Here is a 52,167-nt window from a genome sequence, read left to right on the forward strand (position 1 = left end):
GCCTGATCCTGACCAATGACGAGGCGCTGGCGAAGAAGATCAACTCCGCGATCTTCCCCGGGCTGCAGGGCGGGCCGTTGATGCATGTGATCGCGGCCAAGGCGGTGGCCTTCGGTGAGGCGCTGCGCCCCGAATTCCGCGCCTATGCGAAGCAGGTGGTGACCAATGCCGCCGTGCTGGCCGAGACGCTGAAGGGGCTGGGCTTCGGCATCGTGACGGGTGGCACGGACAACCACCTGATGCTGGTGGACCTGCGGCCGAAGGGCGTGACGGGCAAGGCGGCCGAGGGCGCGCTGGGCCGGGCGCACCTGACCTGCAACAAGAACGCCATCCCCTTCGACCCGGAGAAGCCGATGGTGACGTCGGGCGTGCGGCTGGGCTCGCCCGCCGCCACGACGCGGGGCTTCGGGGAGGCGGAGTTCCGCCAGATCGGGCAGATGATCGGGCGCGTGCTGGAAGGGCTGGCGGGGGCGAACAACCCCGACGGCAACGCGGCCATCGAGGCCGCCATCGGCGCTGAGGTCCAGGAGCTGTGCCGGCGCTTTCCGGTTTATTGACAGCCGTCGCACCGCTTCAGGGCGATGTCGCGCACGGACAATTCCGGTCGCATCGCCCATGCAACATTTCCGTCATGCGGGGCCCTGCCCCGAGGAGTCCAAGCAACCATGCCCAGCGGGCCTGAAGCAGATTTCATCGTGGTGGGCGCGGGCTCGGCGGGCTGCGTTCTGGCGGCGCGCCTGTCGGAGGATGCGGGCAGCCGTGTCGTCCTGCTGGAAGCCGGCGAGATGCGCCGCAGCCCGATTTACACTTGGCCCTTGCTGCAAGGCTTCGCCTTCAGCAACCCCGCCAGCAACTGGGGTTATGAGACGGAGCCGCAGGCCCAATTGGCCGGCCAGCGCCTGGCCTGGCCGCGCGGGCGCATGGTGGGCGGCAGCCACGCCATGAACGGCATGCTGTATGTGCGCGGCAACCGGCAGGACTATGACCACTGGCGCCAGCTCGGCAACCGCGGCTGGGGCTATCGGGACGTGCTGCCCTATTTCCGCCGGTCGGAGGACCATGAGCGCGGCGAGGATGCCTATCACGGCACCGGCGGGCCGCTGCATGTGCGCGGCGCCCGGCGCAGCAACCCGGTCTTCGCGGCCTTCGTGCAGGCGGGGGTGCAGGCGGGCTTCCCCGAGAACCCGGATTTCAACGGTGCGGAGCAGGAAGGCTTCGGCACCTTCGACTTCACCATCCGCAAGGGGCTGCGCTGGACCACCGCGCGCGGCTTCCTGGCCCCGGCGCTGAAGCGCGGCAACCTGCGGCTGGAAACCGGCGCCCAGGCCACGCGCCTGCTGTTCGAGGGCCGGCGCGCCGTGGGCGTCGCCTTCCGTCAGAGCGGGCGGGATGTCGAGCTACGCGCTCGGCGGGAGGTGATCCTGGCCGGCGGCGCCATCAATTCCCCACAGCTGCTCATGCTGTCGGGTATCGGCGACGCGGAGCATCTGCGCAGCCTTGGCATCGCGCCGCTGCACCACCTGCCGGGCGTGGGCCAAAACCTGCAGGACCATTGCGACGCGGAGATCGACACGCTCTGCACCCAGCCCATCAGCGTGGTGGACCGGCTACAATTCGAGCGCGCCACGGCCGATGTGCTGAAGGCGCTGCTGCTGCGGCGCGGCCCCTTCACCGAATCCCCCATGGAGGCCGGGGCCTTCCTGCGCGTGGACCCGGCCGCCGCCGCCCCCGATTGCCAGGTGCATTTCAAGCCCTTCGCCGGCCGCTTCAAGGATGCGCGGCTGCGCCTGCCCTTCCGCCCGCCGAACCCGGCGCGCGGGGAGCTTTCGGCCATCTCGCTGCGCGTGGGGCCCATCCGCCCCGAAAGCCGGGGCGAGCTGCGGCTGCGCTCGGCCGACCCCTTTGCGCATCCGGCGATGGACCCGCGCTATCTGACCGCGCCGCATGACATGTGGCTGGTGCGCGAGAGCCTGAAGATCATGCGCCGGGTGATGGCCCAGCCCGCCCTGGCGCCCTTCCGGGGGGCGGAGCTGCGCCCCGGCGCGGCGGTGAGCACCGATGCGGAATGGGAGGACTACATCCGCGCCAACCTGCTGACCGTGCACCACATGGCCGGCACGGCCCGCATGGGCGCGGACCCGATGGCCGTGGTCAGCGACGAATTGCGCGTGCACGGCATCGAGGGGCTGCGCGTCGCCGATGCCTCGGTGATGCCCACGCTGACCTCCGGCAACACCAACGCGCCGACCATCATGATCGCCGAGAAGGCCGCGGACCTGATCCGGGGCCGCGCCCCCCCGCCGCCTGCCGAACACATCTGACACCCCCAGCCCGAAAGCCACGGAAGCCCATGGAACCGAACCGCCGCCAGCTCCTCAGCGCCGCCGCCGCTTTCCCAGCCATGGGGGCCGCACCGGCCCTGGCGCAAGGCAACCGCCGCGTGCTGCGCTGGACGCCCAACGCCGATCTCTCACAGATCGACCCGATGATCTCGACCGCCAACCTGCTGCGGGCGCACGGGTATATGGTCTATGACACGCTCTATGCCATCGACGCCCAGGGCACGCCCCGCCCGCAGATGGCCGAGGGGCACACTGTCTCCGCCGACGGGCTGATCTGGACCATCCGCCTGCGGGAGGGGCTGCGCTTCCACGACAATGAGCGCGTGCGCCCGCGCGACTGCGTGGCCAGCCTGCGCCGCTGGGGCGCGCGGGACGGGCTGGGCGGCACGCTCATGGCCTCGGTCGATGTGATGGAGGAGGTGGACGACCGCACCCTGCGCATCGTGCTGAAGCGCCCCTTCCCCCTGCTGCTGGACGCGATCGGCAAGATGGCGATGAACGTCGCCTTCATCATGCCCGAGCGCCTGGCGCTGACACCCCCCACCACCCCGGTGCGGGAGGCCGTGGGCTCCGGCCCGTTCCGCTTCGTGCCGGGCGAATGGGCCCCGGGCAACCGCGCGGTGTGGGAGAAGTTCCAGGGCTATATCCCCCGGCAAGAACCGCCCAGCTGGGCCTCCGGCGGCAAGGTGGTGCATGTGGACCGGGTGGAATGGGTCACCATCCCCGACGCCGCCACCGCCGCCGCCGCCCTGTCCACCGGCGAGATCGACTGGTGGGAGGAACCCACCGCCGACCTGCTGCCGCTGCTGCGCCGCAACCGCGACGTGCGGCTGGTGACGCTGGACAATATCGGCTCCATGCCCTTCCTGCGCTTCAACGCCCTGCACGCCCCGTTCAACCGGCTGGAGGTGCGCGCGGCCGTCGCCGCCGCGATCCGGCAGGAGGATTATCTGCAGGCCATCGCGGGCTCGCCGGATTTCTTCTCCACCTGCAAATCCTTCTTCCCCTGCGGCCTGCCGAGCTCCACCGGCGCGGGCGGGGAGGCCATGACCGGCAGCCTGGAGCGCGGCCGCCAGGCGTTGCAGAGCGCGGGCTACAACGGGGAGAAGATCGTCATCATCTCCCCCACCGATGTGCCCACCGTGCAGCCCATGGGCCAGATCACCTTCGACCTGCTGCGCCGGCTGGGGATGAACGCGGAGCTGATCTCGATGGATTGGGGCTCCATGCTCGCCCGCCGTGGCTCGCGTGAGGCACCGGAGCGCGGGGGCTGGAGCATCTTCCACACCTGGCTGCGCGGCTCCGACGTCGCGAGCCCCGCGCTGAGCTTCCTGACGCGCGGGGATGAGGCCAACCCATTCCCCGGCGGCTTCCGCAGCGCAACCCTCACCGCCCTGCGGGAGGAATGGTTCAACGCCCCCGACGACGCCACGCGCCTGGCCATCACGGCGCGGATCGAACAGGCGGCCTTCCAGGAATGGCCAATCGTGCCGCTGGGCCTGTTCCGCCAGCCCACCGCGCACCGGGCCAACATCACCGGCATGCTGGAAAGCCCCGCGCCGCTCGCCTGGAACATCCGCAAGGAATAGCCGCTTCAACCCAAGGATTGCCCGCATGCACGAGACATCCCTCCCTCGCCGCGACCTTCTGGGGGGCCTGCTGGGCCTGGGCGCGGCCCTGGCACCTTTGCCCGCCCTGGCGCAGGACGCCTACCCGGCGCGGCCGGTGCGCATCATCATCCCCTGGCCGCCGGGCTCCCTGACCGACATGTCCACCCGCCTGGCGGCAGACCAGCTGCAGGCGGAGATGCGCCAGCCCTTCGTCATCGACTACCGCCCCGGCGGCAACGGCATGATCGGCACCGAGGCCGCGGCGCGCGCGGCGGCGGATGGCTACACGCTGGCGCTGGGCACGGCGGAGACGATCTGCATCAACCCCACCCTGTTCCGCAACGTGCCCTACAACGCGGCGCGGGATTTCACGCCGGTGGCCTCGCTGGCGGTGCAGCCGCTGGTGCTGCTGGCCAACCCGGGCTTCGCGGCCAATGACCTGCCGGCGCTGATCGCGCGCGCTAAGGCTGAGCCCGGCGCCGTGCGCTTCGGCTCCTGGGGCGAGGGCAGCAGCGCCCATCTGGCCATGGAGATGCTGAAGGCCGCCACCGGCATCGACGTGCTGCACGTGACCTATCGCGGCTCTCCGCAGGTGGTCAGCGACCTGGCGGCGGGGGTGATCGACATCGCCTTCGCCGGGCAATGGGCGATGCAGGAGCTCGTGCCCTCCGGCCGGGTGAAGGCGCTGGCGGTGACGGCACCCCAGCGCGTGGCCCTGGCCCCCAGCCTGCCCGCCGTGGCGGAGACGGTGCCCGGCTATGCCGTTTCCCTATGGTACGGGCTGATGGCGCCGACCGGCACGCCGGAGGCGGTGATCCAGAAGCTGAACGCCGGGGTGCAGCGCGCCCTGGCGGTGCCCGAGGTGCGGCAGCGGCTGGAAGGGGCGGGCGGTTCGGCCATGCCGCTGTCCGTGCCCGCCTTCGCCGCCTTCCTGGAGGCCGAGACCGCGCGCTGGCAGGCGGCGATCCGCAGCTCCGGCGTGCAGCTGTCGATCTGACCGCCGGCCTTATGCGGGGGTGGCCAGCCACTCCCGCACGGCATCGCGGATGAAGGCCGTGTCGGCCGCGTTGCCCATGGGGTTGCCCGCGCGGTGGCCCCAGATGCTGAGGATGGGCAGCAGCTTGCCATGGCGCAGATGCGGCAGTTCGGCCGCGTTGTCCGCCACGCGGAAATACAGGTCGGTGTCGCCCGGCATCAGCAGCACCCGCGCCTGGATGGCCCCCAGCGCCCGGGGCAGATCCCCCCCGTAAGCCTGGCCGATATCCCCCGCATCCCAGCATTTCAGCTGCGCATACAGGTTGGCGGCGCGGCGGATGGCCCAGCGCGCCTCCCACTGGTTGCGCAGGAAGCTTTCCAGGTCGGGCTCCGAGGCCAGGTGCAGCCCGGCGCGGTAGAAATCCTGGCTCAGCGCCCAGCCGGCATAGCTGCGGGCAAAGGCGCGGACGGCCGCCACCGGCTCCGCCGAGAAGCGCCCCTGGCCCTGGTATTCGGGCGCCGCTTCCAGAATGGCCATCAGGCTGCGCAGGAACACCTGGTTGTGCGGCGAGGTGCGGGCGGTGCCGCAGATGGCCACGATGCGCTCCACCGCCTCCGGGAATTCCGCCGCCCAGTGATAAGCCTGCTGCGCGCCCATGGACCAGCCATAGACGCAGGCCACGCGCTCCACCCCGAACACCTCCCGCAGCAGGCGCCGCTGCGCGCGCACATTGTCGAAGGCGGTGACGAGCGCCGGGTAGTCATCGCTGTTCGACGGGCTGCTGGACAGGCCGTTGCCGAACATGTCCGGCTGGATGATGAACCAGCGCGTGGGGTCCAGGATTCCCTCCGGCCCCAGCAGCCATTGCAGTTCCGGGCTCTGCGCCGAATAGCTGGTGGGATAGACGATCACATTGTCCCGCGCGGGGGAAAGCGTGCCATGCGCCCGCCAGTTCAGCCGCGCGTCCCGCAGGGTGCCGCCCGCCGACAGCGGCAGGTCCCCCAGCGCGAAAATGCCTTCCTTGATCGACCAATCCATTGGGGCTTCCCGTGCATGCGCGGCACGCCGGCGCCACGTCCTGGCCGCAGTCTGCACGGCGGGTGGGCGGGGCGCCAGCGGCCCCCCTCACTCCCCCGAGGGTCGGGAATGTCCTGAATCGCGGCATCTCTGACATTCCTGCCGTGGCGGCAGCCCGGCACTCTGCCCCCCTGGGCGCGCCGGTGATGCGCCCTTGTGAGGACCGTCAGAGCATGAGCGCGACAACCGCCGCTTCCCCCCTTTCCCCGCCGCGCACGGACCAGCGCACCCAGCGCCTGTTGCAGGCGCCCGTCGTGCCGCTGCTGCTGCGCATGGCCTGGCCCAATGTGCTGATCATGCTGGCCCAGGCCGCCACCGGGCTGATCGAGACCTGGTGGGTGTCCCGGCTGGGCACCGCGGCGCTGGCGGGCATGGCGCTGACCTTCCCCGCCGTCATGCTGATGACCATGATCTCCGGCGGGGCGATGGGTGGGGGCATATCCTCGGCCGTGGCGCGCGCGCTGGGGGCCGGCAGGCGTGACCAGGCGGACGCGCTGGTGCTGCACGCGGTCTTCATCAACCTGGTGCTGGGCCTGGCGATCTCCGCCCTGTTCCTGCTGTTCGGGGAGAACCTCTACCGCGCCATGGGCGGCGAGGGGGAGGAGCTGCGCGCCGCCATGATCTATTCCGACACGGTGTTCAGCGGCGTCGTCTTCATCTGGCTGATGAACGGGCTGGCCAGCGTCATCCGCGGCACGGGCAACATGGCCTATCCGGCCACGGTGATCTGCGTGGGGGTGGTGTTCCTGGTGCCGCTCTCGCCGCTGCTGATCTTCGGCTGGGGGCCCATCCCGGCCATGGGCATCGCGGGCGGGGGCGTCGCGCTGCTGCTGTTCTTCGTGGGCGGCACCATCGCCATGGCCTGGTACATCCTGTCGGGGCGCAACGTCGCGCGGTTCCGCTGGGTGCGGCTGCGCTGGGCGCCGCTGAGCGCCATCCTGCGCATCGGCGCGGTCTCGGCCATCACCTCGGTGCTGACCAACATCACCATTGGCGGCGCCACCGGGCTGGTGGCCGCCGCCGGCGGGGTGGGCGCCATCGCGGGGTTCGGCACCGGCGCGCGGCTGGAATACCTGCTGGTGCCGCTCAGCTTCGGCATCGGCGCGCCGCTGGTGGCGCTGGTGGGCACCAATATCGGGGCGGGCCAGCGGGACCGCGCGCTGCGCATCGCACTCACCGGCGGCGCCATGGCCTTCCTGATCACGGAGGGGCTGGGCCTCTGCGCCGCCATCTGGCCGGAGTTGTGGCTGCGCCTGTTCAGCGATGAGCCGGAGATGCTGGCGGCGGGCAGCCAGTACCTGCGCGTCGTGGGGCCGGCTTATGGCTTCTTCGGGCTGGGGCTGACGCTGTATTTCGCCTCCCAGGGGGCGGGGCGGCTGTTCTGGCCGCTGACGGCGGGCTTTCTCCGGTTGGCCATCGCGCTGGGCGGGGGCTGGGCCGCGATCCGGCTGACCGGCTCGCTGACCGCGCTGTACGCCACGCTGGCGGCGGCGCTCGTGGTCTATGGGCTGGCGATCGCGGTGGCGGTGCGCTCGGGCGCCTGGTTCAGGTGAGGGCGGGGCGCTGGGTCTCCGCCACGCGGCGGAGGACCTGGGGCGGCTGGCCGAAGGCGCGGACGAAGGCGCGGCGCATGCGCTCCCGGTCGGCGAAGCCGGTCTCGCGCGCCACCTCGTCCAGGCTGCGCCGGCCTTCCTCCATCATCATCCGCGCGGCCTCCAGCCGCAGATGCTCCACCGCCTTGGCGGGGGATTGGCCGGTCTCCTCGCGGAACAGGCGGCTGAACTGGCGGGGGCTGAGGCTCGCCGTCTCCGCCAGTTCCTCCACCGAGAGCGCGTCGCGCAGGTTCTCCTTCGCGTGGATGAGGGCGCGGCGGATACGGTCGGAGCGCGGCTCCAGCTCCAGCAGGGCGGAGAACTGGGACTGCCCGCCGGGCCGGCGCAGATACACCACCAGGCTGCGGGCGGTGGCCTTGGCGACCTTGTGGCCGAAATCATGCTCGACCAGGGCCAGGGCCAGGTCGATGCCCGCACTCATCCCCGCCGAGGTCCAGATCGGGCCATCGACGGTGAAGATCCGGTCCTCCTCCACCTTCACCAGGGGGTAGCGGGCCTGCAGGGCGCGGGCATGGGCCCAATGGGTGGTGGCGCGGCGGCCGTCCAGCAGCCCGGCCTCCGCCAGCACATAGGCGCCGGTGCAGATGCCCGCGACCCGGCGGGAGGATCGGGCGGCGGCGCGCAGATAGCGCAGCAGCCCGGGCGTGCCGGTCCGCGCATCGGCCGAACCGCCGGTGATGGTGGTGTCGGCGAAATCGTCGTCCCAGGGCTGGGTGTCGATGGAAAAGCCCAGCGTGTTGCGCACCGGCCCGCCGCGCTCGGACATCACCCGCACCTCATAGGCGCGGCGGCCCAGCACGGTGTTCGCCATCTCGAAGGCGGACATGGCCGCCAGGCCCATCACCTGGAAGCCGTCATAGACGAGGTAGCCGATGCTGGGCATGAGGCCTCCATGGCGTAAATCGCCGTATACGTCGATTTACGCCATGCGCGGCGCGGCCCGTCAAGCCGCCTGGGGCGTGGCGTAGCGCGGCGCGACGCGGGAGGTGGAGAGGTTCGGCATCATCGCCTGGCGCGCGGCCTCGAAGGCCTCCCACTGGGCGCCGTCCTGCAGGGCGGGCAGGGTGGCGAATTCGCCGCGGTCGAAGCCCACCAGCGCGGCCGCCACCAGGTCGGTCGCGGACATCACCATCTCCGGCGGGACATTGCCGACATCGGCGCCCGCCGTTTCCCAGAATTCCGTGGCGGTGGCACCCGGCAGCACCACCTGCACGCCGAGGCCGGTGCCCGCGAATTCCTTCCGCAGGGATTGGCTGAAGGCCAGCACGAAGGCCTTGGTGGCGCCATAGACGCCGTGGAACACCTCCGGCGCCACCGCCAGCACGGAGGCGATGTTCGCCACCCGCCCGGCCCCGCGCGCCAGGAAGCCCGGCACCACGGCACGGGTCAGCCGCGTCAACGCCGTGACGTTCAGCGCCACCATGGCATCCAAACGCGCCGGATCGGTCTGCGCCAGCGTGCCGGTGGCGCCGATGCCCGCATTGTTCACCAGCACGGTGATGCCCGCATCGGCGGCCAGCGTGGCCTCCAGCGCCCGCAGCTGCGCGGGGTCGGACAGATCGGCGGCGATGCCGCGCGCGGCCACGCCGTGGCGGGCGCGAATGCGGGCGGCCGTAGCCTCCAGCCGTTCGGCGTTGCGCGCCACCAGGATCACGTCATGGCCGCGCGCCGCCAGACCCTCCGCGAAAAGGGCGCCGATCCCTGTCGAGGCGCCGGTGATCACCGCTGTACCCTTGCTGGCCATGGGCCTGCTTCCTTGCCTGTGGTGCCGCGAGCGGAATGCCGCGGCGGTTGGGCGCAGGTTAGGGCAAGGCGGGTTTGTCCCAAATGTCATTGATACCACTTTTCAGGACATTCACGCCTGTCTCCGCCGCCGCCTGGATGGGCAGCTTCTGCCCGGTAGCGGTGCGCGGCCCTTCCCGGCCGCCCCATGGCGCGCGCCCGCACGCTCGACAGCGCCCCGCCCGGCTGCTGTGCTGGCCATGCCTCAGCCAGGAGCCACCAGCATGAGCGGACTGACCCATGAGCAGGCCCATATCCGGGCCCCCGCGCCCGCGGCGATGATGCATCTGGCCGGGCGTTCGGATGCCGAGGGGCTGCGGCACCTGGCCATCCATCTGGGGCTGCTGCTGCTGACGGGCACGCTGGTGGCGCTGCTGCCGGGCTGGTGGAAAACCCCGGCGGTGCTGGCGCTGGGCGTGGTGCAGGCGGCCTTCTTCGCGCCTTTCCATGAGACGATGCACCAGACCGCCTTCGCCAGCCGCCGGCTGAACGCGGTGGTGGGCTGGCTGGCCGGCGCGCCCTCCCTGTTCAACTGGCATTTCTATCAGGCCTATCACCTGGCCCATCACCGCCACACCCAGGACCCCGAGCGCGACCCGGAGCTGATGATGCAGCCCCCGCCGACGCGGTTCCGCGGCTATCTGCTGCGGCTGACCACCCTGCCCTACTGGCGCTCGCGCTTCCGCATCGCGGTGGATGGGCTGCGCGGGGATTTCTCGGCCTATCCCTATATCCACCCCGATGCGGCGCTGCGCATCGTGCGCAGCGTGCGCTGGATGCTGGCCTTCGTGGCGGGGGCGGTGCTGCTGGCCGGGCTGACCCTGGGCTGGCAGGCGGTGCTGCTGTTCTGGGTGCTGCCGCAGCTGTTCGGGCAATCCCTGCTGCGCTGCTATCTGCTGACGGAACACACCTTCTGCTCGCATGAGCGCGACGGGCTGACCAACACCCGCACCATGCTGACCAACCCGCTGCTGCGGCTGCTGATGTGGAACATGCCCTATCACGCGGAGCACCACCTGTACCCCTTCATCCCCTTCCACCGCCTGGCGGAGGCGCATGGGGTGCTGCGGGACAGGCTGGCGCATGTGCATCCGGGCTATGTGGACTGGCACCGGCAGTATCTGGCGCGGATCAGGGGCTGAGGGGCGTCAGGCCCCATCCAGCCGGTTCAACCCGGGCGGCAGCACCGAGGCGATCAGCGCGCGCGTATAGGCATCGCGGGGCGCGTGCAGCACCTCCGCCACCGGGCCCTGCTCCACGATCGCGCCCTGGCGCAGCACCGCCACCTCCTCGCACAGCAGCTGCACCACCGCCAGGTTGTGGGAGATGAACAGGAAGGCCAGCTTGTGGCGTTCCCGCAGGCCCCGCAGCAGTTCGATGATCTGCGCCTGCACCGAGACATCCAGCGCCGAGGTCGGTTCATCCAGCAGCAGGGCGCGGGGGCCGGGGGCCAGCGCGCGGGCGATGCAGACGCGCTGCTTCTGCCCACCCGATAGCTCATGCGGGTAGCGCCACAGGAATTCCCCGCCCAGCCCCACATCGTCCAGCAATGCGGCGACACGGTCGCGGATCTGCCGCCGGGTCAGCCCGCCCTGGATCAGCAGGGGCTCGGCCACGCTGTCATGCACGCTGTGGCGCGGGTTCAGCGCGGAATGCGGGTTCTGGAACACCACCTGCACATCGCGGCGCAGGGCGCGCAGCCGGGCCTCCCGCGCCTGGGTGATATCGGTGCCATCCATCAGCACATGGCCCTCGGCCACGGATTGCAGGCGCAGCAGCACCCGCAGCAGGGTGGATTTGCCGGAGCCCGATTCCCCCACCAGCCCCAGCGCGGCCCCGGGGCGCAGCGCCAGGCTGACATCGTTCACCGCCGCCTGCGCGCCGAAGCGCACCGTCACGCGCCGTGCCTCCAGCAGCGCGGTCATGCCGGCACCATGTGGCAGGCCACGGCATGGGGCGCGCCGCGCAGCTCCGGCTTCTCCTGCCGGCAGATCTCGGCCGCCAGCGGGCAGCGCGGGTGGAAGCGGCAGCCCCGCGGCGGGTCGCGCAGGTTGGGGATGCTGCCCGGAATGCCCTGGGGCATGTGGCCGGGCCGGCGCAGGTCGGGCATCGCGGCCAGCAGGCCCTGGGTGTAGGGGTGGCGGGGGGCCGCGAACAGCAGGGCCGCCGGCGCGTCCTCCACCACATTGCCGGCATACATCACCACGATGCGGCGGCAGGCGGCGCCGATCACGCCCAGATCGTGGCTGATCAGCAGCAGCGTCAGCCCCAGCCGCTCCACCAGATCGGCGATCAGCGCCAGCACCTGGCGCTGGATGGTCACGTCCAGCGCCGTGGTGGGTTCGTCCGCGATCAGCACGCGCGGGTTGCCCGCCAGCGCCTGGGCGATCAGCACGCGCTGGCGCATGCCCCCCGAGAGTTCGTGCGGATAGCGGTCCAGCAACGCCGCCGGGCCGGGCAGGCGCACGGAATCCAGCAGGGCCACGGCGCGGTCGCGGCGCGCGGCGCGCGGCATGGCGGGTTCATGGGCGCGCAGCACCTCCTCCATCTGCCGGCCGATGGTGAAGACCGGGTTGAGGTAGGTGACCGGGTCCTGGAAGACCATGCCCATGGTGCCGCCGCGCAGCCGCCGCAGCCCGGCCGCGTCCATCGCCAGGACATCCGCGCCGTCGAAGCGGATGGCGCCGGAGACCACCCGCGCGGGCGGCGCCGGGTTCAGCCGCAGCAGGCTGCGGGCCAGCACCGACTTGCCGCAGCCCGTCTCCCCCACGATGCCCACGGCCTCGCCCGCCTCGACCGCCAGGTCGATGCCGTCCAGCACATGCACCCGCCCCTCGAACCCATCGAAGGCAAGGCGGTAGTCGCTGATCTCGATCAGGCTCATCCGCGCGCGCTCCGGGGGTCCAGCGTGTCGCGCAGACCGTCGCCGAACAGGTTGAAGCCCAGCACCGTCAGGAAGATGCACAGGCCCGGAAAGGCCGAATACCACCACCAGTCGGGCATGTAGCTGCGGCCGGTGGCGATCATGGCGCCCCATTCCGGCGCGGGCGGCTTGGCGCCGAGCCCGATGAACCCCAGCGACGCCGCGGCCAGGATCGCCATGCCCATGTCCATGCTGGCCTTCACCACCAGCGGCCCCATGCAGTTGGGCAGGATATGGCGGAACAGGATGCGCGTGTGGGAGGCACCCATGGTGCGCGCGGCCTCCACATAGGCCTCGGAGCGCAGGGTCAGCGCCTTGGCCTCGATCAGCCGCACATAGCCGGGCCACCACACCACCGCCAGCGCCAGCACCCCGTGCAGGATGCCGGGGCCGAGGGCGGCCACGATGGCCAGCGCCAGCACCAGCCCGGGCACGGCCAGGAACACGTCCGTCACGCGCATGAGGACGGTGCGGACGCGCCCGCCGAAATACCCCGCCGCCACCCCCAGCGGCACGCCCACCAGGGCGGCGAGGCCCGTGATGGTCAGCCCGATCCAGAAGCTGGTGCGGGTGCCGATGACCACGCGGGTCAAGATGTCGTTGCCCATCTCATCCGTGCCGAACCAATGCGCGGCGGAGGGCGGGCGCAGCCGGTTCGCCAGATCCACCGCGCCGCGCGCGTGCTCCGGGTACGGCACGATCCAGGGGCCGATCAGCGTCAGGATGCAGAAGGCCAGCACCAGCACCAGCCCCAGCAGGGCCGAGGGGCTGCGCGCGAAGGTCCAGGCGAAGAAGCGCAGCCGGCGCAGGCTGCCCGCATGTTCCAGCCGCAGGCGTTGCAGGGTGGCGCTCATGCGCCGCGCGTCCGCGGGTCCAGCCAGCCATAGGCGAGGTCGACCAGAAGGTTGCTCAGCATGAACAGGAACCCGATCACCAGCGTGACCCCCATCACGGGTTTGAAATCGGCCGCGATGGCGGAATTCACGGCGTAGAGGCCGATGCCCGGCCAGTCGAACACCGTCTCCACCAGCACCGTGCTGCCCAGCATCCAGCCGAAGCGCAGGCCGATCATCGCCAGCGTCGGCAGCATGGCGTTCTTCAGCGCGAGCCGCCCCACCAGCCGCCCGGGCGCCACGCCATGGGCGCGCGCGGCGGTGATGTGGTCGGAGCCCAGCACCTCGATCATCTCCGCCCGGTTCACCCGCAGCACGGAGGCGAGGCACGGCAGCGACAGCACCAGCGCCGGCAGCACCGCATGCCGGGCGGCATCCAGGAAGGTGCCCCATTCCCCCGCCAGCAGCGCATCGAACAGCACCATGCCCGTGAGGGTGGGCGGCGGGTCCGCCGCGATGGACAGCATGCCCCCGGTCGGCAGCCAGCCCCACCACACCGCCACCACCAATTGCAGCAGCAGCGCGATCCAGAAGGCCGGCAGCGCGACACCCGAGACCGCCAGCACCCGGATGCCGTGGTCCAGCCAGGATTGCCGCCGGACCGCCGCCAGCATGCCGAGCGGTATCCCCACCGCGCAGGCGAAGCCCATGGCCAGGATCACCAGCTGCAGCGTGGCCGGCACATAGCGCGCCAGATCCTGCGCCACCTCATTGCCGCTCTGGATCGAGCGGCCGAGGCGGCCATGCAGCAGGTCGTCCGCATAGCGCAGGAACTGCTGCGGCAGGGGCCGGTCCAGCCCGTATTCCCGGCGCAGCGTCGCCACCATCTCCGGCGTCGCATCCGGCCCGGCCGCCAGCGCCGCCGGGTCCGCCGGCGTGACGTTGGAGATCACGAAGGTGATCAGCACCAGCCCCGCCAGCATCATGCCGACATAGGCCAGGCGCCGGGCCAGATAGCGCAGCATGCTCATCCACGCGCCGCGTAGAGCGGGAACAGATCGACCTCGCCCGTCAGGTTCAGCGGCTGGTTGGCGAAGCCGCGCACGTAATTGCGCATGGCCCAACGCTGGTTGGCCGTCATGCAGAACACCGCCGGCTGCAATTCCAGCACGCGGCGCTGGATGGCGGCATACATCTCCCGCCGCTTCGGCGCGTCCAGCTCCACGGCGGCCTCGGCCACCATGGCGTCGATCCGCGCGTCGCGCAGGTGATGGATGCCCCAGAACTGCCCCGCCGCGCTGGATGCGTATTGCGACGCCACCGTATCGGGGGAGGTGGTGACGGGCGTGACATAGACCGCCGTCATCGCCGCCGCCGTGTCCGGGTTGGCGCCGCGCCCGATCAGCGTGGGCCAGGGCTGGCCCACCAGGTTCACCCGGATGCCCAGCGGCTGCAGCGCGTTCAGCAGCACCAGGCCGATCTGGCGCTGCACCTCATGGCCCGCCACATGCAGGTATTCCAGCTCGAACCCGCCCTGGGGGGTGGCGCTTCGCGCCATGAAGGCGCGGGCCTTGTCCAGGTCCCGCCGCGGCATGTCGAGCGCGATGCGCCCGGCCGTGACCACCGGAAAGGGCCCATCCAGCAGCCTGGCATCGCCCTTGTGGATGGTGATCAGCGCGTCGTAGTCGAAGGCATGCGCGATGGCCTTTCGCAGGTTCAGGTCCGCCGTCGGGCCCTTCTGCGTGTTCATCATGATGAAGAAGGGCGCGGCGCCGGGATCGTTGGTGACCACCATGCCCGGCACGCGCTCCAGCTGCTCCAGGTCATCGGGCGTCAGGCCGGCCGCGATATCCACCTCGCCGCGCTGCAAGGCGGCCTTGCGGGGGGCGGATTCGCGCATCACGCGGAAGATCACGCCGGCGGGGCGGTCGGCCTCGGCCATCGGCCAGCCCTTCCAGTACTCCGGCACCGCCTCCAGCGACATCACCGTCTGGCCATCCCAGCGGCGGATGCGGAACGGGCCAGAGCCCGCGGCATTGGCCGTCAGCCATTTCTGGCCGTCGTCGTCGCCGTCCACATTCGCCAGCACCTGCTTCGGGTTCACGATGAACCACAGCGGCAGGAAGGCGATGAAATCCGGATAGGGGCGTTCCAGCGTGAAGCGCACCGTGCGCGCGTCCAGCGCCTCGATCTTCTCGGGCTTCAGATGGCGCGACAGCATCCAGGAGATGCCCTTGTTCAGCCGCAGGCCCCGCGCGAAGGAAAAGCGCACCGCCTCCGCATCCAGCGCGTCGCCGTTGTTGAACTTCGCGGCCGCCGCCAGCTTGAAGGTCCAGGTCAGGCCATCCGCGCTGGTTTCCCAGCTTTCGGCCAGCCACGGGATCACGCGGGCGGGCGTGCCGTCATAGCGCACCAGCGCATCGTACAGGCAGCGCTGCATCATGCGGGTGGACCAGTCATAGCGCTGGTGCGGGTCCAGGATGGGCACCGGCTGGTTGCCGGAGAACACCAGGATGCGGCGGTTGCCCTCGCGCTCGAAGCCGAAGGCGGGATCCAGGGAGGAAGCGGCCACCAGGCCGCCCGCGCCCAGCAGGAAATCGCGGCGTTGCATGTCTCGCTCTCCTCTCACTCGGCGGCCCGCTGGGCCGCCCGGGGGGTGACGTAGCCTTCCTGGATGTCGCGCTCGATCAGTTCCGCCGGGCGCTCCCCGGCCGGGCCGAAGCCGGAGCCGCCGCACAGGCGGATCTCGATCATTTTGCTGGTGTCGGTCAGCGTCACCAGCTCACCGGTGCCGCAATCGCGCAGCAGGTTGCCCTCGCGGTCCAGGATGGCGCCGCGCGCGGCCCCGCCCTGGGCGCCGCCGAACAGGCCGGGGGCCTGCACGCCCACCCCCTCGGCGGCGACGGAGGCCTGGGTGGGCAGCCCGTCATCATGCAGCTTGCGCATGCGGGTGCGGGTGCCGAGCCCGCCGCGATGCCGCCCCTGCCCGCCGGAATCGGCGATCAGCGACTTCTCCACCACCAGCACGGGGGACCGCGTCTCGAACAGCTCGATGGAGGTATTGGCGGCCGAGGTGGGCCACAGCAGCGCCGACTTGCCATCCCCGCGCGCGCCGGCCCCCTGGCCGCCGCCCATGAAGAAATGGTCCGAATACAGATGCCCCGAGGCATCGCGCCCATGCACCTTGATGGAGACCGGCAGGCCGGTATGCGCCTGCACGCGGTCGGGGGCTGCCTCCGACAGGGCGCGGAACACGTTGGGCGCCAGGTACCAGCCGGTGCGGGTGCGCAGCGCCACCGCCGCCGGGCGGGTGCAGTTCAGCACCGAACCCTCCGGCGCCTTCACCGTGATGGGCCGGTAGCAGCCGGCATTGCCGCGCACCTGCGGGCTGAGGATGCATTTCAGCGGATAGGACCCATGCGCCTCGGTGTAGCTGTAGGTGCAGTTGAGCCCGCCCGCCGGCAGCTGCGGGGGCGCGCCCGCGAAATCCAGCTCGATCTCGTCGCCCGAGACCGTCAGCTTCAGCGGGTAATGCAGGGTCTGGCCCAGCATGTTGTTGCTGACAGTGGAATGATACTCGCCATCCGGCAGGGCGCGGATGGCGTCGCGCATCGCGCGCTCCGCCCGGCCCTGCACCACGGCGGCCAGCGCCCGCAGGTCCTGCATGCCGTAGTCGCGCATGAAGTCCAGCAGCCGCTCGCCGCCCTGGGCATTGGCCGCGATGAAGGCGTGCAGGTCGCCCAGCACCTCCTCCGGCTTGCGGACATTCTCGGCGATGATGTCGAACAGCGTGTCGTTGGCCTCGCCCGCGCGGTACAGCTTGGCCATCGGGATCTGCAGGCCCTCGTCGAACACCTCCTGCGCCTTCAGCCCGTCCTTGATGCCGCCGATGTCGCCCACATGGCCGACGGTGCCCAGCAGCGCGACCATGCGCCCGTTCATGAACACCGGGGTGACGATGGCGATGTCGTACAGATGCCCCGCGCACAGCCAGGGATCGTTGGTGATCAGCACATCGCCCGGGCGCAGCGTCTCGGCCGGATATTTGGCCAGCATCGCCTTCACCGCGCGCGGCAGGGTCAGGTTGAACACCGGCATGGCGCGCGGCGAATGCGCCAGGGATTCGCCATCGGCGTCCAGGATATCGCAGGCGAAATCCTGCGCCTCGGAGACGATGAGGCTGAAGGCGGTGCGGCAGATCGCGTGCCACATCTCCTCCACGATCGTGACCAGCCGGCTCCACATGATCTCGAGCGAGACCGGGTCCGCCTCGATCAGCGCGCGGGCTTCCTCGATGGGCGTCAGCGGCGTGATGCGCGCGGCGACGGGGGCCGAAACGCCCACCGCGATGCGCAGCATGCCCGCCGCCCCCACCGTCACGCTGTCGCGCGGGCCGATGATGGTGGTGGCCTCGCGTTCCTCGATGATGGCCGGGCCCCGCACCACCTGCCCGGCGGGCAGGGAGTAGCGGTCATAGACGGGCGTGTCGTGGAAGGCATCGCCGAACCAGGCCATGCGGCGGCCCTTCAGGGCCACCCCGCCCTCCGGCGTGCCGGCCTGCACCACGGTCAGTTCCGGATAAGGCCCGACGGCGCGCACGCGGAAGGAAATGACCTGCGCCGACACCCCCTCATAGACCGAGGTGAAGCGCGCGGAATACACGCGGCGGAAGGCCTCCATCACGGCGGGCAGGCTTTCGGCCGTGATCGGGCCCGCGGGCAGCGGCACGTTGATCTCATGGATCTGGCCCGACAGGCGCATGTCCGCGCTGCGCTCGATGGCGATGTCGGCGGCGGAAATGCCCGCACCCGTCAGCATGGACGCCGTCTCGGCCGAAAGCTCGGCCAGCACGGCCTCCATCGCGGCGGGCGCGCCCGGGTCATCGAGCGCCACCGGCAGGGAGCGCACGCCCTCGAAGGACAGGGGCGCGGCCAGGAAGCCTAGCGCCGAGGCGGCGCCGGAAGCGGGCGGGATCAGCACCTCCTCCACGCCCAGGATGCGCGCGACCTCCACCGCATGGGCGGGGCCGGCGCCGCCGAAGCCCACCATGGCGTAGCGGCGCGGGTCCTTGCCCTTCTCCACGATATGGATGCGCGCGGCGGCGGCCATGCTCTCGGTCACGGTGCGGTGGATGCCCCAGGCGGTCTCCACCGCCGACAGCCCGATCCGCCCGCCCACGGCGGCCAGCGCGGCCTCCGCCGCCGGCTTGTCCAGCGCCATGCGCCCGCCCAGGAAGAAGCCCGGGTCGTAATAGCCCAGCACCAGGTTGGCGTCGGTCACGGTCGGCTGCGCGCCGCCGCGCCCGTAGCAGGCCGGGCCCGGATCGGCGCCAGCCGAATGCGGGCCCACCTTCAGCAGCCCCACCTCGTCGATCGCGGCGATCGAGCCGCCGCCCGCGCCGATCTCGATCATGTCGATCACGGGCGCCTTGATGGGCAGGCCGGAGCCCTTCTTGAAGCGGTGCAGCCGCGCCACCTCCATCATGGGCGAGACCTCGCAGCGGCCGTCGGCGATCATGCAGGCCTTGGCGGTGGTGCCGCCCATGTCGAAGGAGATCACATCCCGCTTGCCGACCAGCCCGCCGAAGAAGGCGGTGGCGAGCCCGCCGCCCGCCGGCCCCGATTCCAGCAGCCGGATCGGGAAGGCGCGCGCCACATCCGGGGAGACGAGCCCGCCCGCCGACTGCATCAGCCGGAGCGCGCCCCGGAAGCCGCCGCTCCACAATTCGCGCTCCAGCCGCTTCAGGTAGCGGTCCATCAGCGGCTGCACATAGGCGTTGGCGCAGGTGGTGACGAAGCGCTGATACTCCCACAGCTCGGCCACCACCTCCGAGGATAGGGAGAGCGCGATGTCCGGGAATTCCTCGCGGATCGCGGCGGCGGCGGCTTTCTCGTGCGCGGGGTTGCGATAGGCGTGCAGGAAGCAGACGGCGATAGCCTCGGCCCCGCCCTCCACCAGCTCGCGCGCCGCGCGCTTCACCGCCACCAGATCGAGCGGCGTGACCACGGCGCCGTCGCGGTCCATGCGCTCGGCCACTTCCAGCCGGCGGCGGCGGGTCACCAGCGGGTCCGGGTATTGCAGGAACAGGTCGTAGATGTCGTAGCGCTGCTCGGTGCCCATCTCGATCACGTCGCGGAAGCCCGCGCTGGTGATCATGCCGAGTGTGGCGCCCTTGCGCTCGATCAGCGCGTTGGTCACCAGGGTGGTGCCGTGCACGATCTCGCTGATATCGGCCAGGGCGAGGCCGGCGCCGGCCACCAGTTCCGCCAGGCCCGCCAGCGCGCCCTCGGACGGGTCATGCGGGGTGGTCAGGCATTTGTGCAGCCGGATGGTGGAATCGCTGCGGTCCAGCAGGATGAAATCCGTGAAGGTTCCGCCAATGTCGAAACCGATCCGGTAACGAGACGCCGCATCCGCCATGTTCCAGCACACCCATGCCTTGCCGGGCCGCGCCCCTGGCACGCCCGGTATTCCCGATCCCCCGGGGATACAGGAGTGCGCCTGGCGGTCCCATAAGGTCGGACCCTTACCCGGGCCGGGGCGGGCTGTGCGAAAATCAGGCGGTCGGCCCGGAAATTGGGCAGCTATCGCCCCCGCGCGATCACCAGCCGCCGCAGCAGCTCCGCCGGGGAGCTGGCATTGAGCTTGGCCATGACCCGGCCGCGATGGATCTCCACTGTGCGATAGCTGATGCCCAGCCGCCGGCCGATCTCCTTGTTGCCGGCGCCGTCCAGCACGCCCGCCAGCACCTCGCGCTCCCGCGGGGTCAGTTGCTCGGTCTGGCCCGGCAGGCGTTCGAGCAGGGCGTGGGGGGAGGCCTCCTCGGGCACCGGCGGCAGGGCGCGCGCGGCCAGGGAGACGAGCTGCAGCCGCACCGCGCCCGCCACGATGCGCCGGGCGGTGACCACCGGCTTGCCGGTGCGCAGGGCCATCTGCGCCGCCATCGCCTCCGTGTAGCCCACCGAGTGCATCAGGATCAGGTTGGCGGCCGCCAGCCGGTCCACCGCCTCATCCAGGTCGGTCAGGTCGTCCTCCCGCATCACGGCCCGCGCATCCTGGATCAGCATGCCGTGGGAAAAGCCGCGATGCTGCTGGGCGATGGAATGCAGCACGCCCAGCCGGGCCTCCCCCATCACCAGCGCGGCCACCCAGGCATCGACCACCTGCTGGGCGTGCACGAAGGGCGTGCGCAGGCGATAGGGCTGGAACAGGCTGGTGCTGAGCAGCACGATCAGGTCGAACCCCTCCCCATCCAGCCGGTGCAGCAGGGGTTCCAGCCGGCGGGCGAGGAAGCCCGCCCCCAGCCTGGTGCGCCCGCCATCGGCCAGGCGGGTGTACAGCACCGGCTCCCGTGGTCTGGGGGCGCCGGCGGCGATGGCCGCGGCGTCCAGCCCATCCAGCACGCCGTATTCGCGCGCCTCCACCTCGGCCGGCGCGGCGCCGGCCAGGGCGAGCACCTCCGGCACCACATCCTCACGCGGGGATTGGCCGATGGTCACGAAGGCGATGCGTGGCGGGGCCATCCCCTCTCCCTGCGCTGCTGGGGGGATTATCCGGGCGGGAGGCGCGCGGGGCCAGCCCTTCCTCAGGCTTGCGCCGCGCCGCCCTCGATCATGTCGCGTTTCTCCGCGATCTGCGCGGCCAGGCTGTCCATCAGCGCCCGCACGCGCGGGGTGTGGCGCAGGTCCGGGTGGGTCAGCAGCCACAGGTCGGAGGCATATTCCGGCCGGGGCGGCGCCAGCCGGGTCAGCGTGGGCCACAGGTCGCCGATGAAGCAGGGCAGATGCCCCACCCCCACCCCGGCCGCCACCGCCTGGGCCAGGCCCAGCACCGTGTCGAAGCGCCCGGCCAGGCGCTCGGGCGGCACCATGGCGCGGGCATGGCGCACCACCTGCAGCCCGGCCAGATTGTCACCCAGGCACACCCAGTCGGCCTCGGCCTCCGGGTCATGCGGCGGGGGGGCCATGACGGAGCCGTACAGCGCCCAGGCGATGCGCGCGGCGCGGCGGCCCACCAGCGTGTCGGGCGGGTTGTCGGTGGCGCGCACCGCCACGTCCGCGTCGCGGCGCGACAGGTTCAGCGCGGCGTTGCCCGTCACCACATCCAGCCGGATGGCCGGGTTGGCGTGGCGGAAGCGCGCCAGCATGGGCATCAGCAATTCCATCAGCAGGCTGTCGCTGGTGGCCAGCCGCACCTCGCCCGAGGGCACCGGCAGGCTGCCGGACAGGCGGCGGGTGACGGCGGTGATGTCCTCATCCACCCGGGCGGCCAGGGCGGCCATTTCCTCCCCGGCGGGGGTCAGGGTGTAGCCTGCGCGGTGGCGCTCGAACAACGGCGTGCCCAGCAGCGCCTCCACCTGGCGCAGGCGGCGGAAGACGGTGGAATGGTCGATGCCCAGCCGCGCCGCGGCGGCGGGCAGGTTGCGGGTCTCGGCCACCGCGGCGATCAGGCGGAAATCGTCCCAGGCCAGGGTCCGGGCAGGTTCCTTCACGCGTCTCCCCCCTCGCATGCGGCAGGCCGGCGGCACGGTTCCCCGCACCGCCGGCCGGATGTTAGCGCCCCAAAGGGGCGTGCCGGAACCGGGCCGGTTCAGACGGCCACAGGGCCGCCCAGCACCGGCACCGGGGTGCGGCGCAGCGCCAGCGCGCCGTCGCCGGCCAGGGCCTGCACCACCGCGCCCACGATCAGGAAGGCCGGATATTCCCAGCCGCCATTGGGCGCGTTGAACACCCAGCCATTGCCGATATGCACCAGCAGCGCGCCGCCCAGCACCGGCAGCATCACGACCGCCACGGCCCGGGCATACAGGCCCAGCAGGATGGCGACACCGCCGATCAGCTCGGCCAGCACCACCGGCCAGGCCAGGGCGGAGGGAAAGCCCACCTGCGCCATGAAGGCGGCGAAGCCGGGCACGGTGAAGACCGCGATCTTCAGCCAGGCATGGGCGATGAACATCACCCCCAGCGAAAGGCGCAGCAGCAACAGGGCATAGGGGGCGAGGCGAAGGTCGATCATGGGAATTCTCCGGTTCGGGATCCCGTCCCGGAATGGGGCGGCGATCATGCTGGGGCGGAGAATGAGCCACGCTTTCGCGCAATTCCACGGCCGATACAGCAAGACTTCCATTGCATCCATGCAATCGGATTGCGCTGGCTTTCCGGGCGCCGGCAGCCAATTCCTATGGCCATCGGCGCAGCGAGGCTGCCCTTCAGGAGATTGCGATCATGACCACCCACGGCATCCACCACGTCACCGCCATCGCCGGCAAGGCGCAGCAGAACCTGGATTTCTACACCCGGGTGCTGGGCCTGCGGCTGGTGAAGAAGACGGTGAATTTCGACGATCCGGGCGCCTATCACTTCTACTACGGCGACGCGGCCGGCAGCCCGGGCACCATCCTGACCTTCTTCCCATGGGAGCACGCGGCCCCCGGCCGCGCCGGGGTGGGAGAGCTGCAGGAGACGGTGTTCCGCATCCCCCAGGCCGCCATCGGCTACTGGACCGCCCGCCTGCTGGGCCACGATCTGGAACGCGAAACCCGCTTCGGTGAGACGCTGCTGCGCTTCCGCGACCCGGACGGGCTGCGCCTGGCGCTGCTGGGCATCCCCGGCATCGAGGCCGAGCCCGCCTGGGCCGGCGGCGAGGTGCCCGTGGAGCACGCCATCCGCGGCTTCCACAGCGTCAGCCTGATGCTGGAGAAGACCGAGGCGACCGGCGCCATCCTGACCGATGTGTTCGGCTTCCAGGAAGTGGCGAGGGAGGGCGACACCACCCGCTATGCCGTGCCGGGCACCACGCTCGGCGGCATCGTGGATCTGCGGGCGGTGGGCGGCTTCCTGCCGGCGCGGCTGGGGCGCGGCTCGGTGCACCACCTGGCCTTCCGCGCCGCCGACGACGCGGAGGAGATGGAGATGGCGCGCAAGCTGATGGCCAATCACGGCCTGCGCACCACGGAGCAGAAGAACCGCGACTACTTCCGCTCGGTCTATTTCCGGGAGCCGGGGCACGTGCTGTTCGAGATCGCGACCGACATCCCGGGCTTCGCCGTGGATGAACCGGCGGAGAGCCTGGGCGCCGCGCTGAAGCTGCCGGCCTTCCTCGAAGGGCACCGCGCGCAGATCGAGGCGGCGCTGCCCGCCCTTGCCTGAACCGTCATGGCGGGCCGCCGGCGCGGCCCGCGGAGGACGCCCCATGACCACCGATTTCATCCATGTGTACGAACCCGGCACCGATGCCGCCCGCCCGCCCCTGCTGCTGCTGCACGGCACCGGCGGGGATGAGCGGGACCTGCTGCCGCTCGGCCGGCTGGTGGCGCCGGGGGCGGCGCTGCTCTCGCCGCGCGGCCGGGTGCTGGAACACGGCATGCCGCGCTTCTTCCGCCGCCTGGCGGAGGGGGTGTTCGACGAGGACGACCTGCGCCTGCGCAGCGATGAGTTGGCCGGATTCATCCGCGCCGCCCGAGCGCGCCATGGCCTGGCGGCGCCGGTGGCGCTGGGGTTTTCCAACGGCGCCAACATCGCGGCCGCCCTGCTGCTGCGCCACCCCGGCCTGCTGGCGGGCGCCGCGCTGCTGCGGGCGATGGTGCCCTTCGCCCAGCCGCCCGCGGCTGATCTCTCGGGCACGCCGGTGTTGCTGCTGTCGGGCGTGTCGGACCCGATCGTGCCCGCCGCGAACAGCGCCCGGCTGGCCGCGCTGCTGCGCGCGGACGGCGCGGCCGTGACCCATCAGGAACTGCCGCTGGGCCATGGCCTGTCGCGGATGGACAGCGCGCTGACAGGGCAGTGGCTCACCACGCTCAACGCGGGGTGACCATCGCCAGCATCTCCCGCAGCAGGCGGTCGCGCAGCGCGGGCGCGATCGTCTCCGGCATGAACAGCAGGTGGAACCAGATGGCGCCGGAAGCCATCTCCACCGCCAGTTCGATGTCCAGGTCCAGGCGCACCTGCCCCTCCGCCCGCAGACGGCGCAGGATGCGGCGGCCCATCTCCAGCCGGGGATGGGTGATGCGCGCCAGCATCACCGCCCGCAGCGCCAGGTCGTCCTGCGCGGTCACGGCCAGGCTGCGCAACAGGTTCTGGTTCCAGGGCCGGTACAGCCGCTGGATGCTGGCATCCAGCCAGGCGCCCAGCGCCTGCTCCACCGGCAGGCCGGGCTGCTCGCCGTCGGGGTCGCTCAGCTCGTCCATGTAGTACAGGTCGATCATCAGCTCGGCGCGGGACGGCCAGCGGCGGTACAGCGTCTGCTTGCCCACCCCCGCGCGGGCCGCCACCCCCTCCATGGTGAAGCCGCCGCAGCCGAGCTCGGCCAGCAATTCCCGCGCGGCGGCCAGGATGGCGACATCCACGGCCGGGTTGCGCGGCCGGCCCGGACGGCCGGCGACAGGCGGCGCGGATTGCGATTGACTTACGGAACGCTGCGTCTTCTTATTCAATCCACGAGGTCCTGATCGGCTTTGCAACACGCTGGCACCACCCGGCGGGGGCCGCAATCTCCGGGCCCACGGGGAAGGAATTGCCAGCACCTGAGGAGGTGTTGGGAATGGTGAGTGACGAGCTCGGCTTCATGCCGGCCGCGGAATTGCAGCGCGCCTACGCGGCGCGCGACCTGTCGCCGGTGGAGGTGACACAGGCGCTGCTGGCGCGCATCGAGGCGCTGGACCCCAAGATCAACGCGATCACGATGCTGACGCCGGAGCTGGCGCTGGCCCAGGCCCGCGCGGCCGAGGCCGCCTATGCCCCCGGCGGCACCCCCCGCCCGCTGGAGGGCGTGCCCGTCACGCTGAAGGACATGCACCCGACCAAGGGGCTGGTCACCGGCGGCGGGTCGCTGGCCACCAAGGATTGGGTGCCCACCGAGGACGCCCCCTGCATCGCCCGCCTGCACGCGGCGGGCACCATCACGCTGGGCAAGACCACCGTGCCGGAATTCGGCTGGAAGGGCGTCAGCCAGAGCACGCTGAACGGCATCACCCACAACCCGTGGAAGCACGGCTACAATGCGGGCGCGTCCTCGGCCGGGGCGGCGGCGGGGGCGGCGGCGGGGTATGGGCCGCTGCACCTGGGCTCGGATGGCGGGGGCTCGGTGCGGATGCCCGCGCATTTCTGCGGCGTGTTCGGCATGAAGCCGACCTATGGCCGCATCCCCTACTGGCCCGTGCCCAACAACGACTACGCCACCCATATGGGCCCGCTGACCCGCACCGTGCTGGACGGCGCGATGATGCTGAAGGCGATGGCGGGGCCCCACCCCTGGGACCATACCTCCTGCGAGACCCCGCCCGCCGATTACCCGGCGCTGCTGAAGGCCGACATGCGCGGCAAGCGCATCGCCTACAGCCCCGACCTGGGCCATGCCCGCGTCGATGCGGATGTGGCGGCGCTGGTCGCCCAGGCCGTGACCGCCTTCGAGGACATGGGCGCGACGGTGGAGCTGGTGACCCCCGCCTGGGGCACGCAGGGGCCGGAACTCGCGCGCTTCTTCTGGCCCGCCGGCTATCTGGCCCGCGCCAACCTGTATCTGGACACCTGGCGCGAGAAGATGGACCCCGGCTTGGTCGCCATGATGGAGGCGGGCCGCGGCTTCGGCGCCGAGCAGTACCATGTGATGCGCGCCCGCAAGCTGGAGTATGTGGAGGCGATCCACCGTTTCTTCGCCGACTACGACTTCCTGCTGACGCCCGCCGTCAGCACCGCCGCCTTCCCCGCGCATCTGTTGCAGCCGGAGGACTGGCCGCAGCACCCGTGGGATTGGCTGATGTGGGCGGAATTCTCCTATCCGTTCAACTTCTCGGGCAATCCGGCGGCCAGCCTGCCCTGCGGCTTCACCCCGGCCGGCCTGCCAGTGGGGTTGCAGGTGGTGGGCCGGCGGTTCGACGATCTGGGCGTGCTCCAGGCCTCCGCCGCCTTCGAGGCCGCGCGGCCCTGGGCGCAGCACCGCCCGCCCGTCTCCGTCCTGGCCACGGAGGCGGTGGCATGATCGGGCGCCGCACCCTTCTGGGCTCCGCCGGCGCCATGGCCGGCCCCGCCCTGGCCAGCGCGCAGAACCAGCGCGTGCTGAAATTCGTCCCGCAGGCGGACCTGGCTTTGCTGGACCCGGTGCAGACCACGGGCCTCGTCACCCGCAACCACGGAATGCTGGTGTTCGACACGCTGTATGGCGTGGATATGGAGCTGCGCGCCCACCCGCAGATGGTCGAGGGCCATGTGGTGGAGAATGACGGGCTGCTGTGGAAGCTGACCCTGCGCCCGGGGCTGAAATTCCATGACGGCGAGCCGGTGCGCGCGCGCGACTGCGTGGCCAGCATCCGGCGCTGGGCCTCCCGCGATGCCTATGCCGCCTCGCTGATGGCCGCCACCGATGAACTCTCGGCGCCCGACGACCGCACCATCGCCTTCCGCCTCAAGCGCCCCTTTCCGCTGCTGCCGGATGTGCTGGGCAAGCCCGGCTCCAACATTTGCGTCATCATGCCGGAGCGCCTGGCCAGCCGCGACGGCTTGCAGCAGATCACGGAGATGGTGGGCAGCGGCCCCTATCGCTTCGTCGCCAATGAGCGCGTGCCCGGCTCCCGCGCCGTCTATGCGAGGTTCGACGGCTATGTGCCGCGCCCCAGCGGCACGCCGAGCTACCTCTCGGGCCCCAAGCACGTGCATTTCGACCGGGTGGAGTGGCTGACCATCCCCGATGCCGCCACCGCCGCCGCCGCCCTGCAACGCGGCGAGATCGACTGGTGGGACCAGCCCATCTCGGACTTCCTGCCGCTGCTGCAACGCAGGCGGGACATGAAGGTGGAGGTGCTGGACACCTTCGGCTTCCTGCCCATGCTGCGCTTCAACCACCTGCTGCCGCCCTTCGACAATCCGGCGATCCGCCGCGCGCTGCTGGGGGCGATCAAGCAGGCCGACTACATGATCGCCGTGGCGGGCGAGGATCGTAGCCGCTGGCGGGAGGATGTGGGCTTCTTCACCCCCGGCTCCCCCATGGCCAGCGAGGAAGGGCTCGGCGCCCTGCGCGGCCCGCGCGATTTCGAGGCGGTGAAGCGCGCCCTGCAACAGGCGGGCTATCGCGGGGAGCGCATCATCTTCCCCGTGCCCACCGATTTCGCGGCGCTGAACGCGATCAGCGAGGTGGCGGGCGACATGTTCCGCCGCGTGGGGCTGAACCTGGACTATCAGGCGCTGGACTGGGGCACGGTGCTGCAGCGCGTGGCCTCCCAACAGCCGGCGGAACAGGGCGGCTGGCACATCTGGGCGAACTACACGCTGGGCGTCAGCGGGGTGAACCCGGCGGCGGCGGCCTATCTGCGCGGCATCGGGCGGGCGGCCACCTTCGGCTGGCCCACCAGCCCGGGGCTGGAGGCGCTGCGCGACCGCTGGTTCCAGGCGCCGGACCTGGCGGCGCAACAGGCGATCTGCCGGGAGATGCAGGCGCTGTGCTTCCAGGAAGTGCCCTACCTGCCGCTCGGCGCCTTCTACCAGCCCACGGCCTATCGCGCGGACCTGACGGGGATGCTGAAGGGCTTCCCGCTGTTCTGGAACGTGCGGCGCGGCGCCTGAGCATCAGGGGGCGGGGTCACACCCGCCCCAGCGCGCGCTCCACATACATGTCGGCCAGCGGCGCGTATTCGCCCCACAGCCGCCGCAGCGCGGCGGTGGGGTCGGGGGCGCTGTCCACGCGCAGGTCGGCGTAGGGGAAGCTTTCACGGTCCACCACCAGCAGCGAGGCCGAGACCAGTTCCCGGATCTCGCCGCCCGCCGCCGTGCCGGCATCCAGCGCCGCCAGCAGGCGTTCGGGCAGCGGGGCCGCGGGGTCGGCATCGAAGGCTGCGACCATGGCGGCCGGCACCTGGTCGTTCTTCAGGATATTGCCCACGGCCACGCTGTCGGCACCCTGCGCGGCACCCAGGATGGAGGTGATCCCCGCCCCCGAGAAATGCGCGCTGGCGCCATCGCGCGCCAGCACCGCCAATTGGCGGATGGCGTGGTGCGGCGTGCTGGCCACCAGGGCGGCGATGGTCTCGGCGGGGGCGCAGCCTTCGGCCAGCAGGGCCAGGCCACGGGGGCCGAGGCGCGGGTCGGTCAGGTTCTGCGTCAGCACCACGCCCACCCCGGCACGGGCGAACAGGCAGCGGCTGCCGACGGCGGGGGAGGAGGTGGTGATGACACCGCCCAGCATCCCGGTGCGGGCGCAGCGGCCCGCCAGCGAGTAGGTCATGGCTTCAGCTTTCCGCAAGGCCGCGAATGCGGCCCGGCGTCCGAGGGCAAAACATCATTCCGCATAGCCCGGGTTCACGCGGTCCAGCAGGCGCAGCATGGCGGGCCAGGCGCGCACGCCCGTCTCCTTCGGCTTGCGCTGGCTGCTGTACTGGCTGGCGGTGTGCAACTGCACCTCCCGCGACGGGGTGATGATCTTCCCGCCGGAGGCCATCACATCCATCTGCACCCGGGCCGCCTGCTCCAGGTAGTAGTACAGGTAGAAGGCGCCGGGCACCGTGTAGCCGCCCGTCAGCAGCCCATGGTTGCGCAGCACCAGCGCGTAGTGCGGGCCCAGATCGGCCACCAGCCGCTCGCGCTCCGCCAGGTTCAGCGCGATGCCTTCATAATCGTGGTAGCCGATGTGGTCCGCGAATTCGAGCGCGAACTGGTTGATCGGCAGCACCCCTTCCTCCAGGCAGGAGAGTGCGACACCCGCCCGGGTGTGGGTGTGGATCACGCAGTTCACATCCGGCCGCGCGGCATGGATGGCGCTGTGGATCACGAAGCCCGCGGCGTTCACCGGCTTGCCGGATTCCAGCGATTTTCCCTCATGGTCGATCTTCACCAGGGAGGAGGCCGTGATCTCCGAATACAGCGCCCCGAAGGGGTTGATCAGGAACTCGTTCGGGCTGCCGGGCACGCGGACCGTGGCATGGCCGAAGATGGTGTCGTCCATCCCGAAATGCGCGATCAGGCGATAGCAGGCGGCCAGGTCCACGCGCGCCTGCCATTCCGTGTCGCAGGCATAGGCCGGCGGCGCGCGGTCCTCGATGGTGGTGTCGGGCTTGTCGAGCATCGGGGCCTTCCTCAGCCGGGGTTGCGCAGGTTTTCCCGCAGGGTGCGGCCGGCGTATTCGCGGCGGAACACGCCGCGCTTCTGCAATTCGGGGACCACCATGCGGCCGAAATCCTCATAGGTCAGCGGAAACACGGCCGGCGGCAGCACGAAGCCGTCGCAGGCGCCGGAGCGGAACCAGTCCTCCATGATGTCCGCGATCATGGCGGGCGTGCCCGCGATCAGCCCGCGCGGCTTGCGGGCGGCCTGGGCATAGCTGATGCCCTGGGCGGCCGCCGTCTGCTTCATGCGGTCGCGTGAGCCCTGCACGCCCGCGCTGCCGGCCCCCTTGTCGGCGGCCTCCGGGCTGTCGATGTCGCTCAAGTCCACGCCCAGCAGCGCGGAGTTTGAGGCCAGCACCAGTTCCGGGTCCACGATGGACTCCAGAAATTCCTTCTTCTCGATGGCGATCGATTCCGTCTCTCCCACCACCACCGACAGGGAGGGCAGGATGACGCATTCCTCGGGCGCCCGGCCATGGGCGCGCAGGCGCTTCACCATGTCCTCGCGGAATTCCAGGCAGGCTTCCTTGGTGGCCGGGGAGCAGAAGACCATCTCGGCCCATTTCGCCGCGAAATCCCGCCCGCGCGGGGAAGACCCGGCCTGCAAGATCACCGGCCGCCCCTGCGGGCTGCGCGGCATGGACATCGGCCCGCGCGTGGAGACGTATGGCCCCTTGTAGTCGGCGTAATGGATCTTGCTGGTGTCGGCGTAGACCCCGCTCTCGCGGTCCAGCACCAGCGCGTCCTCCTCCCAGCAATCCCACAGCGCGGCGCAGGCGGCGACGACATCCTCCGCGCGGTCATAGCGCATGGCCTTGTCGGGCATCTCGTCATAGCCGTGGTTGCGCGCCTCGGCATTGTGGCTGGAGGTGACGACGTTCCACGCCACGCGCCCCTTGCTCAGCAGGTCCAGCGAGGCCAGGCCCCGCGCCAGCCAATAGGGGTTGTTGAAGGTGGTGGACAGCGTGGCGCCCAGGCCCAGCCGGGATGTCACGCGCGCCATGATCGGCAGCACCGTCATCGGGTCCAGCAGGCTGACCTGCCCGCCGCGGCCGACATAATCCGCGAAGGTGTTGCGATACACGTCGGGGATGCCGAGGCCATCGGCGAAGAAGCCCGCGTCGAAGCGCGCGTCCTCCAGCAGCTTGGCCATGTATTCGAAGCGCGAGGGCTCGAACAGATCGTCCAGCGTGGCGGAGGGGTGGCGCCAGCCGCTGGCGAAGCTGGCGGTGGGCCCGGTCTTCAGATAGGCGACCAGGTGCATCTTGCTCATGAGCGGCGTTCCTCAACCATGGCGGATCAGTTTCTCCAGCCCGATGACCTTTTCCAGCACCAGCACGAAGACCAGCGCCACCAGCGTCAGCACCGTGGCCATGGCGGCGACCGTCGGGTCATCGAAATCGCGGACATGCTCATAGGCCGCGATGGGCAGGGTTCTCGTGCGGGTGTCGGCCAGGAAGACGGCGATGGAGAAATTGTCCGTCGCCTCGACGAAGGCGAAGATGGCGCCCGCCAGCACCCCGGCCTTCAGCTGCGGCAGGGTCACGCCCCAATAGGCGCGCAGCGGCGTGGCACCGAGGTCCCGCGCCGCTTCCTCCGGCCGGCGGTCCAGCCCGGCATAGCTGGCGTTCAGCGCGCGCAGCGAGAAGGGCAGGCAGAACACCGAAAGCCCGATGGTCAGCCGCGTCATCGCATCGCCCACCCCCAGCATGCCGAACAGGCCGAGAAAGGCGATGCCGGTGACCACGCCGGGCACCACCACCGGGGCGGTCAGCGCGGCGCCGAGCCACGCCTGACCCTTGCCCCGCGCCATCAGATGCGCGGTGGGCAGGGCCACCAGCAGCGTGGCGGGCACCACGATCGCCGCGATCACCAGCGTGGCGCGCAGGGCGGGCTGGAACTGGTCGGAATCGAAGAAGGCCCGGTACCAGCGCAGCGACAGCGCGCCCACCGGCAGGCGGAACATCGTCGCGTCGTTGAAGCTGTAGAACACCACGAACAGCACCGGCGCCAGCAGGAAGCCCATCACCAGCGCCAGATACAGCGTCCACAGGGCGCGCCCGAGCGGCCCGCGCCTCATGTGAGGCCTCCGGTGGCGAAGCGGCGCAGCAGCAGGCGCTGCAACCCCGCCATCACCAGCAGCGCCGCGCAGGAACACACCAGAAAGCCCGCCGAGACCACCGCCGCGAAGGGAATGTCGAAGGCCACAAAGATCTGGTCGTAGATGTAGTTCGCCACCAGCCGCACCCGCCCGCCGCCCAGCATCAGCGGGAACAGGAAGGCGCTGAGCGCCAGCGCCAGCGACAGCGCCATCCCCTCCGCCACCGCGGGCAGGGACAGCGGCAGCGTGACCCGCATGAAGGTGCGCGCGGGCCCGCAGCCCAGATCGCGGGAGGCTTCCTCCAGCGCGCGCGGCACGTTGCGGATGCCGCCCACCACCGTCAGCACGAAGAAGGGCAGCAGGAAATGCACCAGCGCGATGCCCACGCCCAATTGCCGGTACAGGATGCGGAAGGGCTGCTCGATCAGCCCGGCATTCAGCAGCAGGCTGTTCAGCAGGCCCCGGTTGCCCAGGATCACCATCCAACCATAGGCGCGCGTCACGCTGCCCGACAGGAAGGTGGCGACCAGCACCGCCAGGAAGAACACGCGCAGGAAGCGGCTTTCCGTCCGCGCGATGAAATAGGCCAGCGGATAGCCGATCAGCGCCGTGATCAGCGTCAGCAGCACCGCGAAGCCGAACGTGTCCAGGAAGACCGGCACCTGCCCGCCGCCCGCCAGGAAGCGGAGGTAGTTGTCCAGGCTCAGCGGCCCCGCCACGCTGGCGGTGCCCGGCACCTGGCGCAGCAGCCCGGTGGCGAAGAAACTGCCATAGGCCCCGGCCAGCACGGCCAGCACCACCATGGCCGGCAGGGCGACAAGGTTGCGCTTCATGCCGCCAGCACCACCGCCTGAGAGGGCTCGGCCAGCGCCACGCCCACGCGCGCGCCCGTCACCGGCGCGCCGGGGCGGCGCGGCACCGCCACCTGCAGGGCCCCGCCGGGGCAGGCGATCTCGCACAGCGCCTCGGCGCCGGTCATGGCGACGAAACCCACCTCTCCCACCGCGCAGGCCGCGGGGTCGCCCGGTTCCACCAGCCGCAGCGCGCCGGGGCGCAGGCCCAGCAGCGAGCCGGGCGGCGCGGCCGCGGGCAGCGGAAAGCGGCCGATACCGGGCACGACGAATTCCTGCCCCTCGGCCTGGCCTTCCAGCAGGTTGGTCATGCCGGTGAAGCTGGCGACGAAGCGCGTGGCCGGGGCGTCATACACCCCCGCCGGGCGGTCGAACTGGTGCAGCCGCCCCGCATTCATCACCGCCACCCAATCCGAGAGGATGAACGCCTCCTGCTGGTCATGCGTCACGACCACGGTGGTGATGCCCAGCCGCTGCTGCAGCTTGCGCAGCTCCACCTGCATTTCCTCACGCAGGTTGCGGTCCAGGGCGGAAAACGGTTCGTCCAGCAGCAGGATGCGCGGGCGCACCACCAGGCAGCGGGCCAGCGCCACGCGCTGCTGCTGCCCGCCCGAGAGCTGGGAGGGCATGCGCTCCGCCATCGCGGAAAGCTGCACGGCGGCCAGGGCATCGCGCACGCGGCCCGCGATCTCGGCACGGGGGATGCGCTGCATCTTCAGCCCATAGGCGACATTGGCGGCCACACTCATGTGCGGGAACAGGGCATAGCCCTGGAACACGGTGGCGGTGGGCCGGCGTTCCGGCGGCAGGGCGCCGATATCCTGCCCCTCCACCAGGATGCGCCCGGCATCGGCCGCGACGAAGCCCCCGATCGCGCGCAGCAGCGTGGTCTTGCCGCAGCCGGAGGGGCCGAGCAGCGTCAGCAGCGCGCCGCGCTCCAGCCGAAAGCCGATCTGCTGGATGGCGGCATGGGCCCCGTAATGCTTGGTGAGGCCCGAAACCTCCAACCCGGCGGCGGAGATACCGCCGGGTTCCTTCTCACCGATCAAGAGGCGACCTCACGGCTGAAGCGCTCATTCCAGGCGCCGATATTGGCGTTGATGATGTCGTCGTCGTAGCTGACGCGATCCTCGGGCTTGGGCAGGGTGGCCGCGATCTCCGGCAGGGTGCTGGCACCCGGATGCACCGGGCCCATGCCCTGGCCCTGGGCGATCACGTCCTGCATGTCCTTGCTCAGGCAGAAGTCGATGAAGCGGGCGGCGGCCTCACGCTTGGGCGTGTTCACCAGCATCATCGAATCATACATCATGGGCGAGGGCGGGGGGCTGATCATGCGGGCCTGCACGCCGGCATCGGTCACGCGCTTCAGCGCGGCCGGGGGCGCCACCAGCACCGCCAGTTCGCCCTGCGCCAGCGCCTGGCGGGCCGTGGTGTCGGAGGAATACCAGGTGACCACATTGGGCTTCAGCCGCTTCAGCGCCTCGAAGCCCGGCTCCACATTGGCGATGCCGCCGCCGTTCAGCGTGGCCGCCACCAGCAGCATGCGCGCCTGGTAGCTGTTCATGGTCGGCACGCCCAGCTTCTGCGCGAAGCGCGGCGCCCACAGATCCTGCCAGGAGGCGATCGGCTCCCGCACCTGGTCCGTGCGCCAGACGATGCCGAGCTGGTAGAAATACACGCCCAGCCAATGGCTGGCCCGCGCGCCCGCCTCGATCTGCGCGGCGTTGGAGATGGCGGCCATGGGCAGCGGCAGGAACAGCTGCGCGTCGGTCTTCGCGCGCTCGGCCACCGAGGCGGTGGTGAACCACACGTCGATGGTGGGGGCCGCGCGCATGCTCTGCAGCCGCACCAGCCCCTCACCCGAGGTCGCCTGGGTGACGGCGTTCACCTTGATGCCCGTCGCCGCCTCGAACCGCTGGGCGACCGTGCGGACGGAGGAGGTCCAGGTGGTGCCCCAGATCTGGATGGTGATGTCGCGCGCCTGGGCACGCGCCAGCGACGGCGCCGCCAGCAGACCCCCGGAGGCGCCCAACAGGTGACGCCGCCCCATGATGAATTCAGCCACGAAACTCTCCTTCTGCGGTCGGTGAAAGGGTCTCGTGTGCGGTGTGTCCTCGTAGTCTTTTCGTTAGCCCCGGGGGTTTGGCCCGGTGGCGGGTGTCGTCGCGGCCGCGAGGCTGCGGGCATAGGCGTTGCGCAAGTGGCGCCGCGCGATCTGTTCGGCCTGCGGCCCGTCGCCGGAGGCGATGGCGGCGGCGATGCTGCTGTGGTCGTCCAGCGCCAGCTGCGTCTCGTCGGCCGTCATCAGCCGCATCAGCCGCGGGCTGGCGAAGAACATGCGATAGCTCTCGGCCAGCGCGGTCAGGCGCGGGGAATGGGCGGCGGCCAGCACGGCGTCGTGGAAGGCCGCGTTCAGCTCGATCCGAAGATCGAGCTCGGAGGGGTCGCGGCGCTTGCTTTCCTCCGCCAGCGCCGCGATGCGGGCGGCCTGTTCCGGCGTGGCGCGGGTGGCGGCCAGGCGGGCGGCGCAGCCCTCCAGCGCCTCTCGCGTCATGACCAGCTCCTCCAGATCCGCCAGCGGGTCCACCACGATCACGCCGGCGGGCTCGGCCGGGCGCAGCAGGCCGGCGGCCAGCAGGCGCGTCAGCGCCTCGCGCACCGGGGTGCGGCTGACGCCCATGCGCGCGGCGATATGGGCCTCGCTCAGGCGCGAGCCGTGGCCGATCTCGCCCTCCACGATGCGGCGGCGCAGCTGCTCGAACACCAGCTCCCCGGCATTGCGGGCCGGGGGCAGGCGCCAGTCGTCGGCGTCCAGGCCGGAAGGCTGCATCAGGCGGCCTCCAGCCCGGCCACGGCGCGGGCGCGGGCGATGGCGCCGTCCCGGTCGAAGGTGGCGAACAGCGCGGCTTCCTGCGCGTGCACCGGGGTTTCGGCGAACATCTGGTACGCCTGGGCCCGCCCGGCATAGGGCGAGGCCGTCAGGTCGTTCAGCAGGGCCAGGGTGCGCAGCCGGGTTTCGGCCGAGTGGTTGCCCACGCGGAAATACTTCTCGATGTCGGGCGCGGTTTCCGGGCTTTCCAGCATGGCGCGGTCGGGCAGCATCACGGGCGTGCCGCCGGCGATGTCGCGCAGCAGGTTCACCATGGGCGAGTAGTTCATCGAGCAATAGACGCGCCCGGCATTCTGGATCGCCTGGTTGGGCATGATGAAGCCGGCCTCGGTGGTCTCGCAGGCGGCCTCCGCACCCAGCAGATAGGCGTCGATCGTGGCCTTGAAGACCATCAGCTGGCTGATGCGGCTGCGCACCGGCGGCAGCTTGATGGTGCCCGCCTGCTCGGCTGCCAGCAGGGCCGCGCCCACCAGCAGGTCGGCCTTGGCCTGGCAGCGCGCCAGATAGGCCTGGGCGGACCAGCGGCTGAACTCGCTGCGCAGCAGGGCGGCGAGCTCCGGCTGGCGGCTGAACAGCACATTCTCCCACGGGATGAACACGTCATCCATGACGATCAACGTGTCCAGCTCATCGAAGCGCGCGCCCAGCGGCTGGTCGAAGGGGTCGAAAGCGTCGCCGTGGCGCGACAGCGGCGCGCGGCACAGGTGCCGCACCCCCGGCGCGTTCAACGGCAGGATGCAGGAGATCGCGTAGTCCCGGTTCTCCTCCACCCAGGCGCCGACGGTGGGCTTGATGAAAGCGATGTGGCCATAGGGCGCGCCGGTCTCGAACTTGGCGCCGCGGATGACGATGCCGGCGTCGGTTTCCTTCACCACCCGGGTGTTCATGTCCAGGTCGTGCTGCTGGAAGGGCTGCAGCGAGCGGTCGCCCTTGGGGTCGGTGTTGCCGCTGGTCAGGAACAGGTTCTCGCGCTGCAGCCGGTGCAGCCAGCCCATCGCGGCCTTGGCATAGCGGGTGTCGTACTTGTCCAGCAGCGGCTGGCGGTTGGCCAGCACGAACAGCGGCGTGACCGTCTCATCCCCGAAGCGGTCCATGGTGGGGCAGATGTCGCCCAGGATGGCGGCCGTGATCAGCCGGCGCTTGGACAGCTCCTCCCGCGTCGTCGGGATCTGGTAGATGCGCGCGCCGCGCCCGCCCTCGGGCAACTCGAAGGTCATGAGATCCGCGTAGAGCGGGTCATGGTGCATGTCGTAGATGCGGGCCACCGCATCGACCATGCCCTTCAGTGCCGGGTGGTTGGGCACATCCGTGACCCGTTCGCCGGAGATCCAGACCTGGCGGCCGTCACGAAGGCTTTCGCGATAATCGTCACCGGTCAGGAGGGGCATCGGCTCGGTCGCTCCAGGCTGCGTATCGGCAGGTTGTGGACGGTATACGTATTCGTTCGCCTTCGTATCGTCAACGCCAGGATTGCCGCGCCGGCAGGCGTCCGGGGCGCCAGCCGGGCGCGCAGGCGGGCATTTGCCTGGATATTGGGCGGAACAGGCCGTCAGATCGGCAGCTCGGCGGTGTTCTTCACCTCCTCCATCACCGTGTAGGTGTGGGTCTGGCGGATGCCCGGCAGCTTCACCAGGCTGTCGCCCAGGAAGCGGCGATAGGCCGCCATGTCCCGCACCCGCACCTTGATCAGGTAATCGAAGCCACCGGCCAGCATGTGGCATTCCTGGATTTCGGGGATGCGGCGCACGGCGGCGGCGAAATCCTCGAACACGGTGGTGCTGGTGCGATCCAACGTCACCTCCACGAAAACCAGCAGCGCGCGCTCCAGCAGGGCGGGGTTCAGCCGCACGGCATAGCCCTCGATGATGCCCTCCCGTTGCAGGCGGCGCACCCGCTCGCTGGTCGCGGCCTGGCTCAGATGGGCCTGGCGGGCCAGCTCCACATTCGGCATGCGGCCATCCTTTTGCAGCAGCCGCAGCAGGCGCCTGTCGGTATCATCCATCGCCGAACCTTTCCTGGTGGATCGTGCCACGCAGCAGGAAACATTCGGCAAATCGGGTCAAGATACGAAACCTGTTCGGCACATCACCCGTTAAGCGAGGGTCCATGCCGCCATTCGACGCCTTCGCCGAAGCCCTGCCCCCGCAATCCCCGTCGCGGGCGCGCATCACCGCCGCCTGCCGCCCGCCCGAACCCGAATGCCTGCCGCCCCTGATCGCGGCCGCCACCCTGCCCGCCGAAACCTCCGCCCAGGCCACGGCGCTGGCCACGCGCCTCGTCACCGCGCTGCGCGCCAAGGGCACGCGCGGCCCGGTGGAGGGGCTGGTGCACGAATACTCGCTCTCCTCGCAGGAAGGCGTGGCCCTGATGTGCCTGGCCGAGGCCCTGCTGCGCATCCCCGATGCCGCGACGCGCGACGCGCTGATCCGCGACAAGATCGCCCCCGGCGACTGGCGGCGGCATGTCGGGCACTCGCCATCGCTGTTCGTGAACGCGGCCACCTGGGGGCTGGTGATCACCGGCAAGCTGACCGCCACCACCGCCGAGGCAGGGCTGGCCCAGGCCCTGACCCGGCTGGTGGCCAAGGGCGGCGAGCCGCTGATCCGCCAGGGGGTCGCCATGGCTATGCGGATGATGGGCGAGCAGTTCGTCACCGGCCAGACCATCATGGAGGCCCTGACCCGCGCGCGGCGGCTGGAGGCGCGCGGCTTCCGCTATTCCTACGACATGCTGGGGGAAGCGGCGACGACCGCCGCGGACGCCGCGCGCTACTGCGCCGATTACGAGGCCGCGATCCATGCGATCGGCCAGGCCGCGGCGGGGCTGGGGCCCTATGAGGGGCCGGGCATCTCCATCAAGCTGTCGGCGCTGCACCCGCGCTATTCCCGCGCCCAGCGCGGGCGGGTGATGACGGAGCTGCTGCCGCGCCTGCGCGCCCTGGCGGGGCTCGCCCGGCGCTACGACATCGGCCTGAACATCGACGCGGAGGAAGCCGACCGGCTGGAACTCTCGCTCGACCTGCTGGAGGCGCTGTGCCTGGACCCGGCGCTGGCGGGCTGGAAGGGCATCGGCTTCGTGGTCCAGGCCTATCAGAAGCGCGCGCCCTTCGTGCTGGATTGGGTGATCGAGCTGGCGCGGCGCAGCGGCCACCGGCTGATGGTGCGGCTGGTGAAGGGCGCCTATTGGGATGCCGAGATCAAGCGCGCGCAGGTGGATGGGCTGGCGGATTTCCCGGTCTTCACCCGCAAGGCGCACACCGATGTCTCCTACATCGCCTGCGCGCGGAAGCTGCTGGCGGCACCCGATGCGGTGTTCCCGCAATTCGCCACCCACAATGCCCGCACGCTGGCCACCATCCACGCCCTGGCGGGCGAGGGTTTCCACCCCGGCCAATACGAATTCCAGTGCCTGCATGGCATGGGCGAGCCGCTGTACGAGGAGGTGGTGGGGCCGGACAAGCTCGGCCGCCCCTGCCGCATCTACGCCCCCGTCGGCACGCATGAGACGCTGCTGGCCTATCTGGTGCGGCGCCTGCTGGAAAACGGGGCCAATTCCTCCTTCGTGAACCGCATCCAGGACCCGGCGGTGCCGGTGGCGGAACTCGCGGCCGACCCGGTGCCGCTGGTGGCGGCGGGTGGCGGCGCGCCGCATCCGCGCATCGCCCTGCCGCGCGAGACCGTGGCCCATGGCGGCGCCCGGGGGCTGGACCTGGCCAGCGAGGCCACGCTGGCCGCCCTGGCCCCCGCCCTGCGCGCCGCACAGGACTGGCGCGCCGGCACGGATGGCCCCTGGCAGCCCGTGCGCAACCCCGCCGACCACCGCGACATCGTGGGCCAGGTGGCCCATGCCGCGCCCGCCGCCATCGAGGCCGCCCTGGCCGGTGCCGAGGCCGCCTTCCCCGCCTGGTCCGCCACCCCGCCCGCCGAGCGCGCCGCCTGCCTGGACCGCGCCGCCGCCCTGCTGGAAGCGCGCATGCCCGCCCTGCTGGGGCTGATCGTGCGGGAGGCCGGGAAATCCCTGCCCAACGCCGTCTCCGAGGTACGGGAGGCGGTGGATTTCCTGCGCTACTATGCGTCGCAGGCCCGGGGGTTCGGGGCGGGCCATGTGCCGCTCGGGCCCATCGCCTGCATCTCGCCCTGGAATTTCCCGCTGGCGATCTTCCTGGGGCAGGTCTCGGCGGCGCTGGCGGCGGGCAACACCGTGCTGGCCAAACCCGCCGAGGAAACGCCCCTGACCGCCGCCGCCGCCCTGGCCATCCTGCATGAGGCCGGGGTGCCCCTGGCCGCCCTGCACCTGCTGCCCGGGCTGGGCGAGGTCGGCGCCCGGCTGGTGGCCGATGCGCGGGTGTGCGGGGTGGTCTTCACCGGCTCCACCGCCGTCGCGCGGCTGATCCAGCGGGAGCTGGCCCGGCGCCTGAACCCCGATGGCCGCCCGGTGCCGCTGATCGCCGAGACCGGCGGGCAGAACGCGCTGGTGGTGGACAGCTCCGCGCTGGCGGAACAGGTGGTGGGCGATGTGCTCGCCTCCGCCTTCGACAGCGCGGGGCAGCGTTGTTCGGCCCTCCGCGTGCTCTGCCTGCAGGAGGATGTGGCCGACCGCATCCTGGCCATGCTGAAGGGCGCGCTGGCGGAGCTGGCGGTGGGCAACCCGGAGCATCTGGCCACCGATATCGGCCCGGTGATCACGCCCGGGGCACGGGATGCCATCCTGGCCCATATCGGGCGCCTGCGCGCCGCCGGGCTGCCGGTGCACCAGCCGCCGCTGCCCGAGGCCTGCGCCCAGGGCAGCTTCGTGCCGCCCACCATCATCGAGCTGGACGACCTCTCCCGCCTGACGGCGGAGGTGTTCGGCCCCGTGCTGCATGTGGTGCGCTGGCGGCGGGAGGGGCTGGACGCCCTGCTGCGCGCCATCGACGCCACCGGCTACGCGCTGACCTTCGGCGTGCACAGCCGCATCGAGGAGACGATCCAGCGCGCGCTCGGCCTCTCGGCGGCGGGCAATGCCTATGTGAACCGCAACCTGATCGGGGCGGTGGTGGGCGTGCAGCCCTTCGGCGGGCATGGGCTGTCGGGCACCGGGCCCAAGGCGGGCGGGCCGCTGTATCTGCGGCGGCTGCTGGCGGCGCGCCCCCTGGATGCCGGGCTGCCCGGCCAAGCCAGCCACACCCCCTGGCGGGACTGGCTGGCCGCCCACCACCCCCAGGCGCTGCCGGGTTTCGAGGCGATGCTGGCCGCCACCCCCCTGGGCGTGGCGCTGGACCTGCCCGGCCCGGTGGGCGAGCGCAACCAGTACCGGACCACTCCGCGCGGCGACGTGCTGTGCCTGGGGCCGGACGCGGCGGCGGCGATCGCGCAGATCGGCGCCGCCCTGGCCACCGGCAACCGCCCCGTCGTGCCGGCCGGGCTGGATGTGGAACTGCCCGGCTGGATCGCCCGGGGCGAGGCCGGTGCCGCCATCCTCTCCGCCGCCGGGCCGGGGGCCCTGATCGCCCTGAACCAGCGCCTGGCGGCACTGGAGGGGCCCATCCTGCCCCTGCTGGTGCCCGGCGCGGATGGCGCCTATCCGCTGGACCCGCTGGTGCTGGAGCGCAGCATCAGCACCAATACGGCCGCGGCGGGCGGCAATGCCAGCCTGATGAGTCTTGAAGGTTAACCCGCCTCACCGAAGCGATACCCCACCCCGGGCTCGGTGCGGATCAGCCGGGCGGCCTCGCCCAGCTTCTGGCGCAGCTGGCCGATATAGACGCGCAGATACTGCGTGTCCTCCACATGGGCGGGGCCCCAGACGGCGGCCAGCAATTGCCGCTGCGTCACCACCCTGCCCTGCCCGGCGCGCGCCAGCGCGGCCAGCAGATCCCATTCGCGCGGGGTCAGGTGCAGCACCGCGCCATCCACCCGGGCCAGGCGATGCGGCATGTCCACCTCCAGCGGGCCGGCGCGGATCACCTCCGGCGGGGCCTCGGCGCCGGAGGCCCGGCGCAGCGCCGCCCGCAGCCGTGCCAGCAGCTCCGCCAGGGCGAAGGGCTTTTCCACATAGTCGTCGGCGCCGGCATCCAGGGCGGCCACCTTCTCCTCCTCCCGGTCGCGGGCCGAGAGCACGATGACCGGCGCCGCGCTGAACCCACGCAGGCGCGGCAGCAGCGCCTTGCCGTCCATGTCCGGCAGGCCGAGGTCCAGCAGCACGGCGCGGGGGGCGCGCTCGGCCGCCAGGCGCAGGCCCTCGGCACCGGTCAGGGCGCGCAGGGGGGTGTAGCCCGCGGCCTCCAGCGCGGGGGCCAGGAAGCGGTGGATCTGCGGTTCGTCATCCACCACCAGGATGCGGGGCCGGGCCAGGTCGCTCATACGGGGAACCTCATGACGATGCGGGTGCCGCCCCCGCCAGGGAAGGCCGGGCTTTCGGCCGCGATCCGCCCGCCCATGGCCGCCACCAGCCCCCGGCAGATGGCCAGCCCCAGCCCGGTGCCGGCGGCGATGCGGTCGGTGCGGGAAGCCCGGTGGAACGGGTCGAAGATGCGCGGCAGGTCGGCGGCGGGAATACCCGGCCCGTCATCCTCCACCGCGATGGCCAGGTCGTGGCCCTCGCGCCAGGCGCGCACCCGCACCGTGCCGCCCGGGCCCGAGAATTTCAGCGCATTGTCCATCACATTGCCCAGCACCTGGTCCAGCAAGGCGGGGTCCAGCGGCGCCAGCGGCAGGGGCGGTACCTCCCGCGTGATGGTGCGGCCGGTCACGCGTTCCAGCCTGCCGGCGGCGGCCTCGATGGCCTCGGGGATGTCGGTGGGTTCGCGGCGGGGCACCACCTGGCCGTTCTCGATCCGCACCATGTCCAGGATATTGGCGATGTAGCGGGCCAGCCGCGCCGTCTCCTCCTCCGCCGTCAGCAGCAGATCGTCGCGGGTGGCCGCACTCAGCGCCGCGCCGCTTTCGCGCAGCGTGCCCAGGGCGCCGCGGATGGCCGTCAGCGGCGTGCGCAGGTCATGGCCCAGGGAGGTCAGCAGGGCGGTGCGCAGCTGCTCGGTCTCAGCCCGGGCGGTGCCGCGGGCCTGTTCCTCCATCAGCTGCGCGCGCTCGATCGCCACCGCCGCCTGGTCCAGCAGGGCCGAGAGGGTGCGCTCGCGCTCCGCATCCGGCGCGGGCGGACGGATGCCCACCAGCCCCACCACCCCATGGGCGGTGCGCATCGGCAGGAAGCGCCAGGCGGCATCCGGCAGCGTGTCCGTACCGGTGCCGGTGGGCTTGCCGTGCCGCAGCGCCCAACGGGCGGCGGCCATGGCGCCCTCGTCGGGCTCGGCCTCCACCGGCACGGCGGCGCGCACCACGGGCTCCGGCCCGTCATCGGGGCCGAGCGGCGGCAGGGGCAAAATCACCACGGCCGAGCCTCCCACCGCGCGGGCCGCTTCCTGGGCCACGGCCGGCAGCAGCTCCGGCAGGCCGCCCGGCCCGCCCAGGCGGCGGCTGAATTCCAGCAGGCGGCGCAGCGCGCCCACCCGCGCGCGGGTGATGCGCATCGACCGCCCCAGCCGCCCCGTGGTGCCCGCCAGCAGCAGCGCCACCAGCGCGAACACCACCGCCCCCACCACATCCTGCGGCCCGGCGATGGTCAGCGTGTAGCGTGGCGGCAGGAACAGGAAATTCCAGCTGAGGAAGGACAGCGCCGCCGCCAGCAGCCCGTGCCAGGGCCCGAACCCCACCGCCGCCACCACGATCGGCACCAGATAGACCATGCCCAGCGCACCCTCCGGCACGCTGCCATCGGTGGCGACCCCCACCAGCGTGGCCAGCGCCACCAGCACCGGCACCGCCAGCCAGGCCAGCCATTCCGGCGCGCGCGGCGGCCGGGCCCGGGAGCGCGCGGCGGCGGCCGGGCGGGGCACCAGGTGCAGCACGAAATCCTCCGCCCGGCGCAGCATCTGCGCCGACAGCGTGCGGCCCGTCAGCCGCCGCCACAGCGCCGGCCGGCCGCGCCCCATCACCAGATGCGTGGCGTTGCGCGCGCGGGCATGGGCCAGGATGGCGCCTGGCATGTTGCCCGCAGCCACCGTCTCCACCTCCGCCCCCAGGCTTTCCGCCAGGCGCAGGGCCGGGCCGGGGTCCAGCGGGTCCGCCCGGCCGGGCTGTTCCACATGCAGCGCGATCAGCGGCGCGCGCAGCGCATCGGCGATGCGCCGGGCGTGGCGCACCACGCTCTCGGCCGCCGCATCCGAGCCGATCAGCGCCAGCACCCGGTCGCCCGAGGGCCAGGGCCCCGCGATGGCGTTGGCGCGCATCCAGCCGGTGATGTCGGCGTCCACGCGCTCCGCCACGCGGCGCAGGGCCATCTCCCGCAGAGCGGCCAGATTGCCCTCCCGGAAAAAGCCGCGCATGGCGCGCTTGGCCTGATCGGGGCGATAGATGCGGCCCTGTTTCAGCCGGTCCAGCAACTCGGCGGGCGGGATATCGACCAGTTCCACCGCATCCGCACCGGCCAGCACGGCATCGGGCACGGTTTCCGCCACGCGCACCCCCGTGATGCGCGCCACGGCATCGCCCAGGCTTTCCAGATGCTGGACATTCATGGTCGTCCAGACCTCGATGCCGGCCGCGCGCAGCTCCTCCACATCCTGCCAGCGCTTGGGGTGGCGGCTGCCCGGGGCGTTGCTGTGCGCCAGCTCGTCCAGCAGCAGAATGGCGGGGCGGCGGGCCAGGGCGGCGTCCAGGTCGAACTCCTCCAGCACCTGGCCGCGATGGCCGAGCGTGGCACGCGGCAGCACCGGCAAGGCACCGATCTGGGCGATGGTCTCGGCCCGGCCATGGGTCTCGACAATGCCGATCAGCACGTCCTCGCCGCCGGCGGCACGGCGATGGGCCTCGGCCAGCATCTCGAAGGTCTTGCCCACGCCAGGGGCGGCACCCAGGAAGACCTTGAGACGGCCGCGCCCCTCCTTCGCGGCCAAGGCCAGCAAGGCGTCAGGGTCGGGACGGGGAGGCTCGGGGGCACTCATGCTGGGGGGAGGATAGAACAGGGCAAGGCAAAGACCGAGGGGGCACCGCCCCCTCGGGCTCCCCCGCCAGGAGCCGAAAGGCCCCTGGACCCCATCAGTTTAGCGCTGGCCTTGGGAAGTTTTATATCATTGAAATTAATAATAATTTGGTGCCCCACTTCCCAGGACAAAGCGCCATTTCATGGTTTCCAAAGGCCTCTCGGCCTTTGGCGGGGTTCCAAGGGGCAGCGCCCCTTGGTGGGGGTTGGGGGGCAACGCCCCCTACCGCGCCCCATCCAGCGCCAGGTTCAGCTTCAGCACATTCACCCGCGCCTCCCCCAGCACGCCGAAGGTCCGCCCTTCGATATGCTGTTCCATCAGCCCCAGCACCCGCTGCGGCGTCAGCCCCCGGGCGGCGGCGATGCGCGGGATCTGCGCCATCGCGTTCTCCGGGCTGATATGCGGGTCGAGGCCAGAGCCAGAGGCGGTGGCCGCATCGGCCGCCACCCCGCGCCGGCCTTCCAGGCGGCCGGTCACGGCCTCCAGCAGGGCGGCGCTGGTGGGGCCGAGGTTGGTGGCGCCGGAGGCCCCGCCATCATAGCCCTGCCCGGCGTTGGAGGCACGCGGGTGGAAATAGCCCGGCCCCTCGAACCCCTGGGCGAGCAGCTCGGAGCCCACCACCCGGGCATTGCGCTCGATCAGGGAGCCATTGGCCTGGTGGGGGAACACCAGCTGGGCCAGGGCGGTGAAGGCCAGCGGCACCGCCAGCCCCAGGATCAGGGTGAAGCCGCCCAGGAACACCAGGGCCGGACGCAGCAGAGCGATCATGGTCAGAACACCCCCATCACGGAGAGAAGCAGGTCGATCAACTTGATGCCGATAAAGGGCGCGGCAACGCCGCCGAGCCCATAGATCAGCAGGTTCCGCCGCAGCAGGGCGGCGGCCCCCACGGGCGCGTAGCGCACCCCGCGCAGCGCCAGCGGCACCAGCGCCACGATGATCAGCGCGTTGAAGATGACGGCCGAGAGGATGGCGCTCTCGGGGCTGGCCAGCCCCATCACGTTCAGCGCCGCCAGCCCCGGGTATTGCGCCACGAAGATGGCGGGCAGGATGGCGAAGTATTTCGCCACGTCATTGGCGATGGAGAAGGTGGTCAGCGCGCCGCGCGTGATCAGCAGCTGCTTGCCGATCTCCACCACCTCGATCAGCTTGGTGGGGTCGCTGTCCAGATCCACCATGTTCCCGGCCTCACGCGCGGCCTGGGTGCCGGTCTGCATGGCCAGGCCCACATCGGCCTGGGCCAGGGCGGGCGCGTCGTTGGTGCCGTCGCCCGCCATGGCGACCAGGCGGCCTTCCTTCTGCGCGTTGCGGATATAGGCCAGCTTGTCCTCGGGCGTGGCCTCCGCGATGAAATCGTCCACCCCGGCCTCGGCGGCGATGGCGGCCGCCGTCAGGCGGTTGTCGCCGGTGACCATCACGGTGCGGATGCCCATGCGGCGCAGCGCGTCGAACCGGGCGCGCATGCCGGGCTTCACGATGTCCTTCAGCTCGATCACGCCCAGCATCCGCCCGTCGCGGGAAACCGCGAGGGGCGTGGCACCCGCGCGGGCGATGCGCTCCACCGCTTCCTTCAGCGCGGCCGGCGGCTCGATGCCCAATGCGCGGGAGAGGCTGTCCACCGCGCCCTTGCGGAAGCTGCCCTGGCCCGGGATGTCCAGGCCCGAAAGCCGGGTCTGGGCGGTGAAGGGCACCACCGTGGCGCCCTCCGGCCGGGTGGCCGTCAGGCCGTGGCGCTCGCGGGCATAGGCCAGGATGGAGCGGCCCTCCGGCGTCTCGTCGGCCAGCGAGGCCAGCAGGGCGGCCTGGGCCAGTTCGGCCTCGGCCACGCCGGGGGCGGCGAAGAAGCCCGCCGCCTGGCGGTTGCCCAGCGTGATGGTGCCGGTCTTGTCCAGCAGCAGCACATCCACATCGCCCGCGGCCTCCACCGCGCGGCCGGAGGTGGCGACGACATTGAACCGCACCAGCCGGTCCATGCCCGCGATGCCGATGGCCGAGAGCAGCCCGCCGATCGTGGTCGGGATCAGCGTGACCAGCAGCGCGGCCAGTACGGGCACGGAAGGCGCCACGCCGTTGAAGCTGGCCAGCCCCACCACGCTGGCGACGGCGACCAGGAACACGATGGTCAGCCCCGCCAGCAGGATATCCAGCGCGATCTCATTGGGTGTCTTCTGGCGGGAGGCGCCCTCGACCAGCGCGATCATGCGGTCGAGGAAGGAGTTGCCGGGGGCGGCGGTGACGCGCACCACCAGCCAGTCCGACACCACCAGCGTGCCGCCGGTGACGGCGCTGCGGTCGCCGCCGGATTCGCGGATGACCGGGGCGCTTTCGCCCGTCACCGCCGCCTCGTTCACGCTGGCGATGCCCTGGATCACCTCGCCATCGGCGGGAACCAGGTCCCCGGCCTCGACGAGAACCACGTCGTTCTCGCGCAGTTCCGGCGCGTCGCGCCAGTGCCACAGGGCGCGGTCGTCGGGGCGGGCCAGCAGCTTGGCGCGGGTCTCGCCCCGAGCGCGGCGCAGGCTTTCGGCCCGCGCGCGGCCCCGGCCCTCGGCCACCGCCTCGGCGGCGTTGGCGAACAGCACGGTCAGCCACAGCCAGACGGCGATGCCGGCCTGGAAGGCCCAGGGGGCGCCCCGCCAGGCCGCCAGCGCGGCCAGCAGCGTGACCAGCAGCGATACCACCTCGGTGACGAAGATCACCGGGTTGCGCAGCAGGGTGACCGGGTTGAGCTTGCGCAGCGCGTCGAGCACCACGCGGGAGAGCGGCACGGCCGCCATGGTCTGGGTGTGCATGGGAACCTCAGAAGGTCTGGCCGGCGAGCATCGCGAAATGCTCCGCCAGGGGACCGAGGAAGAGGGAGGGCAGGAATTGCAGCCCGCCCAGGATCAGGATGACGCCCGCGAGCAGCCCCACGAACAGCGGCCCATGGGTGGGGAAGCTGCCCGCGGATTGCGGCAGGCGCGGCTTGGCGGCGATGCTGCCCGCGATGGCCAGCACCGGCACGATCACCGCGAAGCGCCCCAGCAGCATGACGATGCCGAGCGTGGTGTTCATCCAGGGCGTATCCGCCGTCAGCCCGCCGAAGGCCGAGCCGTTGTTCCCGGCCGCCGAGCTGTAGGCGTAGAGCAGCTCGGACAGCCCATGCGGCCCGGCATCCTGCACGGAGGCGAGCGCCACCGGCAGCACGGCCGCCACTGCCGTGAAGCCCAGGATGCAGAGGGGCACGATCAGCACCGCCAGCATGGCCAGCTTCACCTCCCGCGCCTGCACCTTCTTGCCCAGGTATTCGGGCGTGCGGCCCACCATCAGCCCGGCCACGAACACCGCCAGCAGCACGAACACCAGCATGCCGTACAGGCCGGAACCCACGCCGCCCGGCAGCACCTCTCCCAGCTGGATCAAGAACAGCGGCACCAGCCCGCCCAGCGGCATGAAGCTGTCATGCATGGCGTTCACCGCGCCGTTGGAGGCACCGGTGGTGATCACCGCCCACAGGGCGGAGGCGGAGGTGCCGAAGCGCACTTCCTTGCCCTCCATGTTGCCCAGGCCCTGGGCCACGCCCTGCGCCAGGTGCAGCGGGTTGCCCCCGGCCTCGGCGGCATAGGTGGCGAGCGTGCCGGCGACGACGAACAGCATCATCACCGCGAAGATCGCCCAGCCCTGCCGGCGGTCGCCCACCATGCGGCCGAAGGTCAGCGCCAGGCCCATGGGCAGGGCGATGATGGCCCAGCTCTGCAGGAAGTTGGTCCAGGGGGTGGGGTTCTCGAACGGGTGGGCCGAGTTCACGCCGAAGAAGCCGCCACCATTGGTGCCCAGCTGCTTGATCGCGATCTGGAACGCCGCCGGGCCCATCGGGATGGTCTGGGTGCCGCCCTCGACGGTGTTGGCGGTGACATAGGCCGACAGGCTCTGCGGCACGCCGCCCGCCACCATGAAAGCCGCGAAGACCAGGCACAGCGGCAGCAGTAGATAGAGCGTGACGCGCGTCAGATCCGCCCAGAAATTGCCGAGGTCGCTGGCGCCGCCGCGCGCGAAGGCGCGGATCACCGCGAAGGCCAGCGCGATGCCGGTGGCGGCGGAGAGGAAATTCTGCACCGCCAGCCCCGCCATCTGCGACAGGTAGCTCATCGCCGCCTCGCCGCTATAGGCCTGCCAGTTGGTGTTGGTGACGAAGCTGATGGCCGTGTTGAACGCCAGCCAAGGCGGCACGCCGTCGAGGCCCTGCGGGTTGAAGGGCAGCACCCCCTGCAGGCGCAGCAGCGCATACAGCAGCAGGAAGCCCGCCAGGTTCACCGCCAGCATCGCCAGCACATAGGCCCGCCAGCCCATGCCGCGCGCGGGGTCGATGCCGGCCGCGCGGTACAGCAGGTTTTCCACGGGGGCCAGGACGCGCCACCGCCCCTCGGCGATCGCGGCCATGGCGCCGCCCAGCGGCACCGCCGTGGCCGTGACGGCCAGCAGCACGAGCGCGATCTGCGCCCAACCGATCCAGCTCATGATCAGAAATCCCCCGTCAAAGGGTTTCCGGGCGCAGCAGCGCCCAGAACAGGTAGAGGAGAAGGCCCAGCGCCACCGCGCCGCCGAGGAGAAGCTCCAGCATGGCGGTCAGACCCGGTCGCAGGCGAAGGTGTACAGGGCCATCAGGGCGAAGCCGCCGAGGCCGAGGAGAATGAGGGTGATGTCGAGCATGATGTTCCCGCTGGCGGTCCGGGCATGGGCCGGCGCCGGGCGGAGATTCAGCCAGGAGGCCGCAAGGGTGCGATGGGGAAGGACGGCGGGCGGCGTAAAGAAGGCGTAAGGAAGCGGCCTCGACCGCCGGGCCGGGCCAGGGCAGAGAGGGTTCACGCCCTGGCAGAAGGATATCCGATGCGCCCAGACCCGACGCTGCGTCCGCTCCCGCTGCCGGCCGGGGTTCCGGGCGGCCTGTTCCTGACCGCCATGCCCGGGCGCTTCGGCCCGGTGGAAGCCTTCACCGCCGCCCTGGCCGGGCAGCGGATCGGGCATGTGCTGTGCCTGACGGGAGAGGCGGAGATCGCCGCCAAATCACCCGGCTATGCGGCACTGCTGGCCGGGGGCGGGCTGCCGGCCCGGCTGCATGCCCATCCCATCCCCGATTTCGCCACCCCCGCCGATGAGGCGGCCTTCGCCGCCTGGGCGGGGCGGGCCGCCGCCCTGCTGATGGCCGGCGAGCGCGCCGTGCTGCATTGCGCGGCCGGCATCGGGCGCACCGGCACCGCCGCCCTGTGCCTGCTGCACCTGCTGGGCGAGGACGCGGCGCGCGCCGAGGCGCTGGTGCAGGCGGCGGGCTCCGGGCCGGAAACCGAGGCCCAGCGGGAGTTTGTGGCGCGCTTCGCCCTCAATCCCCCGGGCGCAGCCCGGCCGACTGGATCACCTGCCTGAACTTCTCCAGCTCCGCCGCCTGGAAGGCCGCGAAATCGGCCTGGCCACGGAAGGTGATCGGGGTGGCCAGACGCTCGAACCCGTCGATCACGGGGGCGGCGCCGAGGGCACGCTGGCAGGCGGCCTCCAGCCTGGCCAGGGTGGCGGGCGGCGTGGCGGCGGGGGCATAGAGCCCGGCCCAGATGGAATAGACCATGTCCACGCCCTGTTCCCGCAGGGTGGGGGTTTCCGGGAATTCGGCGGTGCGGCGCTCGGCCATCACGCCCACCGGCACCAGGTTGTTGGCGCGCAGCCCCCCCGGCAGGTCGGCATAGATCGACACGTCGTTGCGCAGCAGCGCGATGATGGATTCGGCGCTGCCCCGGAAGGGCACATGCGTCATCTGCGTGCCCGTCCGCTGGGCGAGCGCCGCCATCACGATGTGCGGGATGGAGCCAGGCCCGGCCGAGCCGTAGTTGAAGCCGCTGTCGCGCCGCGCGCGGGCGATCACGTCGGCCACGTTGCGGATGCCGCTGACGGGGGCCGCCATCATCATCACCGGCGCGTCGCCCAGCAGGCAGACCGGCGCGAAATCTGCAACGCGATAGGGCAGGTCAGCGCGGAAATGGGGCTGAATGGCCATGGGGCCGGTGGTGGTCAGCAACAGGGTGGTGCCATCCGGCCGGGCGCGCGCGACCTCGGTCGCGCCGATGGCGCCGGCGGCACCGGTGGTGTTCTTCACCACCACCTGGGTTTCCAGCACCGCGCCCATTTCGGGCGCGATCAGCCGCGCCATGCGGTCGGCGCTGCCGCCCGCGCCGAAATTGACCACGATGGTCGTGGCATTCTGCGCCAGGGCCGAGGCCATGGCGCAACCGTAGAACAGCAAACCCAACAGGCATTGGCGCAAGCGACGGATCCTTTCGGAACAGGGGCGATCCGTTCGCCTAGCAACCTTGGGGCCAGTCAGGCGGCGCCGCGCGCCTCCGCCATCAGGCACAGGATCTCGAACATCATGTTCGCGCCGATCAGCGCGGTGCAGCCGCCCTGGTCGAAGGGGGGGGCCACCTCCACCACATCCGCGCCCACGATGTTCAGGCCGCGCAGGGCGCGCAGCATGCGCTGGGCCTCACGCGGGGTCAGCCCGCCGATCTCGGGCGTGCCGGTGCCGGGCGCGAAGGCGGGGTCCAGGCTGTCCACGTCGAAGGTGAGGTAGGCGGGCTTGTCGCCCACCACCCGCCGGGCCTCGGCCATCGTGGCGTCCACGCCCAGCGCCTCGAACTCCTCGATGGTGATGATGCGCACGCCCTGGTCGCGGGCCCATTCCATATCCTCGGGGTCGAACAGGGAGCCGCGGATGCCGATCTGCACGATCCGTTTCGGGTCCAGCAGCCCTTCCTCGATGGCGCGGCGGAAGGGCGTGCCGTGGGTGAAGCGCATGCCGCCGAAATAGGTGTCGTTGGTGTCGGAATGGGCGTCGAAATGCACCATGCCGAGCGGCCCCAGCCCCGGTTCCGCCCGATGGATGCCGCGCAGGATGGGCAGGGAGATCAGGTGGTCGCCCCCCAGGCACAGCGTCCAGGCGCCGGCCGCGCGGATCTCGGCCACGCGGTCCTCGATCATGGCCAGGGAGACCATCAGGTCGGCGGGGTTGGTGGGCGTATCCCCCGCATCGGCCACGCGGCACAGCCGGCAGGGCTCCACCCGCGTCACCGGGTGCACGCGGCGGATGATGGAGGACATGTTGCGGATCTCACGCGGGCCATGGCGCGGCCCGGCACGGTTGGTGGTGCCGAGGTCGAACGGCACGCCCAGCAGCGCGATATCCAGCGTCGAGGCATCCTCGACCTGCGGCAGCCGCATGAAGGTGACGGGGCCCGCGAAGCGCGGCGTCGTCATGCCGTCCATCGGTTGCGGCCAGGCGGATGGCTCGGTCATGTCGGTCTCCGGTTCAGAAGGCCGCAGGCTAGAGCAGAGGCGGGCCGGTTGGAATCGCCCGGCGGGCATGCGAAGCCCTGAACAGCAAGGAGAATGTCCGTGAGCGTCACCATCCATGGCATCAAGAACTGCGACACCATGAAGAAGGCCCGTGCCTGGCTGGACGCCCATGGCGTCGCCTATGCCTTCCACGACTACAAGACCCAGGGGATCGCGCCCGAAAAACTGCGGGAATGGTGCGCGGCCCTGGGGTGGGAGGTGCTGCTGAACCGCGCCGGCACCACCTTCCGCAAACTGCCCGATGCCGAGAAGACCGGGCTGGACGAGGCGCGCGCCATCGCGCTGATGGCGGCGCAGCCTTCCATGATCAAGCGCCCGGTGCTGGATGTGGATGGGGTGCTGACCGTGGGGTTTTCGCCGGAGCGTTACGCGGCGGTGTTCTAGCGGTTTGTTTTCGCGATCATCCTGACCCGATCGGATGAGACCATCCGATCGGGTGATGATCTAAGCCGCCCTCACATCCGCCACGAACCCGCCCACGGTCTTGGTCAGCTGTTCCGACTGCCGCGCCAGTTCCGACGCCGCCCCCAGAACCTGCGCCGCCGCCGCACCCGTCTCGCCCGAACCCTGGCTCACCGCCGCGATGTTCTGGCTCACGGCATCCGTCGCCTGCGCCGTCCGCTGCACCGTCCGCGCGATCTCGCCGGTGGCCGTGCTCTGCTGCTCCACCGCCGCCGCGATCGCCA

Annotated in this window: 43 protein-coding genes and 2 pseudogenes; 13 read left to right on the top strand and 32 right to left on the bottom strand. The window is 71.3% G+C overall.

Annotated elements, in window-relative coordinates; translation table 11 throughout:
* The 4 genes and pseudogenes from glyA to GT007_RS15080 form a co-directional block, all read left to right on the top strand.
* Positions 1 to 557: pseudogene (gene glyA, locus GT007_RS15065) on the top strand (serine hydroxymethyltransferase); the annotation flags it as partial.
* 108 nt (positions 558 to 665) lie between these two features.
* A complete protein-coding gene (locus tag GT007_RS15070) occupies positions 666 to 2,321 on the top strand; it encodes a GMC family oxidoreductase (protein ID WP_160122453.1) in 1,656 nt (551 codons plus the stop codon).
* A gap of 29 nt (positions 2,322 to 2,350) precedes the next feature.
* A complete protein-coding gene (locus GT007_RS15075) occupies positions 2,351 to 3,931 on the top strand; it encodes an ABC transporter substrate-binding protein (protein ID WP_160122454.1) in 1,581 nt (526 codons plus the stop codon).
* 25 nt (positions 3,932 to 3,956) lie between these two features.
* Entirely contained in the window at positions 3,957 to 4,949 is a 993-nt protein-coding gene (locus GT007_RS15080) for a Bug family tripartite tricarboxylate transporter substrate binding protein (protein WP_160122455.1), read from the top strand.
* 9 nt (positions 4,950 to 4,958) lie between these two features.
* Here GT007_RS15080 and GT007_RS15085 read toward each other — a convergent pair whose 3' ends face one another.
* Complete coding sequence (locus GT007_RS15085; protein ID WP_160122456.1) at positions 4,959 to 5,966, bottom strand: alpha/beta fold hydrolase; 1,008 nt, start codon at positions 5,964 to 5,966, stop codon at positions 4,959 to 4,961.
* 212 nt (positions 5,967 to 6,178) lie between these two features.
* Between GT007_RS15085 and GT007_RS15090 the strand changes: the two genes are divergently transcribed.
* Entirely contained in the window at positions 6,179 to 7,558 is a 1,380-nt protein-coding gene (locus GT007_RS15090; protein ID WP_160122457.1) for an MATE family efflux transporter, read from the top strand.
* Here GT007_RS15090 and GT007_RS15095 read toward each other — a convergent pair.
* Positions 7,551 to 8,501: a GlxA family transcriptional regulator gene (locus tag GT007_RS15095; protein WP_160122458.1), complete on the bottom strand. Its 951-nt coding sequence runs from the start codon at positions 8,499 to 8,501 to the stop codon at positions 7,551 to 7,553. The genes GT007_RS15090 and GT007_RS15095 overlap by 8 nt on opposite strands.
* Before the next feature lie 60 nt (positions 8,502 to 8,561).
* The gene (locus GT007_RS15100; protein ID WP_160122459.1) at positions 8,562 to 9,362 is read right to left on the bottom strand and encodes an SDR family NAD(P)-dependent oxidoreductase; all 801 of its coding nucleotides are present in this window, start codon (positions 9,360 to 9,362) and stop codon (positions 8,562 to 8,564) included.
* A 262-nt stretch (positions 9,363 to 9,624) separates the two neighbouring features.
* On the opposite strand from GT007_RS15100, the gene GT007_RS15105 reads away from it, so the two are divergent.
* A complete protein-coding gene (locus tag GT007_RS15105; RefSeq protein WP_160122460.1) occupies positions 9,625 to 10,542 on the top strand; it encodes a fatty acid desaturase in 918 nt (305 codons plus the stop codon).
* Between the two features lie 6 nt (positions 10,543 to 10,548).
* Here GT007_RS15105 and GT007_RS15110 read toward each other — a convergent pair whose 3' ends face one another.
* From GT007_RS15110 to GT007_RS15150, 9 genes are all read right to left on the bottom strand, one after another.
* A complete protein-coding gene (locus tag GT007_RS15110; protein ID WP_160122461.1) occupies positions 10,549 to 11,325 on the bottom strand; it encodes an ABC transporter ATP-binding protein in 777 nt (258 codons plus the stop codon).
* The gene (locus GT007_RS15115; protein WP_160122462.1) at positions 11,322 to 12,284 is read right to left on the bottom strand and encodes an ABC transporter ATP-binding protein; all 963 of its coding nucleotides are present in this window, start codon (positions 12,282 to 12,284) and stop codon (positions 11,322 to 11,324) included. The genes GT007_RS15110 and GT007_RS15115 overlap by 4 nt, the downstream gene beginning before the upstream one ends.
* The gene (locus tag GT007_RS15120; protein ID WP_160122463.1) at positions 12,281 to 13,177 is read right to left on the bottom strand and encodes an ABC transporter permease; all 897 of its coding nucleotides are present in this window, start codon (positions 13,175 to 13,177) and stop codon (positions 12,281 to 12,283) included. Before GT007_RS15120 ends, GT007_RS15115 begins: the two co-directional genes overlap by 4 nt.
* Positions 13,174 to 14,187: an ABC transporter permease gene (locus GT007_RS15125; protein ID WP_201451935.1), complete on the bottom strand. Its 1,014-nt coding sequence runs from the start codon at positions 14,185 to 14,187 to the stop codon at positions 13,174 to 13,176. The genes GT007_RS15120 and GT007_RS15125 overlap by 4 nt, the downstream gene beginning before the upstream one ends.
* Positions 14,184 to 15,767 (bottom strand): ABC transporter substrate-binding protein, encoded by a 1,584-nt coding sequence (locus tag GT007_RS15130; RefSeq protein WP_160122464.1) that lies wholly within the window; start codon positions 15,765 to 15,767, stop codon positions 14,184 to 14,186. Before GT007_RS15130 ends, GT007_RS15125 begins: the two co-directional genes overlap by 4 nt.
* A 14-nt stretch (positions 15,768 to 15,781) precedes the next feature.
* Positions 15,782 to 19,576: a hydantoinase B/oxoprolinase family protein gene (locus GT007_RS15135; protein ID WP_160122465.1), complete on the bottom strand. Its 3,795-nt coding sequence runs from the start codon at positions 19,574 to 19,576 to the stop codon at positions 15,782 to 15,784.
* 164 nt (positions 19,577 to 19,740) lie between these two features.
* Positions 19,741 to 20,679: an AroM family protein gene (locus GT007_RS22220; protein WP_201451936.1), complete on the bottom strand. Its 939-nt coding sequence runs from the start codon at positions 20,677 to 20,679 to the stop codon at positions 19,741 to 19,743.
* 62 nt (positions 20,680 to 20,741) lie between these two features.
* A complete protein-coding gene (locus GT007_RS15145; protein ID WP_236571684.1) occupies positions 20,742 to 21,647 on the bottom strand; it encodes a LysR family transcriptional regulator in 906 nt (301 codons plus the stop codon).
* A 98-nt stretch (positions 21,648 to 21,745) separates the two neighbouring features.
* Positions 21,746 to 22,171 carry a DoxX family protein gene (locus GT007_RS15150; protein WP_160122467.1) on the bottom strand — a complete coding sequence of 142 codons (426 nt, stop codon included), beginning with the start codon at positions 22,169 to 22,171 and terminating at the stop codon, positions 21,746 to 21,748.
* 209 nt (positions 22,172 to 22,380) lie between these two features.
* Between GT007_RS15150 and GT007_RS15155 the strand changes: the two genes are divergently transcribed.
* Complete coding sequence (locus tag GT007_RS15155) at positions 22,381 to 23,304, top strand: ring-cleaving dioxygenase (RefSeq protein WP_160122468.1); 924 nt, start codon at positions 22,381 to 22,383, stop codon at positions 23,302 to 23,304.
* A gap of 43 nt (positions 23,305 to 23,347) precedes the next feature.
* Positions 23,348 to 23,965, top strand: a complete 618-nt coding sequence (locus GT007_RS15160; protein WP_160122469.1) for an alpha/beta hydrolase — start codon at positions 23,348 to 23,350, stop codon at positions 23,963 to 23,965.
* Here GT007_RS15160 and GT007_RS15165 read toward each other — a convergent pair.
* Positions 23,952 to 24,587 (bottom strand): TetR/AcrR family transcriptional regulator, encoded by a 636-nt coding sequence (locus GT007_RS15165; protein ID WP_160122471.1) that lies wholly within the window; start codon positions 24,585 to 24,587, stop codon positions 23,952 to 23,954. The two genes, GT007_RS15160 and GT007_RS15165, sit on opposite strands and share 14 nt — an antisense overlap.
* A 107-nt stretch (positions 24,588 to 24,694) precedes the next feature.
* On the opposite strand from GT007_RS15165, the gene GT007_RS15170 reads away from it, so the two are divergent.
* The gene (locus GT007_RS15170) at positions 24,695 to 26,131 is read left to right on the top strand and encodes an amidase (RefSeq protein WP_160122472.1); all 1,437 of its coding nucleotides are present in this window, start codon (positions 24,695 to 24,697) and stop codon (positions 26,129 to 26,131) included.
* Positions 26,128 to 27,708, top strand: coding sequence for an ABC transporter substrate-binding protein (locus tag GT007_RS15175; RefSeq protein ID WP_160122473.1), 1,581 nt, complete (start codon positions 26,128 to 26,130; stop codon positions 27,706 to 27,708). Before GT007_RS15170 ends, GT007_RS15175 begins: the two co-directional genes overlap by 4 nt.
* Before the next feature lie 16 nt (positions 27,709 to 27,724).
* Here the strand turns inward: GT007_RS15175 and GT007_RS15180 are convergent, their stop codons facing one another.
* The 10 genes from GT007_RS15180 to GT007_RS15225 form a co-directional block, all read right to left on the bottom strand.
* A complete protein-coding gene (locus GT007_RS15180; protein WP_160122474.1) occupies positions 27,725 to 28,366 on the bottom strand; it encodes a DUF1028 domain-containing protein in 642 nt (213 codons plus the stop codon).
* A 54-nt stretch (positions 28,367 to 28,420) separates the two neighbouring features.
* Entirely contained in the window at positions 28,421 to 29,203 is a 783-nt protein-coding gene (locus tag GT007_RS15185; protein ID WP_160122475.1) for a class II aldolase/adducin family protein, read from the bottom strand.
* An 11-nt stretch (positions 29,204 to 29,214) separates the two neighbouring features.
* Positions 29,215 to 30,516 carry an NtaA/DmoA family FMN-dependent monooxygenase gene (locus GT007_RS15190; RefSeq protein ID WP_160122476.1) on the bottom strand — a complete coding sequence of 434 codons (1,302 nt, stop codon included), beginning with the start codon at positions 30,514 to 30,516 and terminating at the stop codon, positions 29,215 to 29,217.
* A 12-nt stretch (positions 30,517 to 30,528) separates the two neighbouring features.
* A complete protein-coding gene (locus GT007_RS15195) occupies positions 30,529 to 31,323 on the bottom strand; it encodes an ABC transporter permease (RefSeq protein ID WP_160122477.1) in 795 nt (264 codons plus the stop codon).
* The gene (locus tag GT007_RS15200; RefSeq protein ID WP_160122478.1) at positions 31,320 to 32,177 is read right to left on the bottom strand and encodes an ABC transporter permease; all 858 of its coding nucleotides are present in this window, start codon (positions 32,175 to 32,177) and stop codon (positions 31,320 to 31,322) included. The genes GT007_RS15195 and GT007_RS15200 overlap by 4 nt, the downstream gene beginning before the upstream one ends.
* Positions 32,174 to 33,244 (bottom strand): ABC transporter ATP-binding protein, encoded by a 1,071-nt coding sequence (locus tag GT007_RS15205; protein WP_160122479.1) that lies wholly within the window; start codon positions 33,242 to 33,244, stop codon positions 32,174 to 32,176. The genes GT007_RS15200 and GT007_RS15205 overlap by 4 nt, the downstream gene beginning before the upstream one ends.
* Entirely contained in the window at positions 33,241 to 34,260 is a 1,020-nt protein-coding gene (locus tag GT007_RS15210) for an ABC transporter substrate-binding protein (protein WP_160122480.1), read from the bottom strand. Before GT007_RS15210 ends, GT007_RS15205 begins: the two co-directional genes overlap by 4 nt.
* A 63-nt stretch (positions 34,261 to 34,323) precedes the next feature.
* Positions 34,324 to 35,025, bottom strand: a complete 702-nt coding sequence (locus GT007_RS15215) for a GntR family transcriptional regulator (RefSeq protein WP_160122481.1) — start codon at positions 35,023 to 35,025, stop codon at positions 34,324 to 34,326.
* Positions 35,025 to 36,473 (bottom strand): 4-hydroxyphenylacetate 3-hydroxylase family protein, encoded by a 1,449-nt coding sequence (locus GT007_RS15220; protein ID WP_160122482.1) that lies wholly within the window; start codon positions 36,471 to 36,473, stop codon positions 35,025 to 35,027. The genes GT007_RS15215 and GT007_RS15220 overlap by 1 nt, the downstream gene beginning before the upstream one ends.
* A 161-nt stretch (positions 36,474 to 36,634) precedes the next feature.
* Positions 36,635 to 37,087, bottom strand: coding sequence for an Lrp/AsnC ligand binding domain-containing protein (locus tag GT007_RS15225; protein ID WP_160122483.1), 453 nt, complete (start codon positions 37,085 to 37,087; stop codon positions 36,635 to 36,637).
* 104 nt (positions 37,088 to 37,191) lie between these two features.
* Here GT007_RS15225 and putA point away from each other — a divergent pair, with 104 nt between their 5' ends.
* Positions 37,192 to 40,737, top strand: a complete 3,546-nt coding sequence (gene putA, locus GT007_RS15230; protein WP_160122484.1) for a trifunctional transcriptional regulator/proline dehydrogenase/L-glutamate gamma-semialdehyde dehydrogenase — start codon at positions 37,192 to 37,194, stop codon at positions 40,735 to 40,737.
* On the opposite strand, the gene GT007_RS15235 is transcribed toward putA, so the two are convergent.
* From GT007_RS15235 to kdpF, 6 genes are all read right to left on the bottom strand, one after another.
* The gene (locus GT007_RS15235) at positions 40,734 to 41,426 is read right to left on the bottom strand and encodes a response regulator (protein WP_160122485.1); all 693 of its coding nucleotides are present in this window, start codon (positions 41,424 to 41,426) and stop codon (positions 40,734 to 40,736) included. The genes putA and GT007_RS15235 overlap by 4 nt on opposite strands.
* Positions 41,423 to 44,065, bottom strand: coding sequence for a sensor histidine kinase (locus GT007_RS15240; RefSeq protein ID WP_160122486.1), 2,643 nt, complete (start codon positions 44,063 to 44,065; stop codon positions 41,423 to 41,425). The genes GT007_RS15235 and GT007_RS15240 overlap by 4 nt, the downstream gene beginning before the upstream one ends.
* Positions 44,066 to 44,326: 261 nt before the next feature.
* On the bottom strand, positions 44,327 to 44,872 hold the full coding sequence (kdpC, locus tag GT007_RS15245; protein WP_160122487.1) for a potassium-transporting ATPase subunit KdpC: 546 nt from the start codon (positions 44,870 to 44,872) through the stop codon (positions 44,327 to 44,329).
* 2 nt (positions 44,873 to 44,874) lie between these two features.
* Positions 44,875 to 46,896 (bottom strand): potassium-transporting ATPase subunit KdpB, encoded by a 2,022-nt coding sequence (gene kdpB / locus GT007_RS15250; protein ID WP_160122488.1) that lies wholly within the window; start codon positions 46,894 to 46,896, stop codon positions 44,875 to 44,877.
* Positions 46,897 to 46,903: 7 nt separating this feature from the next.
* Complete coding sequence (gene kdpA / locus GT007_RS15255) at positions 46,904 to 48,601, bottom strand: potassium-transporting ATPase subunit KdpA (protein ID WP_160122489.1); 1,698 nt, start codon at positions 48,599 to 48,601, stop codon at positions 46,904 to 46,906.
* A 16-nt stretch (positions 48,602 to 48,617) separates the two neighbouring features.
* On the bottom strand, positions 48,618 to 48,704 hold the full coding sequence (gene kdpF, locus GT007_RS22960) for a K(+)-transporting ATPase subunit F (protein ID WP_160122496.1): 87 nt from the start codon (positions 48,702 to 48,704) through the stop codon (positions 48,618 to 48,620).
* A gap of 266 nt (positions 48,705 to 48,970) precedes the next feature.
* On the opposite strand from kdpF, the gene GT007_RS15265 reads away from it, so the two are divergent.
* Positions 48,971 to 49,504, top strand: a complete 534-nt coding sequence (locus tag GT007_RS15265; RefSeq protein ID WP_160122490.1) for a protein-tyrosine phosphatase family protein — start codon at positions 48,971 to 48,973, stop codon at positions 49,502 to 49,504.
* Here GT007_RS15265 and GT007_RS15270 read toward each other — a convergent pair.
* A complete protein-coding gene (locus GT007_RS15270) occupies positions 49,461 to 50,378 on the bottom strand; it encodes a Bug family tripartite tricarboxylate transporter substrate binding protein (protein WP_160122491.1) in 918 nt (305 codons plus the stop codon). The genes GT007_RS15265 and GT007_RS15270 overlap by 44 nt on opposite strands.
* Positions 50,379 to 50,449: 71 nt before the next feature.
* A complete protein-coding gene (gene speB, locus GT007_RS15275; protein WP_160122492.1) occupies positions 50,450 to 51,421 on the bottom strand; it encodes an agmatinase in 972 nt (323 codons plus the stop codon).
* 93 nt (positions 51,422 to 51,514) lie between these two features.
* On the opposite strand from speB, the gene GT007_RS15280 reads away from it, so the two are divergent.
* Positions 51,515 to 51,865 carry an ArsC family reductase gene (locus GT007_RS15280; protein WP_201451937.1) on the top strand — a complete coding sequence of 117 codons (351 nt, stop codon included), beginning with the start codon at positions 51,515 to 51,517 and terminating at the stop codon, positions 51,863 to 51,865.
* A 60-nt stretch (positions 51,866 to 51,925) separates the two neighbouring features.
* Here the strand turns inward: GT007_RS15280 and GT007_RS15285 are convergent.
* Positions 51,926 to 52,167, bottom strand: a pseudogene (locus GT007_RS15285) (methyl-accepting chemotaxis protein); the annotation flags it as partial.

Source organism: Rhodovarius lipocyclicus, assembly GCF_009900765.1.
GTDB classification, from domain to species: domain Bacteria; phylum Pseudomonadota; class Alphaproteobacteria; order Acetobacterales; family Acetobacteraceae; genus Rhodovarius; species Rhodovarius lipocyclicus.

What these genes read in the sequence shown, in the direction of transcription:
- GT007_RS15070 (WP_160122453.1), top strand. Translation starts at nt 666, where the DNA reads ATGCCCAGCGGGCCTGAAGCAGATTTCATCGTGGTGGGCGCGGGCTCG.
- GT007_RS15075 (WP_160122454.1), top strand. Translation starts at nt 2,351, where the DNA reads ATGGAACCGAACCGCCGCCAGCTCCTCAGCGCCGCCGCCGCTTTCCCA.
- GT007_RS15080 (WP_160122455.1), top strand. Translation starts at nt 3,957, where the DNA reads ATGCACGAGACATCCCTCCCTCGCCGCGACCTTCTGGGGGGCCTGCTG.
- GT007_RS15085 (WP_160122456.1), bottom strand. Translation starts at nt 5,966, where the DNA reads ATGGATTGGTCGATCAAGGAAGGCATTTTCGCGCTGGGGGACCTGCCG.
- GT007_RS15090 (WP_160122457.1), top strand. Translation starts at nt 6,179, where the DNA reads ATGAGCGCGACAACCGCCGCTTCCCCCCTTTCCCCGCCGCGCACGGAC.
- GT007_RS15095 (WP_160122458.1), bottom strand. Translation starts at nt 8,501, where the DNA reads ATGCCCAGCATCGGCTACCTCGTCTATGACGGCTTCCAGGTGATGGGC.
- GT007_RS15100 (WP_160122459.1), bottom strand. Translation starts at nt 9,362, where the DNA reads ATGGCCAGCAAGGGTACAGCGGTGATCACCGGCGCCTCGACAGGGATC.
- GT007_RS15105 (WP_160122460.1), top strand. Translation starts at nt 9,625, where the DNA reads ATGAGCGGACTGACCCATGAGCAGGCCCATATCCGGGCCCCCGCGCCC.
- GT007_RS15110 (WP_160122461.1), bottom strand. Translation starts at nt 11,325, where the DNA reads ATGACCGCGCTGCTGGAGGCACGGCGCGTGACGGTGCGCTTCGGCGCG.
- GT007_RS15115 (WP_160122462.1), bottom strand. Translation starts at nt 12,284, where the DNA reads ATGAGCCTGATCGAGATCAGCGACTACCGCCTTGCCTTCGATGGGTTC.
- GT007_RS15120 (WP_160122463.1), bottom strand. Translation starts at nt 13,177, where the DNA reads ATGAGCGCCACCCTGCAACGCCTGCGGCTGGAACATGCGGGCAGCCTG.
- GT007_RS15125 (WP_201451935.1), bottom strand. Translation starts at nt 14,187, where the DNA reads ATGAGCATGCTGCGCTATCTGGCCCGGCGCCTGGCCTATGTCGGCATG.
- GT007_RS15130 (WP_160122464.1), bottom strand. Translation starts at nt 15,767, where the DNA reads ATGCAACGCCGCGATTTCCTGCTGGGCGCGGGCGGCCTGGTGGCCGCT.
- GT007_RS15135 (WP_160122465.1), bottom strand. Translation starts at nt 19,576, where the DNA reads ATGGCGGATGCGGCGTCTCGTTACCGGATCGGTTTCGACATTGGCGGA.
- GT007_RS22220 (WP_201451936.1), bottom strand. Translation starts at nt 20,679, where the DNA reads ATGGCCCCGCCACGCATCGCCTTCGTGACCATCGGCCAATCCCCGCGT.
- GT007_RS15150 (WP_160122467.1), bottom strand. Translation starts at nt 22,171, where the DNA reads ATGATCGACCTTCGCCTCGCCCCCTATGCCCTGTTGCTGCTGCGCCTT.
- GT007_RS15155 (WP_160122468.1), top strand. Translation starts at nt 22,381, where the DNA reads ATGACCACCCACGGCATCCACCACGTCACCGCCATCGCCGGCAAGGCG.
- GT007_RS15160 (WP_160122469.1), top strand. Translation starts at nt 23,348, where the DNA reads ATGACCACCGATTTCATCCATGTGTACGAACCCGGCACCGATGCCGCC.
- GT007_RS15170 (WP_160122472.1), top strand. Translation starts at nt 24,695, where the DNA reads ATGGTGAGTGACGAGCTCGGCTTCATGCCGGCCGCGGAATTGCAGCGC.
- GT007_RS15175 (WP_160122473.1), top strand. Translation starts at nt 26,128, where the DNA reads ATGATCGGGCGCCGCACCCTTCTGGGCTCCGCCGGCGCCATGGCCGGC.
- GT007_RS15180 (WP_160122474.1), bottom strand. Translation starts at nt 28,366, where the DNA reads ATGACCTACTCGCTGGCGGGCCGCTGCGCCCGCACCGGGATGCTGGGC.
- GT007_RS15185 (WP_160122475.1), bottom strand. Translation starts at nt 29,203, where the DNA reads ATGCTCGACAAGCCCGACACCACCATCGAGGACCGCGCGCCGCCGGCC.
- GT007_RS15190 (WP_160122476.1), bottom strand. Translation starts at nt 30,516, where the DNA reads ATGAGCAAGATGCACCTGGTCGCCTATCTGAAGACCGGGCCCACCGCC.
- GT007_RS15195 (WP_160122477.1), bottom strand. Translation starts at nt 31,323, where the DNA reads ATGAGGCGCGGGCCGCTCGGGCGCGCCCTGTGGACGCTGTATCTGGCG.
- GT007_RS15200 (WP_160122478.1), bottom strand. Translation starts at nt 32,177, where the DNA reads ATGAAGCGCAACCTTGTCGCCCTGCCGGCCATGGTGGTGCTGGCCGTG.
- GT007_RS15215 (WP_160122481.1), bottom strand. Translation starts at nt 35,025, where the DNA reads ATGCAGCCTTCCGGCCTGGACGCCGACGACTGGCGCCTGCCCCCGGCC.
- GT007_RS15220 (WP_160122482.1), bottom strand. Translation starts at nt 36,473, where the DNA reads ATGCCCCTCCTGACCGGTGACGATTATCGCGAAAGCCTTCGTGACGGC.
- GT007_RS15225 (WP_160122483.1), bottom strand. Translation starts at nt 37,087, where the DNA reads ATGGATGATACCGACAGGCGCCTGCTGCGGCTGCTGCAAAAGGATGGC.
- putA (WP_160122484.1), top strand. Translation starts at nt 37,192, where the DNA reads ATGCCGCCATTCGACGCCTTCGCCGAAGCCCTGCCCCCGCAATCCCCG.
- GT007_RS15235 (WP_160122485.1), bottom strand. Translation starts at nt 41,426, where the DNA reads ATGAGCGACCTGGCCCGGCCCCGCATCCTGGTGGTGGATGACGAACCG.
- GT007_RS15240 (WP_160122486.1), bottom strand. Translation starts at nt 44,065, where the DNA reads ATGAGTGCCCCCGAGCCTCCCCGTCCCGACCCTGACGCCTTGCTGGCC.
- kdpC (WP_160122487.1), bottom strand. Translation starts at nt 44,872, where the DNA reads ATGATCGCTCTGCTGCGTCCGGCCCTGGTGTTCCTGGGCGGCTTCACC.
- kdpB (WP_160122488.1), bottom strand. Translation starts at nt 46,896, where the DNA reads ATGCACACCCAGACCATGGCGGCCGTGCCGCTCTCCCGCGTGGTGCTC.
- kdpA (WP_160122489.1), bottom strand. Translation starts at nt 48,601, where the DNA reads ATGAGCTGGATCGGTTGGGCGCAGATCGCGCTCGTGCTGCTGGCCGTC.
- kdpF (WP_160122496.1), bottom strand. Translation starts at nt 48,704, where the DNA reads ATGCTGGAGCTTCTCCTCGGCGGCGCGGTGGCGCTGGGCCTTCTCCTC.
- GT007_RS15265 (WP_160122490.1), top strand. Translation starts at nt 48,971, where the DNA reads ATGCGCCCAGACCCGACGCTGCGTCCGCTCCCGCTGCCGGCCGGGGTT.
- speB (WP_160122492.1), bottom strand. Translation starts at nt 51,421, where the DNA reads ATGACCGAGCCATCCGCCTGGCCGCAACCGATGGACGGCATGACGACG.
- GT007_RS15280 (WP_201451937.1), top strand. Translation starts at nt 51,515, where the DNA reads ATGTCCGTGAGCGTCACCATCCATGGCATCAAGAACTGCGACACCATG.